The 55871-nt window shown below is 49.1% G+C and carries 60 protein-coding genes and 1 tRNA gene (2 of these 61 cut by a window edge); 41 read left to right on the forward strand and 20 right to left on the reverse strand.

Going from position 1 to position 55871, the window contains the following annotated elements; genetic code table 11:
- The 4 genes from A10D4_RS08075 to hemF all read left to right on the forward strand — a co-directional run.
- Positions 1-470: the 3' portion of a DUF494 family protein gene (locus tag A10D4_RS08075; RefSeq protein ID WP_008488872.1), read on the forward strand. The gene continues 4 nt to the left of window position 1, outside the view; 470 of the gene's 474 nt are visible here — the last part of the coding sequence; the start codon falls outside the window, past its left edge; the stop codon is at positions 468-470.
- 174 nt (positions 471-644) lie between these two features.
- The gene (locus tag A10D4_RS08080) at positions 645-1163 is read left to right on the forward strand and encodes a DNA topoisomerase family protein (RefSeq protein WP_237738536.1); all 519 of its coding nucleotides are present in this window, start codon (positions 645-647) and stop codon (positions 1161-1163) included.
- Positions 1164-1195: 32 nt separating this feature from the next.
- Positions 1196-1747, forward strand: a complete 552-nt coding sequence (gene tsaC, locus A10D4_RS08085; RefSeq protein WP_156812112.1) for an L-threonylcarbamoyladenylate synthase type 1 TsaC — start codon at positions 1196-1198, stop codon at positions 1745-1747.
- 2 nt (positions 1748-1749) lie between these two features.
- Positions 1750-2670 (forward strand): oxygen-dependent coproporphyrinogen oxidase, encoded by a 921-nt coding sequence (gene hemF / locus A10D4_RS08090; protein ID WP_008488875.1) that lies wholly within the window; start codon positions 1750-1752, stop codon positions 2668-2670.
- Here hemF and A10D4_RS08095 read toward each other — a convergent pair.
- The gene (locus A10D4_RS08095) at positions 2667-3092 is read right to left on the reverse strand and encodes a group II truncated hemoglobin (RefSeq protein WP_008488876.1); all 426 of its coding nucleotides are present in this window, start codon (positions 3090-3092) and stop codon (positions 2667-2669) included. The genes hemF and A10D4_RS08095 overlap by 4 nt on opposite strands.
- On the opposite strand from A10D4_RS08095, the gene aroE reads away from it, so the two are divergent.
- Positions 3091-3927: a shikimate dehydrogenase gene (gene aroE / locus A10D4_RS08100; protein WP_008488877.1), complete on the forward strand. Its 837-nt coding sequence runs from the start codon at positions 3091-3093 to the stop codon at positions 3925-3927. The two genes, A10D4_RS08095 and aroE, sit on opposite strands and share 2 nt — an antisense overlap.
- A 32-nt stretch (positions 3928-3959) precedes the next feature.
- Entirely contained in the window at positions 3960-4709 is a 750-nt protein-coding gene (locus tag A10D4_RS13655) for a TetR/AcrR family transcriptional regulator (protein ID WP_008488879.1), read from the forward strand.
- A 4-nt stretch (positions 4710-4713) separates the two neighbouring features.
- Here the strand turns inward: A10D4_RS13655 and A10D4_RS08110 are convergent, their stop codons facing one another.
- Positions 4714-6375 carry a VRR-NUC domain-containing protein gene (locus tag A10D4_RS08110; protein ID WP_008488880.1) on the reverse strand — a complete coding sequence of 554 codons (1662 nt, stop codon included), beginning with the start codon at positions 6373-6375 and terminating at the stop codon, positions 4714-4716.
- A gap of 404 nt (positions 6376-6779) precedes the next feature.
- On the opposite strand from A10D4_RS08110, the gene polA reads away from it, so the two are divergent.
- Positions 6780-9542: a DNA polymerase I gene (gene polA / locus A10D4_RS08115; RefSeq protein ID WP_008488881.1), complete on the forward strand. Its 2763-nt coding sequence runs from the start codon at positions 6780-6782 to the stop codon at positions 9540-9542.
- A 326-nt stretch (positions 9543-9868) separates the two neighbouring features.
- Here polA and A10D4_RS08120 read toward each other — a convergent pair whose 3' ends face one another.
- Complete coding sequence (locus A10D4_RS08120) at positions 9869-10801, reverse strand: DMT family transporter (RefSeq protein ID WP_008488882.1); 933 nt, start codon at positions 10799-10801, stop codon at positions 9869-9871.
- Positions 10791-11435, reverse strand: a complete 645-nt coding sequence (yihA, locus tag A10D4_RS08125; protein ID WP_008488883.1) for a ribosome biogenesis GTP-binding protein YihA/YsxC — start codon at positions 11433-11435, stop codon at positions 10791-10793. Before yihA ends, A10D4_RS08120 begins: the two co-directional genes overlap by 11 nt.
- A 198-nt stretch (positions 11436-11633) precedes the next feature.
- Here yihA and A10D4_RS08130 point away from each other — a divergent pair, with 198 nt between their 5' ends.
- The 3 genes from A10D4_RS08130 to A10D4_RS08145 all read left to right on the forward strand — a co-directional run bounded on the left by A10D4_RS08130 (position 11634) and on the right by A10D4_RS08145 (position 13839).
- A complete protein-coding gene (locus A10D4_RS08130; RefSeq protein ID WP_008488884.1) occupies positions 11634-12260 on the forward strand; it encodes a c-type cytochrome in 627 nt (208 codons plus the stop codon).
- 673 nt (positions 12261-12933) lie between these two features.
- The gene (yihI, locus tag A10D4_RS08140) at positions 12934-13380 is read left to right on the forward strand and encodes a Der GTPase-activating protein YihI (RefSeq protein WP_008488887.1); all 447 of its coding nucleotides are present in this window, start codon (positions 12934-12936) and stop codon (positions 13378-13380) included.
- Positions 13381-13383: 3 nt separating this feature from the next.
- A complete protein-coding gene (locus A10D4_RS08145) occupies positions 13384-13839 on the forward strand; it encodes a DUF2489 domain-containing protein (RefSeq protein WP_008488888.1) in 456 nt (151 codons plus the stop codon).
- Here the strand turns inward: A10D4_RS08145 and A10D4_RS08150 are convergent, their stop codons facing one another.
- Positions 13840-15141, reverse strand: coding sequence for a metal-dependent hydrolase family protein (locus tag A10D4_RS08150; protein ID WP_008488889.1), 1302 nt, complete (start codon positions 15139-15141; stop codon positions 13840-13842).
- 140 nt (positions 15142-15281) lie between these two features.
- On the opposite strand from A10D4_RS08150, the gene cysE reads away from it, so the two are divergent.
- Positions 15282-16091 carry a serine O-acetyltransferase gene (gene cysE / locus A10D4_RS08155; RefSeq protein WP_008488890.1) on the forward strand — a complete coding sequence of 270 codons (810 nt, stop codon included), beginning with the start codon at positions 15282-15284 and terminating at the stop codon, positions 16089-16091.
- Between the two features lie 83 nt (positions 16092-16174).
- Entirely contained in the window at positions 16175-16972 is a 798-nt protein-coding gene (locus tag A10D4_RS08160) for an MBL fold metallo-hydrolase (RefSeq protein ID WP_008488891.1), read from the forward strand.
- Positions 16973-16999: 27 nt separating this feature from the next.
- On the opposite strand, the gene A10D4_RS08165 is transcribed toward A10D4_RS08160, so the two are convergent.
- From A10D4_RS08165 to A10D4_RS08180, 4 genes are all read right to left on the reverse strand, one after another.
- Positions 17000-18580, reverse strand: coding sequence for a methyl-accepting chemotaxis protein (locus tag A10D4_RS08165; protein ID WP_008488892.1), 1581 nt, complete (start codon positions 18578-18580; stop codon positions 17000-17002).
- Positions 18581-18832: 252 nt separating this feature from the next.
- Positions 18833-19039 (reverse strand): cold-shock protein, encoded by a 207-nt coding sequence (locus A10D4_RS08170; protein ID WP_008488894.1) that lies wholly within the window; start codon positions 19037-19039, stop codon positions 18833-18835.
- Between the two features lie 153 nt (positions 19040-19192).
- On the reverse strand, positions 19193-19738 hold the full coding sequence (locus A10D4_RS08175; RefSeq protein ID WP_008488895.1) for a hydrolase: 546 nt from the start codon (positions 19736-19738) through the stop codon (positions 19193-19195).
- Between the two features lie 92 nt (positions 19739-19830).
- Entirely contained in the window at positions 19831-20025 is a 195-nt protein-coding gene (locus A10D4_RS08180; RefSeq protein WP_008488896.1) for a CPXCG motif-containing cysteine-rich protein, read from the reverse strand.
- Positions 20026-20174: 149 nt separating this feature from the next.
- Between A10D4_RS08180 and purE the strand changes: the two genes are divergently transcribed.
- Positions 20175-20666 carry a 5-(carboxyamino)imidazole ribonucleotide mutase gene (gene purE / locus A10D4_RS08185; RefSeq protein ID WP_008488897.1) on the forward strand — a complete coding sequence of 164 codons (492 nt, stop codon included), beginning with the start codon at positions 20175-20177 and terminating at the stop codon, positions 20664-20666.
- Positions 20663-21757, forward strand: coding sequence for an ATP-grasp domain-containing protein (locus A10D4_RS08190; RefSeq protein WP_008488898.1), 1095 nt, complete (start codon positions 20663-20665; stop codon positions 21755-21757). Before purE ends, A10D4_RS08190 begins: the two co-directional genes overlap by 4 nt.
- An 82-nt stretch (positions 21758-21839) precedes the next feature.
- Here the strand turns inward: A10D4_RS08190 and A10D4_RS08195 are convergent, their stop codons facing one another.
- Together A10D4_RS08195 and A10D4_RS08200 are read right to left on the reverse strand one after the other, a co-directional pair.
- A complete protein-coding gene (locus A10D4_RS08195; protein ID WP_008488899.1) occupies positions 21840-23417 on the reverse strand; it encodes a serine hydrolase in 1578 nt (525 codons plus the stop codon).
- A 55-nt stretch (positions 23418-23472) separates the two neighbouring features.
- Positions 23473-24081, reverse strand: a complete 609-nt coding sequence (locus tag A10D4_RS08200; RefSeq protein WP_008488900.1) for a gamma-glutamylcyclotransferase — start codon at positions 24079-24081, stop codon at positions 23473-23475.
- Positions 24082-24269: 188 nt separating this feature from the next.
- Here A10D4_RS08200 and A10D4_RS13660 point away from each other — a divergent pair, with 188 nt between their 5' ends.
- From A10D4_RS13660 to A10D4_RS08295, 19 genes are read left to right on the forward strand one after another with little or no spacing between them, the layout of a single operon-like run.
- Positions 24270-24974 carry a beta-ketoacyl synthase chain length factor gene (locus A10D4_RS13660; RefSeq protein ID WP_008488902.1) on the forward strand — a complete coding sequence of 235 codons (705 nt, stop codon included), beginning with the start codon at positions 24270-24272 and terminating at the stop codon, positions 24972-24974.
- Positions 24958-25743, forward strand: a complete 786-nt coding sequence (locus A10D4_RS08210; RefSeq protein WP_008488903.1) for a lysophospholipid acyltransferase family protein — start codon at positions 24958-24960, stop codon at positions 25741-25743. The genes A10D4_RS13660 and A10D4_RS08210 overlap by 17 nt, the downstream gene beginning before the upstream one ends.
- Positions 25718-25981 carry a phosphopantetheine-binding protein gene (locus A10D4_RS08215; RefSeq protein WP_008488904.1) on the forward strand — a complete coding sequence of 88 codons (264 nt, stop codon included), beginning with the start codon at positions 25718-25720 and terminating at the stop codon, positions 25979-25981. The genes A10D4_RS08210 and A10D4_RS08215 overlap by 26 nt, the downstream gene beginning before the upstream one ends.
- An 8-nt stretch (positions 25982-25989) precedes the next feature.
- The gene (locus A10D4_RS08220; protein ID WP_008488905.1) at positions 25990-26235 is read left to right on the forward strand and encodes an acyl carrier protein; all 246 of its coding nucleotides are present in this window, start codon (positions 25990-25992) and stop codon (positions 26233-26235) included.
- A gap of 42 nt (positions 26236-26277) precedes the next feature.
- Entirely contained in the window at positions 26278-26835 is a 558-nt protein-coding gene (locus A10D4_RS08225) for a COG4648 family protein (RefSeq protein ID WP_008488906.1), read from the forward strand.
- Positions 26807-28162 carry an AMP-binding protein gene (locus tag A10D4_RS08230; protein WP_008488907.1) on the forward strand — a complete coding sequence of 452 codons (1356 nt, stop codon included), beginning with the start codon at positions 26807-26809 and terminating at the stop codon, positions 28160-28162. Before A10D4_RS08225 ends, A10D4_RS08230 begins: the two co-directional genes overlap by 29 nt.
- Entirely contained in the window at positions 28159-28536 is a 378-nt protein-coding gene (locus tag A10D4_RS08235) for an ApeI family dehydratase (RefSeq protein ID WP_008488908.1), read from the forward strand. The genes A10D4_RS08230 and A10D4_RS08235 overlap by 4 nt, the downstream gene beginning before the upstream one ends.
- Complete coding sequence (locus A10D4_RS08240) at positions 28533-29294, forward strand: glycosyltransferase family 2 protein (protein WP_008488909.1); 762 nt, start codon at positions 28533-28535, stop codon at positions 29292-29294. Before A10D4_RS08235 ends, A10D4_RS08240 begins: the two co-directional genes overlap by 4 nt.
- Positions 29291-30298, forward strand: a complete 1008-nt coding sequence (locus A10D4_RS08245) for an LpxL/LpxP family acyltransferase (protein WP_008488911.1) — start codon at positions 29291-29293, stop codon at positions 30296-30298. Before A10D4_RS08240 ends, A10D4_RS08245 begins: the two co-directional genes overlap by 4 nt.
- A complete protein-coding gene (locus tag A10D4_RS08250; RefSeq protein WP_008488912.1) occupies positions 30291-31841 on the forward strand; it encodes an HAL/PAL/TAL family ammonia-lyase in 1551 nt (516 codons plus the stop codon). The genes A10D4_RS08245 and A10D4_RS08250 overlap by 8 nt, the downstream gene beginning before the upstream one ends.
- Positions 31838-32272 (forward strand): acyl-CoA thioesterase, encoded by a 435-nt coding sequence (locus tag A10D4_RS08255; protein ID WP_008488913.1) that lies wholly within the window; start codon positions 31838-31840, stop codon positions 32270-32272. The genes A10D4_RS08250 and A10D4_RS08255 overlap by 4 nt, the downstream gene beginning before the upstream one ends.
- Positions 32269-32814, forward strand: a complete 546-nt coding sequence (locus A10D4_RS08260; RefSeq protein WP_008488914.1) for a LolA family protein — start codon at positions 32269-32271, stop codon at positions 32812-32814. The genes A10D4_RS08255 and A10D4_RS08260 overlap by 4 nt, the downstream gene beginning before the upstream one ends.
- A 6-nt stretch (positions 32815-32820) precedes the next feature.
- Entirely contained in the window at positions 32821-35094 is a 2274-nt protein-coding gene (locus A10D4_RS08265) for an MMPL family transporter (RefSeq protein WP_008488915.1), read from the forward strand.
- On the forward strand, positions 35087-36328 hold the full coding sequence (locus tag A10D4_RS08270; RefSeq protein WP_008488917.1) for an NAD(P)/FAD-dependent oxidoreductase: 1242 nt from the start codon (positions 35087-35089) through the stop codon (positions 36326-36328). Before A10D4_RS08265 ends, A10D4_RS08270 begins: the two co-directional genes overlap by 8 nt.
- A gap of 5 nt (positions 36329-36333) precedes the next feature.
- Positions 36334-36921 carry a DUF3261 domain-containing protein gene (locus A10D4_RS08275; protein WP_040502771.1) on the forward strand — a complete coding sequence of 196 codons (588 nt, stop codon included), beginning with the start codon at positions 36334-36336 and terminating at the stop codon, positions 36919-36921.
- Between the two features lie 2 nt (positions 36922-36923).
- A complete protein-coding gene (locus A10D4_RS08280; RefSeq protein ID WP_008488919.1) occupies positions 36924-38111 on the forward strand; it encodes a beta-ketoacyl-ACP synthase in 1188 nt (395 codons plus the stop codon).
- Between the two features lie 27 nt (positions 38112-38138).
- Positions 38139-38624 (forward strand): hotdog family protein, encoded by a 486-nt coding sequence (locus A10D4_RS08285; RefSeq protein WP_008488920.1) that lies wholly within the window; start codon positions 38139-38141, stop codon positions 38622-38624.
- On the forward strand, positions 38621-39346 hold the full coding sequence (locus tag A10D4_RS08290; RefSeq protein WP_008488921.1) for a 3-ketoacyl-ACP reductase FabG2: 726 nt from the start codon (positions 38621-38623) through the stop codon (positions 39344-39346). The genes A10D4_RS08285 and A10D4_RS08290 overlap by 4 nt, the downstream gene beginning before the upstream one ends.
- Entirely contained in the window at positions 39346-40572 is a 1227-nt protein-coding gene (locus tag A10D4_RS08295; protein WP_008488922.1) for a beta-ketoacyl-ACP synthase, read from the forward strand. The genes A10D4_RS08290 and A10D4_RS08295 overlap by 1 nt, the downstream gene beginning before the upstream one ends.
- 22 nt (positions 40573-40594) lie before the next feature.
- Here the strand turns inward: A10D4_RS08295 and A10D4_RS08300 are convergent, their stop codons facing one another.
- Entirely contained in the window at positions 40595-41548 is a 954-nt protein-coding gene (locus A10D4_RS08300) for a helix-turn-helix transcriptional regulator (RefSeq protein WP_008488923.1), read from the reverse strand.
- 105 nt (positions 41549-41653) lie between these two features.
- Between A10D4_RS08300 and A10D4_RS08305 the strand changes: the two genes are divergently transcribed.
- Both A10D4_RS08305 and A10D4_RS08310 read left to right on the forward strand, forming a co-directional pair.
- Positions 41654-42286, forward strand: a complete 633-nt coding sequence (locus A10D4_RS08305; RefSeq protein WP_008488924.1) for a glutathione S-transferase family protein — start codon at positions 41654-41656, stop codon at positions 42284-42286.
- 115 nt (positions 42287-42401) lie between these two features.
- Positions 42402-42842 (forward strand): excinuclease ABC subunit A, encoded by a 441-nt coding sequence (locus A10D4_RS08310; RefSeq protein WP_008488925.1) that lies wholly within the window; start codon positions 42402-42404, stop codon positions 42840-42842.
- A 49-nt stretch (positions 42843-42891) separates the two neighbouring features.
- On the opposite strand, the gene A10D4_RS08315 is transcribed toward A10D4_RS08310, so the two are convergent.
- The 5 genes from A10D4_RS08315 to A10D4_RS08335 form a co-directional block, all read right to left on the reverse strand.
- Entirely contained in the window at positions 42892-43500 is a 609-nt protein-coding gene (locus A10D4_RS08315; RefSeq protein ID WP_008488927.1) for a hypothetical protein, read from the reverse strand.
- A 21-nt stretch (positions 43501-43521) separates the two neighbouring features.
- Positions 43522-44064: an isopentenyl-diphosphate Delta-isomerase gene (idi, locus tag A10D4_RS08320; RefSeq protein ID WP_008488928.1), complete on the reverse strand. Its 543-nt coding sequence runs from the start codon at positions 44062-44064 to the stop codon at positions 43522-43524.
- An 8-nt stretch (positions 44065-44072) separates the two neighbouring features.
- Positions 44073-45245, reverse strand: a complete 1173-nt coding sequence (locus A10D4_RS13665) for a site-2 protease family protein (RefSeq protein WP_008488929.1) — start codon at positions 45243-45245, stop codon at positions 44073-44075.
- Positions 45246-45268: 23 nt separating this feature from the next.
- Positions 45269-46168, reverse strand: a complete 900-nt coding sequence (locus A10D4_RS08330; protein WP_008488930.1) for a hypothetical protein — start codon at positions 46166-46168, stop codon at positions 45269-45271.
- A gap of 123 nt (positions 46169-46291) precedes the next feature.
- The gene (locus tag A10D4_RS08335) at positions 46292-46459 is read right to left on the reverse strand and encodes a hypothetical protein (protein WP_156812113.1); all 168 of its coding nucleotides are present in this window, start codon (positions 46457-46459) and stop codon (positions 46292-46294) included.
- A 398-nt stretch (positions 46460-46857) separates the two neighbouring features.
- On the opposite strand from A10D4_RS08335, the gene A10D4_RS08340 reads away from it, so the two are divergent.
- Positions 46858-47649 (forward strand): hypothetical protein, encoded by a 792-nt coding sequence (locus A10D4_RS08340; protein WP_008488931.1) that lies wholly within the window; start codon positions 46858-46860, stop codon positions 47647-47649.
- Positions 47650-47696: 47 nt separating this feature from the next.
- On the opposite strand, the gene A10D4_RS08345 is transcribed toward A10D4_RS08340, so the two are convergent.
- Complete coding sequence (locus A10D4_RS08345; RefSeq protein WP_156812114.1) at positions 47697-48293, reverse strand: hypothetical protein; 597 nt, start codon at positions 48291-48293, stop codon at positions 47697-47699.
- Between the two features lie 122 nt (positions 48294-48415).
- Here A10D4_RS08345 and A10D4_RS08350 point away from each other — a divergent pair, with 122 nt between their 5' ends.
- Both A10D4_RS08350 and A10D4_RS08355 read left to right on the forward strand, forming a co-directional pair.
- On the forward strand, positions 48416-50407 hold the full coding sequence (locus A10D4_RS08350) for a hypothetical protein (RefSeq protein ID WP_008488933.1): 1992 nt from the start codon (positions 48416-48418) through the stop codon (positions 50405-50407).
- A 43-nt stretch (positions 50408-50450) separates the two neighbouring features.
- Complete coding sequence (locus A10D4_RS08355) at positions 50451-50852, forward strand: hypothetical protein (protein WP_008488935.1); 402 nt, start codon at positions 50451-50453, stop codon at positions 50850-50852.
- Between the two features lie 293 nt (positions 50853-51145).
- Here the strand turns inward: A10D4_RS08355 and A10D4_RS08360 are convergent.
- Positions 51146-51222: transfer RNA gene (locus A10D4_RS08360), tRNA-Arg, on the reverse strand.
- 158 nt (positions 51223-51380) lie between these two features.
- Between A10D4_RS08360 and A10D4_RS08365 the strand changes: the two genes are divergently transcribed.
- Both A10D4_RS08365 and A10D4_RS08370 read left to right on the forward strand, forming a co-directional pair.
- Positions 51381-53492 carry a TonB-dependent receptor gene (locus tag A10D4_RS08365; protein WP_008488936.1) on the forward strand — a complete coding sequence of 704 codons (2112 nt, stop codon included), beginning with the start codon at positions 51381-51383 and terminating at the stop codon, positions 53490-53492.
- A gap of 13 nt (positions 53493-53505) precedes the next feature.
- Positions 53506-54549, forward strand: coding sequence for a PepSY-associated TM helix domain-containing protein (locus A10D4_RS08370; RefSeq protein WP_008488937.1), 1044 nt, complete (start codon positions 53506-53508; stop codon positions 54547-54549).
- A gap of 18 nt (positions 54550-54567) precedes the next feature.
- Here the strand turns inward: A10D4_RS08370 and A10D4_RS08375 are convergent, their stop codons facing one another.
- On the reverse strand, positions 54568-55035 hold the full coding sequence (locus tag A10D4_RS08375) for a magnetosome magnetite crystal formation protein family (RefSeq protein ID WP_008488938.1): 468 nt from the start codon (positions 55033-55035) through the stop codon (positions 54568-54570).
- Between the two features lie 140 nt (positions 55036-55175).
- Here A10D4_RS08375 and A10D4_RS08380 point away from each other — a divergent pair, with 140 nt between their 5' ends.
- A protein-coding gene (locus A10D4_RS08380; protein ID WP_008488939.1) for a GGDEF domain-containing protein crosses the window boundary here: on the forward strand, positions 55176-55871 show its 5' portion. It continues 342 nt past the right edge of the window; only the first 696 of its 1038 coding nucleotides appear in the window; its start codon is at positions 55176-55178; its stop codon lies off the right edge, out of view.

Below are 55871 nucleotides of genomic sequence, written 5' to 3' on the forward strand. Positions count from 1 at the left end.
TTGATATCCTCATGTATCTGTTTGAAAACTATATTCATTCAGAAACGGAAGTGGTAGTAGACCATGATGAACTGACCGAAGAACTGACCCGTGCAGGTTTTCATCGTCAGGAAATCTATAAAGCCCTTGCTTGGTTAGAGCGGTTAGCTGACTTGCAAGACAGTCAAAGTAAGCCTTATCTGACGCAGTCACCGGCGACCTCAACTCGGGTTTACACTGCCGATGAAATGGCTCGTATGGATTGCCAGAGTCGCGGCTTTCTGATGTATCTGGAAAGCTTAGGTGTGCTTGATTTTAGTACGCGCGAAATGGTCATCGATCGGGTCATGGAGCTAGATACGCCGCAATTTACCATCGACGACTTAAAGTGGGTGGTATTGATGGTGTTGTTTAATGTTCCCGGTCACGAAGCGGCTTACGACCAGATGGAAGGCCTGCTCTTTGAAGAGGCTGACGGCGTCTTGCACTAGTCGATAACCGGCGCTGTAGCCAAACAGCGGGGTTTATCTCAATACCGTCACTGCGGTGGCGGTAATCACTTTTTCTCGCTGATTTTTACGACTTTCAATGTGTTATCCTTATATCTTTGCTATCCGTACCGTTATTATTCGGCTTGCTAATTGATTAATGCGCGGGAGTTTGTCGTGAGTCTTGAAGCTAATGAGAAGCCCTGTCCTGAATGTGGTGCCGCGATGCGAATCAAGCATGTTGGTCAGGACAGTTTTTGGGCTTGTAGTGCATACCCCAAATGTCAGCACACCCAGCCGTTGCATGATAGCCAGTTAGAGCCTCAAAGCTTAGGCGTTGAATGTCCGCAATGTGGTGGCGAGTTACTGCTAAAGCAGGGCCGCTACGGATTTTTTGTTGGCTGTGCGAATTTTCCTGATTGTCATTTTGTTGCCGAAGCTGACAGTCCTGAGCAAACCGAGGTTGACTGCCCTGAGTGCGAATCCGGGCGACTGGTAGAGCGCACCAGTAAGTATGGCAAGCGCTTTTATGCCTGCAACCAATATCCCAGCTGCCAATTCGCGGTTAATTATCCGCCTTTAGCGAAAGTTTGCCCCGCCTGCGATTACCCAGTAATGATGAAAAAGCAGCAGCAAGGGCGAGCGCAACTCGTCTGTGCGCGAAAATCGTGCGGTCATAAATTGGAAGACGTATAATTAAGCTTTTTAATGGCTGCGGAGTAAAACACATCATGCATGATTGGCAGGCGGCACGAGAGGCCTTTGCAACAGGGCTGATTGCTTATCCGACCGAAGCCGTATTTGGACTCGGTTGTGACCCTCGAGAAGACGTATTTTTACAGCAATTGCTTGATCTAAAGCAACGCCCTCAAGAAAAGGGCTTTATTCTACTTGCCGCTGACTATAGTCAATTGCTACCTTTCGTTGACGACAATGCCATTCCCCAAGACAAACGCTTTAGTGTGTTTTCTCACTGGCCGGGTCCGGTGACGTTGCTGTTACCTGCACGACAATCGGTTTCGCCCTTATTACGTGGGCAATTCGATACTATCGCCTGTCGCGTAACCGCTTATGAACCTGCCCGGGAGCTGTGTCGTCAGCTTAATAGTGCGATCGTATCGACCAGTGCTAACCGGCATCAGCAGCCGTCTTTAACCAGCTTCGAAGCGGTTAAGACGGAGTTTAACGACGAACTGGCTTGGGTAATGGATGACGCAGTGGCAGGCGCAAGTTCGCCGTCTACCATTATTAATCCTTTAACCGGTCAGGTGGTTCGTTAAACATGAGTGAACAGCAGTTAGCGCCTGTCAAAGCCTACTTAATGGCCTTGCAGGATAAGATTTGTCAGGCTCTGAGTGAAGCCGATGGTGGCGCCGCGTTCAGCGAGGACAGTTGGCAACGTGATGGCGGCGGCGGCGGGCGTTCACGCATCATTCGAGATGGTCAGCTATTCGAACAAGGTGGGGTTGGTTTTTCGCACGTTTTTGGCGAGAAAATGCCAGCCTCAGCAACCGCGCACCGTCCCGAGTTAGCCGGTCGTAACTTCAATGCCTGTGGTGTGTCGTTGGTTATGCACCCACACAACCCGTATGTACCGACGTCACATGCTAATGTGCGCTTTTTTATCGCCGAAAAGCCGGGTGAAGAACCCGTTTGGTGGTTTGGTGGTGGGTTCGATTTAACGCCTTTCTACCCGTTTGATGAAGATATTCTGCACTGGCATCAAGTCTGTAAAGACGCGTTGGATGCGTTTGATGAAGCACTTTATCCGAAGTTTAAAAGTTGGTGCGACGAGTATTTCTTTTTAAAACACCGCGATGAAACTCGCGGCGTTGGCGGTATTTTCTTTGATGACTTGAACGATAGACCGTTTGACGAGGCTTTCGCGATCATGCGTGCCGTTGGTGACGCTTATTTAACGGCTTATTTACCGATTGTCGAACGTCGCAAAAACCTGCCGTATGGCGAGCGCGAGCGACAATTCCAGTTGTATCGTCGTGGTCGTTACGTCGAATTTAATCTGGTATGGGACCGCGGTACGCTATTTGGTTTGCAAACCGGTGGTCGCACCGAATCGATTTTGATGTCGATGCCGCCGTTGGCGCGTTGGCAATATCAGTGGCAAGCCGAACCGGGTACGCCGGAGTCGATGTTAACCGACTATTATCTGCATGCGCGCGATTGGTTAAAGGTGCTCGCTTAGCAATTGATCATATGATGGGCGAGTGCAGTAAAACGACTACGTAATTGCATTTTCAACAGGTCGTCTTGCACTTGCTCATCTAATACCCGATACATACAGTAAAGCCATTGATCACGCATCTTTTCGTCGATACGGAAGGGTAAATGGCGAGCGCGCAAGCGTGGATGACCGTACTTTTCCTCAAATAAGTTGGGCCCGCCCAACCAACCGCTTAAAAACTCAAAAAACTTTTCGCGAATGGCAGTTAATGGCTGCGGATGTATGGCTAACAACTCTGCTGCTTGCGGATCTTGCTCCATAATGTCATAAAAGCGATTAGCCATAGCTTTTACACCCACTTCACCAGCCAATTGTTGGTAGGGTGTGGTCACCGCATCGGGTGTGTCCGGTGCTGCTTTTTTTCGTCTTAGTAGATTAAACATGAATCGATTTACGCTATTTGGAAATCCGGTCAGTCATAGCCGTTCGCCGCTAATTCATCAAGCGTTTGCTAATCAGCGTCGAGAACAACTGAATTATTGCTGTAGTTTAACATCGACCGGGCAGTTTCGTCGCGCGGTCGCCAGATTCTTTCGCGAGGGGGGCGCTGGCGCTAATGTGACTACGCCGTTTAAAGGCCTAGCTTATCAACTCTGTAGCCATGTCACGGTGCGCGCGCAACAAGCCAAAGCGGTCAATACTTTGGTGCCATTAGGGCACGGACAATTATTGGGAGACAATACCGATGGTTTAGGGTTAGTTGCTGATCTGCAACGTGATGGCGAGCGTTTGACCGGTTTGAGCGTCTGTATTTTAGGCGCTGGCGGCGCCGCGCAAGGGGTCATTGGAAGTTTACTGGCGGCTGGGGTAGCGCAGATCACCTTGGTTAATCGAACTCACCATAAAGCGCAGCGGATTGCGGCGCTGTGGCAGGCTCGCGGCGCGCCGGTGCAAGCAGCAGCAGAGGTCAGTGCTTGTAGTGCTGTCGACTTGCTGATAAATGCAACCAGCATGAGTTTGCAAGGCGAGCGCGTTTGTCTACCTAAGCAGTTGGTCAAGTCAGAGGGACGCGTGTACGACATGATGTATGGTCAAGCCGCGCAGCAGTTTCTGCAATGGGCGGCTGATTGTGGCATCAAACGTCGGCAAGATGGTTTAGGTATGTTGGTCGAGCAGGCAGCTTATAGCTATGTATTGTGGCATGATGGCAATAAACCCGATACCAACCGAGTACTAACGCAGTTGCAACAGCAACTGGGCGAGTCACCGAATCGCTAACGTCCGAGTGATTCATGGCAATGGAGGCGGCAATGAACAAAGAGTCTGGGGGCCAGGTAGCGGGTGCTCATCAACGAGCGCGACAACCAAAACAGAAAGAACAACGACGCGAGAGCATTTTGGCGGCCGCCACTGAACTATTTTTAAGCCAGCCGCAGCAGCTACCTACCGCCGCACAAATCGCACAGCGTTGTGGCCTGGCAAAGGGCACGCTTTACCTCTATTTCGATAGCAAAGAGGCGATCTACTTAAGCTTATTGGAGCAGGCCATCGCGGGCTGGTTTGAGCGTGTTCAGCGCGAATTAAGACGTCCTCAGGTCGAGGGTCTTGAGGCATTAGTCGAGCTGCTATTGAGTTGCCAGCTACAACCGTTGTTGCTGCCGTTAGCGAGCTTGACGCTAACGTTAGAGAATGGTCTCGGCAACCATGATTTATTAGCCTATCGCACGCGCCAAAAGCAGCGTTTTAAACAAACCGCCGAAGCGATTCAGCAATACTGTCGTACTACCACATCGAACCTTTCATCTCCGTCAGCGGCTGTCCATTCGGCCTTGCCGCCGTTATGGCAAAGCTACGCACAATTGATCGGGCTGTGGCAGGTGACGCAAACACCTACCCAGTTGGCTCGTGTTAGGCAATCACCGATTAACTTATCCTCCGCCGTAAGCTTTGATGAATCAAGTAAGTATGTACTCACTCTTATCTGGCAGTCATGGCTACAAGCTGGGCCCGATAAGTCACAAAAGCAAGGTTTGGTGCAGCAATTATTTGGCCGCCGTTAACGGTTTAATCGCACCAACTCACGTAACAGACCTGAATGGTTAGCTGAGCCGCTTGCAGCCTTGCTAGCCAACGTCGTTGATGACTTTGCAGGCGATCGCCTGGGCCTTTGACCTCGATGAGCTTGATGCCGTGCTGCGGATGAAGCAACCACAAGTCAGGAAAACCGCTACGATGGTGACGATAGTCAAACGCCAGATATTGCCAAATATATTGCCATTGAGTCGGCGTTAAGGCGTTAAACCACGTGCTAATTAATGTTGCCGTTAGGCGCGGCCAGACAACGAAGTCGTTAGCGATACCGTGCTTGTCATTGAAATGACTGAGCATGTTGGCTAGCACTTGCGAAGGCTGCTGCTGTAATTGCTGCCAGCGTTGCTCGAACAGTTGCCGTCGGCGATGATAAAAGCGCTGACTGAGTAAATCACGGGGTGCGCGTTGGAAGGGATGACAAAATGCCTGTGTTTGGTCACTAAAAATAATGTCCCAACACGCCAAACCGTAAAGACTGAGTGGTAGCCAATTTTCACCGTGAATGCCTTGCCAACCCTGCTGTTGATAGTGTGCCAGCACCGCTTGCTCGACGTCACTGTTGGTGGGCAGATTCAACTGCTGTTCCGCTACTGCGATGGGGCGCGACGGAGACCACGGTTGTCGTAAGGCTTTGGCTAACTGCTTAGCGACGCTTTTTAGGTTTTCGACTTCCTCGATATTCCAAGGATCTTCGCAAATTTTTTGATACAACCGCCATGCTGCTTGCAATTGCCCTTGCTTTGCCAGAATACGAACTTGTCGTTCGCGTGCCGGGTGGCGTTGACTCAATTGATACCATTGCAGAGCACTATCGAGTTGCTGTAATCGTTCCAGATGGCGAGCTATACGATTACTGATACGCGAGCTTTGGCTGACCACGAGTAAGCTATCACCAATTGCGGGTCGCGCTAATAGCAACTGTTGGGCGAGTGCGATTTGCCGTTGTGGATCGGCGTCGGCCTGTCGCCAGCGCTGCTTTAATTGTTGCCAATCGGCATACTGCTGTAACGCTTGCCGATCGGGGAAAACCGCGTCGTCGCGAATGGTATATTGCTCATAGCGGACATGCCCCAGTGCGGTTTTGGTAAACTCCGTCAGATCTTGATAGGCGTTGCCAAAGAACAATAATTGAAAGCGCGCAAATTGTCCGGCGATGGTCAGCGCAAACCAGTGAACCGGACTTTTTGGAGCAACGCTCAAACTGTCGAAGTGATTAGCTAAGTCTGAGATCAGTTGTGCTTTGCTGGTGCTTTTTATCGTTGTCAGTTGATAGCGATGGCTGACATCAAATAATTCTGATTTGAGTAACAATGGCAGCCATTGCTGGTAGGGAAAGTCATCACCGCTCACCAACCAACCGAGTTGCTGTAGTTCGCTGATAGCGTTATTGACATCGATTTCTGGGTAATCAAGCTGAGGGCGCCGGAATAATGTCGGCTTGCGCGATAGCATACGTACTAATAAGCACTGGCTATCGCGGCTTAACGCTTGAAAGCGATGATAGTCTCGGCGCATATCTTCGTCGAGTAACGGGCGATGATGTTGGTACACCCATTCGAGCAAAAAGCGATAATTGTCGCGATAATAATCGACGCTCAACGGTTGTGCTGGATCACCGATAGCAGGCTGTTTCACTGGCTCATACTCTGTTGCTCTTAAATCCTTCTTTAGTTACAGCTAAACGTTCTAAAAATGATCAAATACAGTGCTGGATCATTTGCGGCAGTGTGGTAGTCTAGCTCTCTTGTTTTGTTACGCTGTTAACGAACAAGTCGCCGTACAATTGCAGTTTCCACAGCTGCAAATAATAACATAAGAAAAGTAGTACGGGATCTAGCAGTTGTTTAAATCCCTTTTAATACAATACTTTATGTTTTAATCATGCTGTTGAGCTTTATTGTCTCAACCGGTAGAATTTTCCCTTGTCAACAGACTTATCCACAGCATGTTCAAGTTTAAGCCGAGCGCCTTGCTAGCGTCTGCGGCGCGCCTGTGGCATGCTTAGCGCATTCTTTTTTGACCGTCATTGAGATCCCCGCATGAGCCTTCAGGTCCCCGAAAATCCGTTTATTTTAGTCGATGGTTCTTCTTATCTATTTCGTGCGTTTCACGCGCCACCGCACCTGACAAACTCCAAAGGCGAAGCGACTGGGGCAATTTATGGTGTGGTTAATATGCTGCGTAGCCTGTTAAAGCGTTATCAGCCATCACATATGGCGGTGGTATTTGATGCGAAGGGGCCAACTTTTCGCAACGATATTTACAGCGAATACAAAGCCCACCGACCACCTATGCCCGACGAATTGCGACGCCAAATTGAACCCTTGCACCAGATTGTTGAGGCGATGGGATTACCGTTACTGTGTATCGAAGGTGTCGAAGCTGACGATGTGATCGGTACGCTATCGCGGCAAGCTAGCGAAGCAGGACGTTTCACGCTGATTAGTACCGGTGATAAAGACATGGCGCAGCTGGTGAATGAGCATGTCATGCTTATTAATACGATGACTGATACCTTGTTAGACGGTGATGGTGTATTTAATAAATATGGGGTTAAACCTGAGCAATTTATCGATTACTTAGCGTTAATGGGGGATAGCTCTGACAACATTCCAGGGCTACCGAAAGTGGGTGAAAAGACCGCGCAAGCGATGTTGGCGGGATTCGCTTCGGTGGAGCACCTGTATGAAGATCCTGACGCGGTCGCCAGTCTGAGTTTTCGTGGGGCTAAGTCGATGCCTGAAAAATTGCGAGAGCATCGTGAGCAGTTACTTATGTCCCGCGAGTTAGCCACCATCAAGCTGGATGTCGAAATACCCCTAACGCCCGATAAACTGACGATTCAAACCGCCGACCGTGACCGCCTAGTCGAGCTATATGGACAGTGTGAGTTCCGTCGTTGGTTAGGCGAAGTGTTAGAAAGCGGGGCGGCGACCGACCAAGCCTTGGGCGAACAACCATCAGAAAGTGTCGAAACCGGTATTAGCCGTGATGGCTATCAAACGGTGCTCACCGAAGCGGCGTTTAAAGAATGGTTGCAACGTTTAAAAGATAGCGATTACTTTGCGTTTGATACCGAAACAACCTCATTAAATTATATGGAAGCCGAGCTGGTTGGGGTGTCGTTAGCGGTGAAAGCGGGTGAAGCTGCTTATATACCGGTTGCTCATGATTATCCTGATGCGCCGCAGCAACTCCCACGAGATTGGGTATTGGAGCAGCTTAAGCCGTTGTTAGAGGCTCAAAAACCGAAAAAAGTCGGACAAAATCTAAAGTACGATAGCCATATTTTACGTCGCTATGACATTCGCCTGCAGGGGATTTTAAATGACACCATGTTGGCCTCATATGTCTTTAATAGTGTCGGTTCACGGCATGACATGGACACACTCAGTTTACACTATTTGAATCATAAGCCGATTAGCTTTGAGGCTATTGCCGGTAAGGGCGCAAAACAACTGACTTTTGACCAGATCCGTTTAGATGAAGCCTCGCCGTACGCGGCCGAAGATGCTGACGTGACATTACGTTTACACGAGAAGCTTTGGCACGAGGTTCAACAACAAGCGTCACTAGTACCGGTATTAACCGATATCGAGGTGCCATTACTGAGCGTTTTGTGTGATATGGAGCAGCGCGGTGTGCGCATTGATGCTCAGCGTTTGCATCAACAAAGCCATGAATTGGCGACGAAATTAGATAAACTGGAAAAACAAGCCTTCGAGATGGCGGGTGAATCATTCAACTTGGGCTCGCCTAAGCAGTTGCAGGCGATTTTATTTGAGAAGCTTGAGCTACCGATTATCAAAAAGACACCGAAAGGTGCCGCATCAACCGCCGAAGATGTGCTGCAAGAGCTGGCTCACGATTATCCGTTGCCTGAGGTGATTTTGCAGCATCGCAGCATGTCGAAGCTAAAATCGACCTATACCGACAAGTTGCCGAAGATGGTCAATCCGCGTACACAACGCATCCACACCTCATATCAGCAAGCGGTCGCGGCCACCGGTCGGTTATCTTCAACTGAGCCGAATTTACAAAACATTCCGATTCGAACCGAGGAAGGGCGACGCGTGCGGCAGGCGTTTGTGGCCGCTGATGGTTATAAAATTGTCGCTATCGATTACAGTCAAATCGAATTACGGATCATGGCGCATTTGTCGCAAGACAAGGGCTTACTAGAGGCTTTCGCAAACGGTCAAGATATTCACCGAGCCACCGCTGCCGAAGTGTTTGGTTGCGAGGCTGAAGCCGTTAGTGCCGAGCAACGTCGGCGCGCGAAAGCCGTTAACTTTGGTTTGATTTACGGTATGTCAGCTTTTGGTTTATCACGCCAGTTAGATATTCCGCGTTATGAAGCACAACAATATATGGATAAGTATTTCGAGCGTTTTCCGGGCGTATTGACCTATATGGAAAAAACTCGCGAGCAAGCAGCGGCGAAAGGGTATGTCGAGACTATTTATGGTCGACGTCTGCATTTACCTGATATTAATGCGCGTAACGGTGCCCGTAGAAAGGCTGCCGAGCGTGCAGCCATTAACGCGCCGATGCAAGGCACCGCCGCCGATATCATTAAGAAGGCGATGTTAAAGGTGTCTGCGTGGTTAAAACAGCAGGCCGACTCGGTCGATGCATGGATGATCATGCAGGTGCACGATGAGTTGGTATTTGAAATTAAAGCTGATCAAGCCGAAAAAGTGACTCAACAATTAGTCGAAGTGATGGAGTCGGCGGCTAACATTGACGTACCTTTAATTGCCGAAGCGGGTATTGGCGAAAACTGGGATGAGGCGCATTAACGGAATTTTTGCAAAGAAGTTGCGCATTAATTGAACTTCTTTACAGAGGCCGAGTCAGAATTACTGAGGCGGACGGAAAGCCTCACGAGATGTTCTCTCCCTGGATTAGTAAGGACTTTAGCCCGGCCAATTTGGCCGGGTTTTTTTATGTCTGGCTTTAATTAGCAAGATTAATAAGTGCTCAGTTGCGCCCGTCAGCTTTGACTTTTATTGAAAGTTAATTAGAATGGCGGGCGTGTTCAGTGATGGACACACCCTGTTGTAAACAAGTAGTGATCTTTCGCTTCATGAGATATTTGCGAGGCAGCCGATGCATATTATGTGATTTAGTTGGACGTTTCGGACTCGCGCTCAGGGTGTCCTGCTAAGCCGCTTCGGGCACGCTTATTGGCTATCCATACGCCGGCCAGAATTGTCACCATACCCAATCCGTGTTGCAACCAGAAAGGCTCGCCATCTAATACCCCAAGTAGCATGGCGACTATTGGGATCAAGTAAGTGACCGAGCTGGTAAATACGGTGTTGGTCAGTTGCACCAAATGATTAAAAATTACCAATGCAGCGGCGGTACCGACGATGCCTAAAAACAAGATAGCGACTAACGATAAAGTACCTTGTGAGGTTTCTGTGTGCGCTAAAAAATCGGTGCCTGCGAACAAATAAACGACCGCAGGTAAGCTCACTATCAACAGTGACACGCCGGTGATGGTGATCGGGTGTAAATCGCTAATGTGGTGCTTAATCAAGTTCAGATTTAAGCCATAACAAATGGTCGCGACAATGACTAATAGGGCGTAGCTATTGACCGTTAAAGCGCCGCTGGCACTGGCAGTGATCAATAATGTGGAACCACATAAACCAATGATCAAGCCAATGACTTGGCGCCGATTTAACGATTGTTTAAAGAACAATACGCCTAAACTTAAGGCGGCCAACGGCGTGAATGCGTTCAATACACCGGTGACACCGCTATTGATTTGGGTTTGAGCCAGCGCAAACATAAATGCCGGAATGAGGCTACCGACCAAACCGACACAGACCAGCTTTGGCCAATGTGAGGCGCGTAAGTGGCGTAATCGATGCAAAACGAACGGCGCCAGCACTAAGCCTGCTGCGGCAATTCGCAGAGCCGCTACTTCCGTCGCGGTATAAGCCAGTAAACCCTTTTTAATCAATAAGAAAGAACCACCCCATATTATCGCTAAGAGGAACAGTAACGCCCAAGCCTTCGCTGGGATAGTTTGCTCACTATTCATCATCAATGGGGGCAACTTGTGAGCCGTCAGCGAGTGCATCAAACCAGTCATGGAGCTTCGCTTCTAATGCTGGTAAACCGGTTTTCTTCAATGATGAAAACGCTTCAACGGTGACATCACCGTTGAAGGCGAGCGCCGCTTCGCGCGCTTTTAACAGCGTCGAACTCCGCGCACCTTGCTTCAATTTATCGGCTTTGGTGAGTAGCGCTAGCACCGGAATTTGACTGGCAACCGCCCAGTAAATCAATTCTTGGTCGGCTTCGCGATAAGGATGGCGGATATCCATTAACACCACCAAACCCTTTAGCGAACGCCTTTCTTGTAAGTATTCGCTCAGTGATTGTTGCCATTTTTCTTTCACCGCCATCGGTACTTTGGCAAAACCATAGCCCGGTAAGTCGATTAAACGTTTGCCAGGCGTTAACTCAAAGACATTGATCAATTGTGTGCGACCGGGCGTTTTACTAGTACGAGCTAGACTTCGTTGTCGGGTCAGCGTATTCAGTGCACTTGATTTGCCAGCGTTTGAGCGCCCAGCAAAGGCAATCTCGATACCCTCGTCGGCGGGTAACTGGCGGATGTTTGGCGCGCTAGTAATAAACTTAGCGTTTTGAAAAACAAGACTGTCGGAAGCCACGGTTACCTCTTAATTGGCGGGAAAGCGACGTGTAGATGCTGCTATTATGACCGATGTTAAGCTTGGCGCCAACGTTAGCCACACAAACAAAGTGGATTAGTCATTTAATCCTCACGCGATTTGTGTAAAATAGCGTCTGATATTCTCATTAATCGTGAATAGACGCAGCAGCGCTAATCTGTGGAAGAGATAGAAAACATGAAAAAACTCGCGATGCTTATTGGTATCTTCTGTGGCTTGACCGCAGCAGCTCAAGCAGCAGAAGGTGATGTCGAGGCAGGCAAAGAGAAGTCGCAGGTCTGTGCTGCCTGTCACGGACCGGATGGTAACGCGCCATCTGATCAGTATCCTAAAATTGCCGGCCAACATGAAGGGTATTTGGCTAAGCAGTTGCATGATTTTAAACAAGCTGCCGAAACGGGTGGCGAGCAGGGGCGTAACAACCCGATCATGATGGGACAGGTAGCCAATCTGTCGGAACAAGATATCGCTGACTTAGCCGCATACTTTGCTTCACAACAAGCGAAGCCTGGCAGCACACCTGAAGATATTATTGCTAAGGCCGAAGATCTTTGGCGGCGCGGTAATCCAGATTCAAAAATTCCATCATGCACCGGTTGCCATGGTCCACGCGGTGACGGCATGGGGTTGGCCAAATTCCCGGATATTTCAGGTCAACACGCGGCTTATACCGCCACTCAGCTAAAAGCTTTTCGCGCTGGCGAACGTGCTAATGATATGAACGGTATGATGCGCGGCGTTGCGCAAAAGCTGACCGATGAAGAAATTGATTTATTATCTAAGTATCTGAGCGGTTTATACTAAGAAGATTATCGTTATCTTGATGTTGGAAACGCCAACGCTCCTCACGAGCGTTGGCGTTTTTTTATGCTAGCGCTAGCAAAACAACTGATCAGACTTGTTACTTTTGTTATGAATTTATGAGGTTTTTTCAGCGAAAAAGACTAAAAGTTATAAAAAAATTGATTTTTAGACGATAAAAGTTGTTGAATTAAATATTCGTTCCAGTAGGCTGGGAACCACTCGAGACAAGGTTAGTCGCCTTATGCAAGAAAGATCACGACATTATGACGACAGGTATCGAGAGACAATAATAATAAGACTGTGTTGACACAGCAGTGATAATTAACACAAAACAATAACAATTAGGTTGATTATCCGTTGCGTTCTGAAGTTTAAAGCGGTATCTTTAAACGCAATCCAGGGAGCTGAGAGTAATAATAATAATCAAGGCTATCAGAACCCAATCATAACAATAATAATGATTACGGATGAGCCAAAGAAAAACACGGAAGATGTGACAACCGTTCTCAGCAAAGCAAAAGCGCTATGTAATGAGAATAAATCAGGCGATGGCAACATCGCCTTTTTTATTGCCTGATTTTCACGGTTTACCCCTGCACTCCTCACGTATCGTATTCACTGTTGACCGGATCGGTTACAATACCTACCAAGTTCATCATATAGGAATCGCGTCATGACGCGTCGTAAAAAGACCCGTACGGGCGGCCCACTGGCGCCGCGGAAGCAGCCAAAAATGCCGGGTAGTCAAAGTAGTGCGCTGGAATTAGGCAAAAAAAAGGGCAAGGGTAAGGCCTCAGGCAGCCGTCATTCTGCTGGCAAGAGCCAACAGTCGGTAAGTGCCGAGAAGACGATACAGGATCAACGCAAGGGCAGTAAAAAGCCCATCTCGTTAATGCCAACGAATAATGCCATTAAATCAGATGAGTTAACCCCAGAGCGGGAATTACAAGCGTTAGAGAATGATCAACGTTTGCAAATGCTGTTGCAACGTATTGAAGACGAGCAAACGTTAACGTCAGCGGAACAAGCTTATGTCGATGAAAAAGCAGAGCGTTATGAACAATTAGCGGCGCAATTGGGTATTGAACTAGACGACGATGATTGGGATGACGAGGAGTAATTAGTGCAAATCGCGACTTGGGGTTGGCTGTTAATGGTGCTGGGGGCGGTCGTTATTATCGCCCTAGCAGTGTATGCGGGTATGTTATTAGCGCGCTTGCAGCAGCAGAATAAACGCCGTCGGCAGGCTATCGATAAGCGTAATGCAAACCTATTGGAAAGCATTGTGACCATTGCTAAGGCGATGCAACAAGAGCAATGTCCGCTATCTGAAGGCTGCTTACGTATCGTGGTGCTGTTAGACCATATGGTGGAACAGAATAAGCCACTGTATTCCGAACGCTATCCCGCCATGCATGCCATGTATGAGCGAATTAAGCACATGCCCACGCATGAAGCACGTAAACAATACCCTAAAGCCGAGATTCGGCGTATGGACAATGAGCGCGAGGGTTATGAGAAAGAACTTGCTGACGACATTCAACAAGACGTCAGCAAGTTATTAGAGCAGTTCCGATAGTTACAGCTCTTGCTTATAAATATTGCCGTCTTTCATGACAAAGTTAACCGACTTCATCACTTGGATGTCGTCTAAAGGGTTACCATCGACGGCAATGATATCGGCGTAAAAACCGGGTTTAATTTGGCCTAGCTTGTCTTGACCAAGCAGATCGGCGGCACTACGAGTCGCTGCAACAATCGCCTCTGCCGCAGGCATACCGGCCTCAACCATGTAGAAGAACTCACGGTAGTTTTCGCCGTGGTCATAAACGCCAGAATCGGTACCGAAAGCGATTTTCACACCGGCTTTATAGGCTTCGGCGAAAGTTGATTGAATCTTAGGGCCGATGGCGGCGGCTTTAGGACGCACGATAGCTGGAAAGTAGCCGTCGATTTTAGCGCGTTCCGCTACTGACTTGCCCGCAGTGATGGTAGGTACAAAGTAAGTGCCGTGCTTTTTCATCGCATCCATCACTTCTTTATTCATATAGGTGCCGTGCTCGACCGAGGCGACGCCAGCTTCGACAGCGCGTAACATGCCGGTTTTGCCGTGAGCGTGAACGGCGACTTTCATACCATAGTCGTTCGCGGTGTCGACGATAGCCTTCAGCTCATCCATCATGAATTGTGGGTTTTGCCCACTCTTAGCGACGCTTAACACACCGCCGGTGGCTGTGATTTTGATCAAATCGGCACCATCTTGATAACGTTTACGCACCGCCTGACGTGCCTCATAAGGACCGTTGACCACACCTTGGTCGGGACCTACTGCGGGTGATAGGTCGTCGCGGTAACCGTTACTAGGATCGGCGTGACCACCGGTGGTGGCAATCGATTTTGTCGCCGTAAAAATACGTGGGCCTATCACTTTGCCAGCGGCAATGGCGTCGCGTAGCGAGGCGGTCACATTAAAACTGTCACCTAAATTACGCACCGTGGTAAAGCCAGCCATCAGCGTCTTTTTGGCATAGACGGTGCTGGTAAATGCTAAATCGGCTTCGTTTTGGGTATATTTATCCATGTAAGAGCCGGGCGCCAACTGTGAGGTTAAATGTGTATGCATATCCATTAAACCAGGCATCACCGTCGCCTTTGAGCGGTCAATCAAGGTATGTTCCGTGCCTTCAGGTTTAATAAAGCCATCCTCAATAGCACTGATTTGATTGTCTTTAACGATAATGGTCACTTGCTCACGAGGGCTATCGCCGCTGCCATCTAGCAATCGGCCCGCATGAATATAAGTATCCGCTAAAGCACTTGGGGTTGTTGTTATCATCGCACAAGCAATCGCCAAGGCTGAGAACACGCGTGGTTTTGACATGTGTTTTCTCTCCCTATTGTCTTGGTTTGTTTTGTTTTTATTATCAAGATCAACAATACTCGGTTACAGGATTAACGCAAGCACCATGAACTTCGTTATAATTCCCACAGCAAAACGACAGAGACAGGTTTTGGCGAGGCATGTTTAAACGTATTAAAGAAGACATCAATAGTGTTTACCAACGCGATCCGGCGGCACGTAATTTTTTTGAAGTGCTGACCACATATCCTGGCTTACACGCCATTTGGTTTCACCGTATCAGTCATAAATTGTGGCGTTGGCGTTGTTATTGGTTGGCTCGCTTTTTATCGACCTTAGCGCGTTGGTTTACCGGTGTCGAAATTCACCCGGGGGCGCGTATTGGCCGCCGCTTTTTTATCGACCATGGTATGGGCGTGGTTATCGGTGAAACCGCCGAAATCGGTGACGATGTCACGCTGTATCACGGGGTGACTTTGGGTGGTACCAGCTGGAATGCGGGCAAGCGTCATCCAACCTTGGCCGATGGCGTGGTGATTGGGGCTGGCGCAAAAGTTTTGGGCCCGCTGCACGTTGGCCAACACGCTCGCATTGGCTCCAATGCGGTAGTCATTAAAGACGTGCCAGCCAACGCCACGGTAGTCGGCATTCCGGCGCGGGTAGCGGCGTCAGCTACCGATGATGAGACACGTAAACGTCGCGAGGAAATGGCTAAAGCTTATGGCTTCGACGCCTACGCGATTTCTGCAGACAACCCGGATCCGGTCGCCACGGCGATTGGTCGCATGCTGGATCATGTCGATGTATTGGATGGGCGTATGCAGGAGTTGTGTCGTGCCGTCAATAAACTGGGCGGTGATGTTTGCTCAGACATTCCTAAAGTTGACCTGGATGACATGGATTTTATTAGCCAAGACGATGTGGCCGCCTGTCAACGCCGTCAGCAAACCGAAAAAGCGGATGACGAGTAGCACAATATTTTACTGTTAGGTCAGCTCCTGTAAACTGACTTCATCGTATTAATAGGTCGTTAATGTACGTTTAAGGATGGCAGATGACGCTGACATTGCAGTTTTTGGGGAGTGGTCATAATCAGGCCGACGAGTTAGGGCATTCTGCCGCGGTGCTGTTACATAACGATGTCCCGGACTTGGTCATTGATTATGGTTACACCGTACATCACGCTTTTCAGCGTTATTTCCCGGCTCATGTAGTGCCCGCCATTTTTATTACCCACTGTCATTTAGACCATATTGGTGGTTTAGAAGCATTGTTCAGCTCGCGTATTGCACATGAGTTACAGGGCAACGACCGTCAGCGGCCAAAGCTATTTGTGCCAGCACCATTAATACCCACATTGCACCGGATCGTAGCCAGTTTTCCTAACGCACTGGCCGAAGGCGGGGTAAATTTTTGGGATTTCTTTCAGTTAATCCCGGTGGAACAAAGCTTTTGGCATAACCAACGCCGCTTTCAGGTATTCGCGGTACGCCACCATGCGCCAGATAGCGCATTTGGCTTATGTTTACCCGGCCGCTTTCTGTATACCGGCGATACCCGCCCGATCCCCGAGGTTGTCAGCCATTACGCCAGTCAGGACGAATGGATATTTCATGACGTAAGTTTGTATGGCAACCCGTCTCACAGTGGTCTTGCAGACGTATTACGAGAATATCCGGAACCGCTGTTGGCGAGAATGGTGGCTTATCACCTTGATAGCGAAAGCAGTATGCAAAAAGTCGAAAGTGAGGGGCTGCGCGTGGCGCGCAGCGGTCAGCGATTTGTCTTACGCGACCGCCGTCAGGCACCGGCTGAAAGTGCGGGCGAGCAAGTCAGCAAAGAGCAAGCTTAATAATCACCCGCGCCATCAGCATACGGTCTAACGTTTTTTTCGTACCAAGGTAAAGCGCTTAACCAGCGAGTCGAGCATGTTAATAGTGCGCTCTAACTCATCACTGGAATTATTGGTTTTGGCGGCATTATCCAAAGTATCGCTGGCGAGATCGGATATTTGTGTGACCTGCTTGTTGATATGCTCGGCGACATGGCTTTGCTGTTCTACCGCTGCCGCCATCTGATTAGACATATCCGAAATTTGCTCAATGGCATCGGCAATTTGTTGTAAAGCCTGATCGGCCAAATTAACTTTTTCGACACCCTCAGCCGCCGCTTGTTCGCCGTCTTCCGACACTTTTACTGCATCGGTGGCGCGTTCGCGCAGGGTCTCAATCACATCATGAATACTGGTGGTTGATTGCCGTGTGCGTCCAGCAAGCGAACGTACCTCATCGGCAACTACCGCAAAACCGCGACCATGCTCACCGGCACGAGCCGCTTCGATAGCCGCATTTAAGGCCAACAAGTTGGTTTGCTCGGCGATTGAGGAAATTAGGTCAGCGGCTTCGCCGATGGCTTCAGTCGACTGATCTAAGGCTTTTACCGTACCCGCAATATCTTTGACCGCTTGATGTAATTCTTTAATAACCGCACTGGCTTGACGGGCTAGTTGGACGCTGTTGCGAACGTTTTCTGCCGCGGATTCGGCGTACTCTGCGTTACGCTCCACGGTCGCTGATACCTCCTGAATAGAGGTGCTCATTTCGTTCATAGCGGTGGCGGCTTGTTCGGTATTACTATGTTGATGTTCGACTTTTTGCGAACTGTAATAGGCTTGCTGGCGGGTATCGCTGGCGATTTTAAGCAGATTACCGATCGCGTCGCCGATGCGCGCTAACGCGGTACGATTTCGTGCTCCCTCGCTGTAAAGTAGCATCGCTAAACGTGCTTCTCGGCCTTGCTTGCCAGTATAGGTAATGCCGGCTAACTCACTGCTAAAGGCTTCCGGACGAGAATCGATAAGTTGCTGCAACAGCCCGCCAACATACTTGAGATAAATTAACGTGGTTATCAGCGTACCGGCTAAGCCGATACCCGCTGCGCCGGAGCCTGCGACGAACCACAGCAATAAACTGGTCAGCAAGCCGGGAACCACTATTGGCGCTAAATTGATGAGGGTGTTGAGCCAGCGTTGGGCGGCGGTTAAGGGTGGTTTATTTTCGCGAATACGTTGATAAATGGCTTCGGCTCGGGTGCGCTCAATCTGGCTGGCCGGTACTCGAACCGATTCGTAGCCAACAATTTGGTTGTTTTCTGAAACCGGTGTGACGTAAGCGCTCACCCAATAGTGATCGCCATTCTTACAACGATTTTTCACCAGCCCCATCCACGGCTGTCCCGATTTTAGCGTCTCCCACATTTGCTTAAATACCGAAGCGGGCATATCGGGGTGGCGGATCAAGTTATGCGGAGCACCGATCAGTTCGTCGCGTTCAAAGCCGCTAATTTCAACGAATTCGTCATTGCAATGGGTGATCATACCGCGGGCGTCGGTGGATGAGATTAACCGATAGTGATCAGGGAATGGGCACGCGCGTTGGGTGACCGGCTGATTATTCCGCATAAACAAACCTTTTAATTTTACTGAGTTTGCTGGTCATGGTGATGAGCAGCCCGGTTAAATTAAATTATCGGATGAAATTCAAAAAACTGCAGAGAAATTAATTTAAATCAATTTTGATGTAATAATAGTGCAGGAAAACCTGAATTTAATCAAATTGTTAGCGGACTTTGTGACGATTCTATAGATGGCGGGATTAAATACAAAAAACGCCGCATGAAAGCGGCGTTTTGAAATCTATAACGTGTTAACAGATTAAACTGCAGTCACGTTCTCAGCTTGAGGACCTTTAGGGCCTTGAGTCACAGTGAACTGAACTTGCTGACCTTCAGATAAGGTTTTGAAGCCGTCCATCTGGATAGCGCTGAAATGAACGAATACGTCCGCGCCGTTTTCTTGCTCGATGAAACCGAAGCCTTTTGATTCGTTGAAAAACTTAACTTTACCAGTAGTAACTGACATGCTGAATATCCTCGCAGTGCATGTAAAAACGTATTGCTTGAAACTTTGGTATTAATTGGACTGACAAAACGAGGTACAGCAAAAGGGACTTCGTGAAGTGTCGCAAAACAATAGCCATATGTTCATAGCGATAATCAGTATACGCCCAATAGCTTACTTGATCCAGTTTTTGCTAACGTGCCTAAAAATATCGCTGCCAGCCTTTTCTAACCACTCGAATGCGACCATCTCTGTGGTGACAATTTGTACCCCAGCTTGAGCCAATCGTTGTAGGGCAAACGCTTTGTTTTCCGGCGTTCGCGAGGATACCGCGTCGGCAACCACGAATACTTGATAACCATCGCCGAGCAAGTCAATCGCGGTCTGTAATACGCAAACATGGGCTTCAACGCCGCTAATGACGATTTGCTGGCGCTGGTAGCCGTTAACCAGCTCACGAAAGTCGGCTTCGGCAAAGGCACTGAAGTGCATTTTTTCAACCACCCTGGCGGCACTTAATACATCGCTAAGCGATTCACTGCTATAACCTATTCCTTGTGGGTTTTGTTCGGTAACCACGGTCGGGACTTGCAGCTCCCGAGCAACCTCGGCTAACCACCGAATACGGCTAACGGTTGTTTCGCCATCAGCAATGACCGGCAACAATTTGTCTTGAACATCAATAATGAGCAATAACGACTGCTCGCAACTTAACAACATGGCGGACCTTTAACGTGAACTAAAAGTGAAGGGGCGATAACCATTAACATGACATAGCATGTGCCGCTGAGGCTATTCGCCGATAGTCGCAATCAATCGGGATTTTCGCGGCTGACGTCAATATTGACTTGGCCATCTTGAGCTACCAGCACATTCAATAAAATGGGTTGGCAACAGACAAAGCAGTCTTCGACATAAGTCTGTTCGCTCACGCTCATATCGACAACCACCTCTACCGGCTCCCAACAATAGGGACATTGAATCAGGTGTTCGGTCAAATGCAACATACCCTTACTCCTTATAATCAAAGTCACCAGCCTTATTTCACTATAGGCGAATTGTAGCCTATCGTTTAAAATTTGATTAAATTTGCAGTGCTGGCAGCCACTGTTTACAATTCACCCCTTTTTCCACAGCGCAACTGAGGACAACTGTCATGGCTCCGGTATTAATACTGATGGGATCGCAATCTGACTGGCCAGTAATGCAAGCCGCCGCAGAAATGCTGGAAGAGCTGCAAGTCCCTTGGCGAGCTCGGGTAGTATCTGCTCATCGTACGCCTGACTTATTAGCCACTACCATGCAACAAGCGGAACAAGATGGTGTGCCGGTAGTGATTGCTGGCGCCGGTGGTGCCGCCCATTTACCCGGTATGCTAGCCGCCTTCACCACCATTCCGGTACTGGGTGTGCCGGTTTCTAGCAAGCAGTTAAAGGGTTTGGATAGCTTGCTTTCTATTGTGCAAATGCCAAAAGGTGTCGCCGTTGGCACCTTAGCGATTGGTGCGCCGGGGGCTGCCAATGCTGGCTTACTCGCTGCCCAAATTATTGGTAGCAGCCAACCCGATGTACGTCAGCGGGTACAAGCTTTTCGTCAACAGCAACGCGACAAAGTCATGGCTAACGCAGAGTTGGAGCTGGGCGAATGAACGTTTTAGTGCTGGGCGATGGTCAACTGGGTCAAATGCTTGGACATGCGGCGATTCAGCAGGGCGTGAATTATCTGCTGTATAGCACACGAGAAAATTGCATCAAGGGCTTAGCCCACAGCCAACCGTTGGCGTTATCGTTAGAGCAAGCGCTAGCATGGGCCGATGTGGTGACTTGGGAGTTTGAGCATTTAGCGGAGGCGTTGGTTGACACCTGTGCCGAAAAATTGGTGATTGATGCTGAACACCTAAAGCGCTTGATCGACCGTCGCTCGCAGAAGCAACTTTGCGATGAATTAAACATCCCCACCTCGGCTTGGCAAGCTTACGCGAATGCGGATGAGTTGGCACAATGTATAGAACAGCGTCAACAAGCTTGTGTGATCAAGTCAGCGAAGGGTGGTTATGATGGCAAAGGGCAATGGCGCTGGCGCCCTGACGCTAGTCAGGACAAGCAACAACTGGCGAGCGAAGCGGGTGTGCGAGCCGGCATTGTCGAAGATATGATCGATTTTAATTGCGAAGTGTCGATTGTCGGTGCACGTAGTGAGCATGGTCAACATCGTTGCTACCCGTTGACGTTGAACCACCACGATAACGGCATTCTTAGTTACAGCGTGGCTGGCACTCAATCGGTTGCAGCGCATCTGCAAGCGCTTGCTGAACAACACTTTGCTGCGTTAACCGATGCCTTAGATTACGTTGGCGTGTTAGCCATTGAGTTTTTTGTGGTTGGCGACGGTGATCAACAATATTTAATGGTCAACGAAGTCGCTCCTCGAGTACACAACTCTGGGCACTGGACCATGCAAGGCAGCAACTGTGACCAGTTTGCGCTACATATGCATGCCATTACCGGTCGTCATTTGCCTGAGTTACTGGCGGCACCGACGCTAATGGTTAACGTCATTGGTGTGGCAGAAATTCCTGAGGTGTTATGGGAGGCCGCGGCGGTTGATTGTCATTGGTACGGTAAGCAAGCGCGGCCTGGGCGTAAGGTCGGCCATGTCAATTTTATGATTGATGACCAAGCTCGCGCCGAAAAAATCGCGTCACAATGGGCACCGGAGTTACAAAAACTCGCCGATTAAGCTGACGACTCAACGTAAAAAAGCCCCTGATGATGTAAAAATCAGGGGCTTTTTTGTGTTTTGCTTTCACGTTAATGAGTGGCTATTTGTCAGCCTGTTGACGCTTCAGGTGTAAGTTATGAAAGTCAAAACTAAAGTCGGTAAAAGGTGATACCGCGCGCATGGTCGCTGTTTGTACGTGGCTTTGCTCATCGACGCTAAAATTGATGAAGGCATCGGCTTCAAGTAAGGGATTCTGCCAGTGTACGACAAAGGTGTCGCCGTTATAATGCTCTAAGCGGCCGGTGAGTAGTGGGGTATGACTAAAGCGAATGTGTAACGCGCCATCGAAATGTTTAATATTGACCTCGCCATACCAAGGATCTTGGTAGCTACCGGCATATTTTGAAGCCATTAAAGACGGCCGTGGGTTGTCAACCGCAGGCGCCTGTGCCGCGGCATTTTTACGCTCAACAAATTGTTGATAACTTTTTAGGTTATCGGCCAGCCAGTCTTGGTCCGGTAAGCCTAGCGCTTGTTCCAAGACTTCGTTGGTCACCGCGGTCAGTGCCGGAAAGGCTTGTTGGTTGGTCATAATGATCATGCCAAACTGCTGCTCTGGCACCATCGTCAGCAACGATACCATGCCCAAAATGCCGCCGCTGTGACCGACTTTACGGTAACCATGAAAATCACTCACGGCAAAACCCATGGCATAGCCGCTAAAGTGAGTATCGGGGTTATCCAGCTTTACTGGATTCATAATGTTGGGATGCCAAAGCTGTTGTTGTTGCTCGGCTTTAAATAACCGCTGCTGAGCTGACTGGCCGGGAATAACGCCACCTTGTAGCTGTGTTAACAGCCATTGGCTCATGTCGTTAGCGGTGGACGCAATGGCGCCAGCACCACGAAAATCCTCTAAATAGTCGAGCGGCAAGCGTTGTAATTGGCCGTCATAATCGACGTGACCGACCGCGAGTTTGGTGCTTTTTGCTAACCGTGATACGCCAGCAGCCGAATGCTGCATTTGTAATGGCTTGAAAATGTGTTGTTCAATATATTCGTTCCAGCTTTGCCCGCTAACGCGGCTGACAATTTCGCCGGCGACTACGAACATCAGGTTGTTGTAATGATAATCGGCGCGAAAGCCTGATACTAAGGGGAGTTCGTCCAAGCCGTCGATGATTTCTGCGACTGACTTGTCCGACGACGGCCAGATGCTCAAATCGCCAGCGCCCAAACCGAGACCAATGCGATGGCTGACAATGTCGCGAATGGTGGCGTTAGCGGTAACATAGGGGTCGGCCAGTCGAAATTCGGGAATGTAGTCGATGACTTTGTCATTCCAATTAAGTTTGCCTTGTTCGACCAGCATGGCTAATGCGGTGGTAGTGAATGCTTTGGTATTAGAAGCAATACCAAACGCAGTATCAGCATCAACTTTGGTTTGGCTATCGATATCGGTAATACCAAAGCCCTCGGCCATCACCACTTGACCGTCAGCAACAATGGCAACTGCCGCGCCGGGAATATGAAAGTCGCGTAACGCTTGCTGCACATCGCTACGAACTTGGTCTACGTTAATGGCTTGCGCGGCTAGGCTGGCGGTCGAATAAAAAGAAAACAAGGCCACGCTAATCGCGGTGACCGCTGCAAAACGTTTACGCATAGGCGTCAACATGGGCGAATTCCTTTGCTTGTCTGTGTATCAGATCGAATAGTTAGCGTGCGTCATATTAGCAGGCCGAGGATGATTGACCAGCTTTTCCGTTGGTGGGCTTGTTGATCAGTCGCAACAAGTGTTGTTCAATTAAAAATACATGCTCGTCAAAAACCTGCATAGCGCGCAGGGCTTCGGCTAATTGCAGTAAGTAATCGCGATTAGAGCCGCTGGGACCGCTACTGGCGGCAATGTGAGCAGCTATATCACGCTCACTGGCTGGGCCTAAGTAAGCGTCGTTATCGGCGTTGGCAAAATACACGAGACCTGGCTGTTGCTGGCCATCGTCAAAGTGTAGGGTAATATCTTCTCGTAGGTAGCCGTTTTTCTCGCGTTCATCAAGTTGAGCAAATACCTCTGGGCTGACACGATAAGCCATGCCGCTGCAGCGAGCGCCGGCTTGCGCCACTAGGGTTAATACTCGTCCCGGTGCTGTTGGCGTGCCGCGATGGTCATGCGAACCCTGCCAAAAGCGGCGTAGCCAGCCATAAATAGCGGCCGGGCGCTTTTCTAAATAAGGGAAGTCAACTTTGTAAATCAACGAGCCGTAGCCAAATAACCAAACCGACTCGACGTTAGCAAAGTTATGTCTATGGCGATTAGCTGCAACGGTGTTGTGAGACATGGCGAAATAAGTACGTTAAAGGCTGAACATTTGTTGACGCTACTAAATTAACGCCAGTCGCTCAAGTCTACGACTAAACCGCTTGGCCTATTCCTTAGTGACAGCAATTAATGTAAGTTTTTGGTTAATACAATCATTTGTAGTAGACTACGCGCCTTTTTTGTAGCGCCGATGGGTAAACATTGAGCATGGAATTTTTCGTCGAAAAAACTGCGTTAATCGTTGCTGGAGGCGGCCCGAACTCGGCGATCAATACGCAGGTTCCGGCCGGCCAGCGGCGGCGCTTAAGTGGCTTTGCTAAAATGACCATCGAAGCCTTGTTGCAGGTCAGTGACGAGTTACACGATTCGCCTGACGTGGTGCTGGCGACCCAGCACGGTGACTTTCAGCGCACCATTCGCTTGTTAAGAGATGTCGCTGCAAGTCACGAGTTATCGCCTACGCAGTTTTGCTTGTCGGTCAACAATGCGGTGCTAGGTCAGTTTAGCTTGTTTACCGATAATCGGGCGTCCATGAGCACCGTGTCGGCAGGCCCGCTGAGCTTGGCGTACGGTTTTTTAGAAGCATATCTGGTATTGCAACAGCAACCGCATAAAACCGTGTTATTGGTGTACAGCGATGAACCACTGATCGATGAATATCAGCATTTTTGTCAGCAACCGCAACAGGCAGTGTCGATGGCCTGGTGTTTACGCAGCGCCGCAACCGCGTCGGCAACAGCCGTTAAGTTAAAACTGCAGCATCAGCCTGAAGCGCATGCCGAAGGCGATATCGATCGCTTAGCGCTAACCGAACAGTTGCAGGCATTAGTCAGTGGTTGCTCGGCGCCGGTCACGACGATGGCTAATCGACAGCGTTGGACCTGGTCGCGAGTCGATGCTCAAGCGGCTTAATCGCACATGGCGGCGCGCCGCGACAGGATTGTGTTTTGCCGTATTTGGTATCGGTGGGTTACTGTTGTCGGTCAGCGTATTGCCGTTACAGCGGTTGTTGATCAGGCAGCCGCAGCAGCGACAGTTAGCCGCTAGGCTTATGGTGCAACGCTCGTTTCGCGCTTTTATCGGTATGATGCGTTGGGTCGGGGTGTTTAACTTTGACTTTCCTGCGCAGCAGCAACTAAAGGCCATGCGTGGCTGTGTGGTGATTGCCAACCACCCTTGTTTAATTGACGTGGTGGCGTTGATCGCGATTTTGCCAAAGCCAACCTGTGTGGTGAAATCCCACTTATGGCGTAATCCGTTTATGCGCGGCGTGATACAATCGACCGGTTATATCAGCAATGCCGAACCCGATGGTCTGATTGCCGACTGTCAGCGCGCTATTGCCGCTGGCGACAACTTGATTATTTTTCCCGAGGGTACGCGTACCGGCGTTGATGGACAATTGCATTTTCAACGTGGCGCGGCGCACTTGGCATTACGTACCGAAGCGCCGATTGCCGCGCTTTGGATTGATTGTCAGCCGGTTACCTTAACTAAGGGGGAGGCTTGGTATCAGTCGCCCAAGCAAAAACCGACATTGTCGATTCGTTATTTACGGCAAATCGACACCGAACCGTTTCGTGCGTTAACGCCCAGCATTGCTGCACGACGTCTGACAGAACAGCTTAACCAGTTTTATAATAAGGTCGCAATTTATGGATTCACTGAACCAGCAAATTAAAGTATTGATTATCGAATCGCTAGATCTTGAAGATACTCAGCCCGAGGATATCGTTGACGATGAAGCGCTGTTTGGCGACGGTTTAGGGTTAGATTCTATTGATGCTTTAGAGCTGGGCTTAGCGATAAAAAAGCAATTCGACGTCAAGTTGGATGCCAACTCAGAAGACACAAAAAAGCACTTTTATAGTGTTAATACGCTGGCGGCTTTCATTGCTAGCCAGCGCGCTCGTAGCTAGAGGTTAATATGAAAACAAAAGAAGATGTGTTTGCGCGAATGAAGCGCATCTTGGTGGATGACTTTGAAATTGACGAGGCAGCCATTTCGTTAGATGCCAATCTGTATCAGGAACTGGGCCTGGATAGCATTGACGCCGTCGATTTGGTGGTTAAATTACGAGAAATCACCGGTAAAAAAATCAGCCCCGAAGCGTTTAAGTCGGTCCGTACCGTCGGTCATGTGATTGATGAAGTGTATGCGCTGGTTGCCTAGCCAGCGGCGTGCACCGAATTTGTTATCGCGACGACTAGCTTGATGCCAACCCGCTTGCTGCAATTACTGCTAACCCTGACCATGCTGCTTTATCCGTTGCTGGTCTGGTCGTTGGCGGAACGTCAGGGCTATCAGTTATTAGCGGTTTTATTGCTGCTATTGCTGGGGCTACAAATTTTCTTATTACGTCATCATTGGCAGCGATTATTGTTACCCGCTAGCGCGGCGCTATTCGTTATTGCCTTTATGTGGGTCGGACACAGCGATAGCGGTGTTAGGTTTTACCCGGTGTGGGTCAACGCCGGCTTATTGCTGGTTTTTTTTGCGTCCTGGTGCTTTCCGCCAGCCATCATCACGCGTTTAGCGGTAGCGATGGAGGGCGAATTACCCGCCGCCGCCATTGCCTATACTCGCAACGTGACCTTGGTTTGGTGTGGTTTCTTTTTGCTTAACGGCAGTATTGCGGCCTACACAGCCGCGTTTGCCAGTGTTGAAACCTGGGCGCTGTATAACGGTTTGTTGTCTTATGTATTGATGGGCTTATTGTTCGCCATTGAGTTTGGAGTCAGGCATGTGGTCAAGCGCAGACACCACCATTGAGCTACATTGGACGTCGGCGGAGCAGCCGGTATTTGTCGACCGCTCAGCGGGGAACATTGCCGCGCAGCGCTTTGTGGCTGATATTGAGCGCGCTCAGCGCTGGCTAGCGCCTGCTCAGCAGCGCCAAGTGGTATTGTTTGACCAGTCACGCTATCGCTTTGCGGTATGGTTTATCGCCGCACTGAAGCAAGGCATGTCATTATGTTTGCCGGGCAGTGCACAGCCAGATTGGTTGGCGCAGGTCAGTGACGTCGATGCGCTACAGCTAGTTGATCAAGCGTTACCGCCGGTCAGCAATAAGCCGTCTGTTGCGGCCGCAAACCACGAACTAACCTTAACATTGAGCAGTAACGCTTGCTTCAGTCTATTTACCTCGGGTTCAAGTGGAGCGCCCAAGCGTATCGATAAAAGCCTGGCGCAATTACAGTGTGAAGCCGAGCATCTTAGCGATACGTTTGCCCAGCAGCTACAGCAACGACGAGTGCTGAGTACCGTCACCCATCAGCATATTTACGGCTTACTATGGAGTTTATGGTTGCCGCTGTGGCGTCAGCAACTGATAGTCAGTCAAACCTTGATTGATATGGAAGACTGGTTGAGCGCGTTAAGTGCACCATCGGTGTTAGTCAGCAGCCCAACGCATTTAAGCCGTTTTGAAGAGTTAACGCGAGTGCTGCAGAACGGTAACCAAGGTGCTATCTTCTCGTCTGGCGGCTTATTAGCGGCAGACACGGCGATTAGCTATCAGCAACAGTTGCACGCCGCACCTTGGGAAATTTATGGTTCAACCGAAACCGGCGGTATCGGTTATCGGCAAAATCACGACGGCGAGCAAAGCTGGCTGGCGTTACCTAGGGTGAGCTTGAGTCAAGATGCACGCGGCTGCTTGGCCATTCGTTCAATGCATTTGGCCAACCAGCAGGTGTTTCAGACCGATGACCGGGTCGAGTTAATTAACGACCGCTGTTTTCGCTTGCTTGGCCGTGTCGATCGGATTGTTAAGGTGGCTGAAAAACGGGTATCGTTGACGGCGCTAGAGCAATTTTTACAACAACATCCTTGGGTGTCGCGCTGTGCCGCTTGTTTATTAGCACAGCATGGTGGACGTTTAGCACTGGTGGTGGAGTTGACGACAAACGGTCAGCAAGCCGCCGCGCAGATGAATAAACATCAGCTGAATCAAACGTTTCGACAGTATTTGTTGCAGCGTTTCGAGCGCGTGGTGTTGCCCCGTTATTTTCGCTACCCGGCACGCTTGCCAGAGAATGCGACCGGCAAAGTCACGCAAGCGCAATTACAGTCACTTTTTCAAGAGCACTCGGCATGAACCTAACGCAACCCACCATCGTCCAGCAACAGCTAAGCGAAAGTCAGCAATTACCGCGGTGGCTGCAATTACAGTTACAAGTTCCGGCTCAATTGCATTACTTTCAAGGACATTTCCCGCAACAAGCCATTTTACCCGGCGTTGTGCAGTTGCACTGGGTCGCGCAACTGGTCGCTGAGTTTTGGCAGTTAGCATGCTCGTTAGGACGCGTTGAAGTGCTTAAATTTCAACATATCATCTTGCCCGATAGCGAGGTGACGTTACGTATCGAGCAGCAAGCAACTGACAGCATTAGCTTTCGTTATTTTACCGAGCAGGCTGATACGCAACAGGTCTATGCCTCGGGGCGCTTACGCTTGGCAGGTGACCAATGAGTGACTGGCGCGCGTGCATTATCATCCCCATTTACAATCATGATCTGACCATTGCCGCGGTGGTTGACGCGTTGCGCCAATACCAACTACCCATCATCATCGTTGATGATGGCTCTGACCAAGCCACTAAAGCGGCGCTAGCAGCATTGGCCCCGACTGCCAGTGAAGCGCTAGAAGTGTTGCTACATGAGCATAACCAAGGCAAAGGTGGGGCGGTGATGACCGGCTTACAGCGAGCCGAGGCCCGTGGTTTCACTCATGCTTTGCAAGTCGATGCCGATGGCCAGCATTGTTTGAGCGATATACCTGCCTTTATCGAGAGGTCACAGCAGCAGCCTCAGGCGCTAGTGAGTGGTTGGCCGCAATACGATGAATCATTGCCGAAAAGCCGCCGTATCGGGCGCAATATTACCCACTTTTGGGTGGCGGTAGAGACATGGTCGACGCAGGTCAAAGATACCATGTGTGGTTTTCGTGTTTATCCGCTAGCGCGCACCAACCGTTTACTTAAACAGCAACGCTTGGGTAAGCGCATGGATTTTGACATCGAAGTGATGATCAAGCTTTATTGGCAGGGTACACCCATGCAGTTCATTCCGACTGCGGTGACCTATCCCGCCGACGGCCGGTCACATTTTCATGTCGTGCGCGATAATATCAAAATTACCTGGATGCACACCGGTTTAGTGGTTGGCATGCTGCTGCGTAGTCCTTATTGGTTGTTGCGCTTACTGTTGCGCAAACGGGTGCCGGCATGAGCGAGCGGCATTGGGCGTCACGCCAAGAACGCGGCAGTTATTTGGGCATTGTGACCTTATTAACGCTATATCGTTACGGTGGGCGCTGGCTACTCAAGTTACTCTTGGCGCCGATTATTAGTTATTTTTTGTTGACCGGCGGCGACGCCCGTCGTGCCTCATTACAGTATTTGCGCCGCCTACATCGCTATTGCCAGCAGTCGGGGCAGCCGTCCCCGTTTCGACGTGTGCCAGGCTGGCGGCATAGCTGGCGCCACTTCTGGCAGTTTGGCTTAGCGGCGGTGGATAAAATCGATGCCTGGATCGGACGTATCAAGCTTGCCGATATTACCTATCGGGGTGACATCACTTTTAAAGCGTTAAACGAACAACCACAGGGCGGCTTGTTGCTATGTAGTCATTTAGGCAATATTGAAGTGGCTCGGGCAATGTCTAAAGAACGCTATCAGAAGCGCATGAATGTGTTGGTGTTTACGCAACACGCGCGCGCCTTTAATCGTGCCTTACAACAGGTTAATGCCGAAGCCGGTATTGACCTGATTCAGGTGACCGATATTGATGTTGCATTCGCCATTGAAATGAAACAACGCATCGAAAACGGTGAGTATGTGGTGATTGTCGGTGACCGTATCTCCGTGACCGCGCCTGAGCACGTCATCATGCAAGACTTTTTGGGACAACCTGCACCGTTTGCGATGGGGCCTTGGGTATTGGCTAGCGTACTTGAATGCCCGGTCTATTTAATGTTTTGTATGCAAGCCCAAAGCGGCTATGACGTTTATTTTAAGCGTTTTCGTGAACAGGTGGTGTTGCCGCGTAAACAGCGTCATGCGGCGTTGCAATCGGTGGTGGCCGATTACGCCGCTAATCTGGCGATGATCGCGCAACGCTACCCTTACCAATGGTACAATTTTTACGATTTCTGGACGCTACCGGCTGCGCCTGAACGCGCAAAGCCAACAACCACGCACAATGATATTGAGGGATCTCGCGGTTATGACTAATCAGCCTAGCATTACCATTAGCCAGCAACCGCTGACCATCGAGCAGGTTGTCGCCATCGCCAAAGCGAAGGCCAGCAGCAAACTGTCGGACGATGTGGCATTTAAGCAGCAAATCCAGCGCGGCGCCGATTTTCTGGCAAAACTGCTCGCCGACGAGGGCGTGATTTATGGTGTCACCACCGGCTATGGTGACAGCGTAACCGTACCGGTAGCGCTGGATAAAGTGCACGAGTTACCGGTTCATTTAACGCGTTTTCACGGTTGTGGCATGGGCGAGTACTTTGATGCCGAACAAACTCGGGCAATTTTGGTGGCGCGTTTACGCTCGCTAGCGCATGGTGCGTCGGGCGTTAGCTGGACGTTATTAGAACGCTTACAGGCGCTATTGGATGCCGATATTTTACCCTTGATCCCCAGCGAAGGAAGCGTCGGTGCGAGTGGTGATTTAACCCCGCTGTCATATTTGGCGGGTGCGTTGATTGGCGAGCGCGATGTTATTTATCAAGGCCAACAACAACGCAGCGCCGAGGTCTTTAAAGCGCTTGGCTGGACCGCGCTGCAACTGAAGCCCAAAGAAGGCTTGGCGATCATGAACGGCACCGCAGTGATGACCGCGTTGGCCTGTTTAGCTTGGCACCGTGCCGAGTACTTAAGCCGCTTATCTAGTCGTATTACCGCGTTGGTCAGTATGGCCCTGGATGGCAATCCGCAGCATTTTAGCGAGGCGCTGTTTAAGGTCAAGCCGCACCTCGGACAGCAGCAAGTTGCTACTTGGATCCGTGACGATATTGCTGCAACACAACATCAGCGTTCGCAGCAGCGACTACAAGACCGTTACTCGGTGCGTTGCGCGCCCCATGTCATCGGTGTGCTACGCGACGCACTGCCGTGGTTACGCGAGACTATCGAAAACGAGCTGAACAGCGCCAACGATAATCCCATCATCGATGTTGAAGCCGAACAGGTGATGCACGGCGGGCATTTTTATGGCGGCCATATTGCCTTAGCCATGGATACCTTAAAAACCGCTGTCGCCAATATTGCCGATTTACATGACCGACAAATGGCGTTGTTAATGGATACCAAGTTCAATCATGGTTTACCGGCTAACTTGTCGGCGGCTGAGAATGACCGCAAAGCCTTGAATCACGGCTTTAAAGCGGTGCAAATCGGATGTTCGGCGTGGACTGCCGAGGCGTTAAAGCTGACCATGCCAGCCAGTGTTTTTTCGCGCTCTACCGAATGTCATAATCAAGATAAAGTCAGTATGGGTACCATTGCGGCACGCGATTGTTTACGTATTTTGACGTTAACCGAACAAGTCGTTAGCGCCAGTTTATTGGCTGCGGTACAAGCTTTGAGTTTGCGTCAACAGCGTCACCAGCGCGAGTTAACCGACGACGTCAAACATTTTGTCGATGATGTCCGCGAGCAGTTTGATTTGGTCGCCGAAGACCGGCCGCTCGAGGCTGAATTACGTTATTGGTTAAGTCAGATTCAACAGCAGCGTTGGTCGTTGTATGCAAAGGAAGACATGTCATGAGTACCTCGCCAGCCAATTCTTCGCGCACGGTCAGTTTAACCATCAATGTTCCTTTTTTTGATGTCGATGCCATGGAAGTCGTGTGGCATGGACATTATGTGAAGTATCTGGAGATGGCGCGGTCTAAGCTATTGCGTAGTTTTGATTATGACTACCCCGAGATGCGTGCTCATGGGCATATGTGGCCGATTGTTGATATGCGTTTAAAGTACGTGGCATCGGCACGCTATGGTGATGATATCGAAGTCACGGCGAGTCTGATGGAATGGCAGAATCGCTTAAAAATTGATTATCGGATTGTACATAAGGCGTCAGGCAAGGTATTGACCAAGGCCCACACGATTCAAGTGGCAGTTGCCATTGAGAGTGGCGAGATGTGCTTTGAGTCACCTGTCATATTGTTCAAAAAGCTAGGAGAGCCGCAACCATGAAGCCAATATTGAGCCTTGTCGTGGCGTTATTGATAAGCACCTCGTGGTTAGTCGCTGCAGCCGCTAATGATGAGCAGCAAACGGCTTTATCACGGTTACAGCAGCAGCGATTAAGCTTGCCTGTCAGTCTACAGTTTTCTCAAGCGCGTTACTTACATGCGTTACCTAGGCCGCTTAACAGCCACGGTGAACTGCACATCGACGAACAGCAAATTGTTTGGCAAACCTTGCAACCGCAGCCTGCGCGCTTGGTTATCGACGCTCAGGGTGTGCGCCAACAAGATAGTGAGCCGCAACCGGGCAGCGAGCAAGTGGCGAAAATTTTGTTGGCGATACTGCAACAACAGCAACAGCAGTTGCAGGCGAACTTTTTGTTGACGTTATCGTCAGCGCAGTGCGTGCGGTTGACGCCAAAAGACAATGCGTTGCAGCAGTTTGTGCGATATATCGACAGTTGTGGCGAGGATTTTCCGGCACAAATCACGCTTTTTGAGCAGAACGGCAACCGCACCGAACTGCAACTTAGCCGCCCGGATGCATAACTGAGCATGCTCTCGTCTTATTTGCGCTTTGCCTTATTGCTGTTAGTGCTGGCGGCACTGTGCGTGTGGCGACTGGCGCCGACGCAGTGGTCTACCAGCCTATTGGATGCCTTGCCACAAAGCAGCGACGCGTTGCAGCAGCAAGCCACTGCCAGCGATCAACAGCAATTAGCCTTATTATTACGAATACCCAGCAGCGGCGGTGTTTCCCATCATCAGTGGCAGGCTCAGGTTCATCAGTGGGTGCAGCAATTGATCGCAGGAAGTCGCTTGCAACTGAGTGGACAGGCCACCCTAAGCGCTTTTAATGACTATTATGCGAAGCACGCTGGCGCTTTCATCAGCGCCAGCGACGGCGAACGAGTGGCCGCGCAAAACTGGCAAGCGTTGGCGGATAGAGCGCAGCAGCGGCTACTCAGTCCGGCGCCGCTGTTTGCCGATATAGTTCGTCAAGATCCGTTATTGTTAAGCCAGTTTTTTCTTGAGCAACTACCGCAGCCATTTGCCCCTTTCCAGCGCCAACAAGGGGTGTGGTTCCATGATGATGACCAGCAACGGCAGGCGTTAGTGCTGCTAAACAGTCAAGTTGACGCGTTTTCGCAACAACAAGCGAGCGCGCAACTGGCGTTGCTTGAGGCCAACATTGCTGAATGGCAGCAAAGATTACCGCAACTCACCGTCAGTCGTAGCGGTTTACTATTCCATGCGGTTGCCGCTGCCGACCGTGCCAAGTGGGAGATCAGCGTGTATGGCAGTGCCTCACTGGCGCTTGCGTTACTGCTGATGTGGGTGGTGTTCCGTTCCTTGCGACAGTTGTTAGTGACGCTCGCTATCTTGAGCTGTGCTGCGATGGTTGGCCTGTTGGTTTTAGTGAGCTGTTTCCAACGGCCGCATGTGCTGGCGTTTGTGTTCAGTACCACCTTAATCGGTCTATGTATTGATTATGTATTTCACGGTGCCATTGCCTGGGGTCACGGAGCGGAAAGGTTTCGACAGTTACGGCGGCCCTTAACACTGAGTGCGATGAGTACCATTATCGGTTTTATCGCGCTGTGGTGGCTACCATTGCCGTTGCTACAGCAAATGGGCGTGTTTATGGCAGCGGGTTTGCTCAGTGTGTTACTGATCGTACTATTCTGGTTACCGCATGCTATTCCCGCGCGCCAGCCATCGCGGCGTTGGCAACGTTGTTGCGAGCGTTGGCAGCGCTGCTATCCGACCCAGCCCGGTGTAGCGCGTTGGCTGGCATGGTGCTGGCCAGCATTAGCTGTGATATCCGTTACCGCGTTGCTGCTGATGAGCAATAGCGAAGACAACGTACGCAGTCTTAATCAGTCGCCTCCGGCGTTGCTAAAACAGGAACAACAGGTGCGACAAGCGGTGGCTGGCTTGAATATCAGTCCCAGTGTATTGCTGGTCAGCGCAGCCAACCTTGAACAAGTGCTAAACAAGGAGCGTATTGTGCGCCAGTTGTTGGTATCGCAGGGGCTAGTGCAGCAATTACAGGGGCTGAGCGGCTGGTTACCTGTCACAGCGGCTCAGCAATGGGCGCAGCAAATACGCCAGCAAGCACAACAACACGGCGCTATCGCCGATTATTTGGCATGGTTAGGACTCAGCGATTATCCTTCGCCGCCGCCGTTAGCCGCTGCTGAACACCCGTTAGCGGCACAATACGTACTTGCAGCACCGACTTCAGCAAGCCGAGTGACGGCGCGTAGCTTTTTGCTGGGGGTTAGTGATAGTCAGGCCGTTACTGCGGCGCTGCATGAGTTAGACTTGCCCGGTGTCCAGCTATATAGTCCGTTGCAACAAGCTAGCAAGGCTTTGAGTCATTATCGACAACAGTTGAAGTGGTGGCTTGCGGGCTTGTTAACCATTGCGGCATTGGTGGTTGCTCGCAGCATGGGCTGGCGCCAAAGCATAAATATTGTCAGTGTAGTAGCGTTAGCAGTGACGCTGGCGCTGTGGGTAAGCCAAGGGCTGCAGCCGTTAAATTTATTTCATGCCATCGGCGCTATATTGGTTGCCGTACTCGGTTTAGATTACGGTATTTTTTGCAGTCATGGCGCGCGCCATGGGCGTCTGGGATTACAGCAAGCGATGCAGGCTACCGGCTTATCGGCGTTAACCACCTGTGTCGCTTTTGGTCTGTTAGCCTTCAGCCAAACTCCGGCCATCGCGGCTTTTGGCACCACCGTTTTGGTGGGGGTATTGGTTAGCGTGATTTGTACGCCGTCACTCGCATTGCTGATGCAAGGATATCAACAACATGATTAAGCAACGTCAGTATGACGTCATTATCATCGGCGCCGGACCCGCTGGCGCTTGTGCAGCAGCACAGTTAGCACGTGCCGGGAAACAGGTGTTAGTGGTTGAGCGGCAGCAGTTTCCGCGCTTTTCTATCGGTGAGAGCCTGCTACCGCATGCCATGCAGTTTTTAGCGCAAGCCGGCATGTTGGATGCGATTAATGCCGCCGCTGAGCGCTGTGCCTTCCAATTTAAAGATGGTGCGGCGTTTCATAACGGTGAGCAATATACCACCTTTGATTTTAGCGAAAAAACCAGCGCCGGTCCCAGCCATACGTATCAGGTCAAACGCGAGCAGTTTGATTTGATCTTGGCCGAACAAGCGCAACAAGCCGGAGCCGAGTTGCATTACCAGCACAGCGTCGAAGCGATAGAGCCACTATCGCAGGGGCATCGATTAGGTATTCGCGATAGCGCGCAGCAGTTAATTCAGGTCGATGCTCGTTTTGTCTTGGACGCGAGTGGTTTTGGTCGGGTATTGCCCAAGTTACTTGACTTGGAAGCGCCTTCAGAATTTCCGGTGCGTAAAGCGATTTTCTGCCATGTGCGTTGCGAGCAAATGGCGGCACCTTTTAATCGCAATAAAATTGTCATTGCCGTACATCCGCAGCAGCGTGACATGTGGTTTTGGTTGATCCCGTTTGCCGATGGCACCGCGAGTTTGGGCGTGGTGGGCGAACCGCGATTTAGCGACGATTATGCTGATGCCGCCGATGCACTTTGGCAATTGGTTTCGGAACAACCGTATTTGCGCGATTTTGTTGCGCGCGAGCAGGTGATTCGCGCCGAACAAAGCCTGACCGGTTACTCGGCAAACGTAAAACAACTGGCTGGCGATGGCTACGCATTGCTGGGCAACGCCGGTGAGTTTTTGGACCCGGTGTTTTCGTCTGGGGTCACCATTGCCTTGCGCTCAGCTTGTCAGGCCGTGCCACTGGTGTTACGTGAGTTGGCTGGCGAAAGTGTCGATTGGCAGCAACAATACAGCGTGCCGCTGCGGCGTGGTATCGAGACCTTTAGGCACTTTGTTGAGGGCTGGTATGACGGGCGCTTTCAAGACGTGGTGTTTTATGAGCCGCAGCAAGCGCGAATCAAAGCCATGATTTGTTCAATCTTGGCGGGTTATGCATGGGATGAGAACAATCCTTATACGCAGGATAGCGGACGCCGATTAACCGTGTTGAGTGAACTATGTCAATCATGATCCTTATGCAGCGTCGGTGTTTGCTGCTGTTGTTAGCGCTGCTGTTAGTTGGTTGTCAAAGTTTGCCGGGTGGTGATAGCGCACAAGCTTATGGTAGCTCTGGTTATTTGCAGTTACAGCCGGGTTGGCCACAGCCGCCATTGCAACTATGGCAGCAAGCGCAGATTCGCTGGCAAGATCAGCAACAAACGAAACAGCAACAATTTATGATCAGTGCCTTGCTAACCGCCGAGCGAGTGACACTCGTCGGCTTGTCGCCGCTGGGGCAAGAATTATGGCGTATACGTTATGATGCTCAGGGGCTATCGGTGAGCAGTGATATCCAGGCGATGTCGCCCCAATTAGCACGACAAATCGTTGCCGATATGCAGTTGGCGTTATGGCCAGAGACGACTTTGCAAGAGCGCCTACAGGGCGATTTACGTTTAACCGTGGAGCCTGATGGCAGGCAGCTATGGCAGCAACAGCAATTGTTATTGGATATTGCTATGCCATCGGCGCAGCAAATCACCATTGAAAACTATCAACATGGCTATCGTTTAGCGTTAACGCTGCTTGATAGGCAGCAATTGGAGCCGGGAGTATTGGACTGAGCATGGCAAATATTTTATCGGCACTGGGTATTGTTTGTGCGCTAGGCAATGATCAACAAAGTGTTTGGCAAGCGGCAATAAAAGGTCAGCAAGGCGGCTTGAAGCACGCCTCTGGGCGTTTGGTGTCGGGTCGTGAGACCTATATTGGCGAACTCGATATTAACCAACTTGCTAGCGTCGAGCATCTTGCCGTGCATTATCAGACGCGCAATAACCGGCTCGCGCTAAGCGCTTACCAACAACTCGCCGCCGAGGTCGAAAAGTTACGTGACCAGTATCGTCCAGAGCGTATTGCGGTGGTTATTGGCACCAGTACTTCGGGTATTGCCGCGGGCGAAGCGGCACAACGTGTTTATCAACAGCAACAACGGTTTCCAGACGATTACCATTACCAAATGCAGGAAATGTCGTCGGCTGCCTACTGTATTGCCGAACATGCTGGCTTGCGGGGGCCGATTTATGCCATTTCGACCGCCTGTTCATCAAGCGCTAAAGCCATGATCAGCGCGGCGGCGTTACTTGACGCCGACTTAGCCGATGCGGTGGTGGTCGGCGGTGTCGATTCGATTTGCGAGATGACATTAAACGGTTTTGATGCGTTAGAATCGCTGTCGAGCAGTCGCTGTAATCCGTTTAGTCGGCATCGTGACGGCATTAACATTGGCGAAGCGGCGGCGTTATTTATCATGCAACGTGGCCAGCAGGGTATCGCCTTGGCCGGTTATGGTGCATCGTCGGACGCTCATCATATGTCGGCACCGGATCCGCAAGGGCAAGGCGCCATCAGTGCTATTCAGGCTGCTTGTCGGCAGGCCGGTTTAGCTGCCAAACAATTGGATTACATTAATTTGCATGGCACCGCGACCCTGCTGAACGATCAGATGGAGTCGCATGTACTGCAACAATTGGATGCCGCGCAGGTGCCAGCGAGCGCCAGCAAAGCGTTGACCGGTCACACCTTAGGCGCCGCAGGTGCATTAGAAGCAGCGCTGTGTTGGCTAACCTTATCGCCGCTAAATGCGTCGCAGGAACTGATCCCGCATATCTACGATGGTGACTATGATCCTGAATTGGCGCCTATTGCGCTAGTTAAGCGCGGACAACGAGCACAGCAATTGCGTTACTGTCTGTCAAATTCGTTTGCTTTTGGTGGTAGTAACACGGCTTTACTGCTGCAGCGATTGCAATAATGTTGCAGTCATTGGGATAATAGCGCCATGCAGACTATCAACAATAATCATCTCGAGCTTAACTTAATCGACATTAAGCAGTTGGTTCCACATCGTGAGCCGATGCTATTAGTCGATCGTTTGTGCCAGTTTGATGAGCTCAGCGCGCAATGTGAGCATATCATTCGTGCCGATGAGATTTTCTTCGATGCTCAGCAGCAGGCTGTGCCCAGTTATATTGGTATTGAGTATATGGCGCAAACCATTGCCGCCTACGCCGGTATGTTGGCGCGGCAGCGTGACGAAGCAGTAAAAGCCGGATTTTTGTTAGGCAGTCGCCGTATCACTTGTCATGTTAGCGAGTTTGCCTTAGGCCAACGGCTGCTGATCAACGTCACCGAGTTGCACCGTGAAGCGTCCGGTTTGAGTGTATTTCAATGCCAGATTGAGACTGATCAGCAATGTTTAGTCGAGGCCAACGTCAACGTGTTTCAGCCGCCCAATTTTGAGCAGTATTTACGAGGTAGTTTATGAGTAAGCGGGTGTTAGTCACCGGTTCCAGCAAGGGTATTGGTAAAGCCATAGCATTGGCGTTGGCTGACGCTGGCTACGCCATTACTGTGCACTGTCGTAACGATGTCAACGCTGCAGAAGCGGTGGTGGCAGCGATTCAGAACAAAGGTGTAGCGGCGAATTTATTGCGCTTTGACGTCAGTGGTCGCAATGCCAGTCGAGCGGCGCTAGAAGCTGATATTGCAGCTAATGGTGCCTACTATGGCGTGGTGTGTAATGCCGGTATTACTCGCGATGGCGCTTTTCCGGCATTGACCGATGACGACTGGGACGGTGTTATTCACACCAACCTAGATGGCTTTTATAACGTCTTACATCCGACCGTGATGCCGATGATTCAACAACGCTGTGGTGGCCGCATTGTGACGTTGGCGTCAGTTTCAGGAATTACCGGTAATCGTGGTCAAGTGAATTATAGCGCCTCAAAAGCCGGTATTATCGGCGCCACTAAAGCGCTAGCGGTAGAATTAGCGAAGCGCAAAATCACGGTTAACTGCGTCGCTCCGGGCTTAATTGATACCGATATGACCGATGAATTGGTACTACCCGAACTACTGAAGATGATCCCCATGCAGCGTGCTGGCACACCACAAGAAGTGGCGAGTATGGTGGCGTATTTATTTAATGACGCAGCCGCGTATATCACTCGGCAAGTGTTTTCTGTCAACGGTGGGCTAGCCTGATGCGTCGTGTGGTGGTAACCGGTATGGGCGTGGTATCGGCGTTTGGCGATAATTGGCAGCAGTTTAAGCAGCGCTTGCAAGCGCGCGAAAACGCGGTGCAAGTGATGCCCGATTGGCAACGTTTTGACGGCTTAAATACGCAACTGGCGGCGCCCATCAACGATTTTGTCCGGCCCTCGCATTACAGCCGCAAAGCGGTACGCTCAATGGGACGTGAGAGCATTATGTCGACTTGGGCCACCGAAATGGCGTTACGTGATGCTGGTTTATTCGACGACCCGGCTATTAGTGATGGTCGTTGTGGCATTGCCTATGGCTCGTCAACCGGCAGCACCGCGCAAATGGTGAGCTTTGGTCGGATGCTGGAAAGCGGCGATATGTCGGGTATTACCGCGACCAGTTATATTCAAAGTATGGGCCACACGATCCCGGTTAACGTGGGCGTGTTCTTTGGTGTTAAAGGGCGTGTATACACCACCAGTTCCGCTTGTACTTCGGCGTCGCAAGGCATCGGTTATGCCTACGAAGCGATTAAGTTTGGTAAGCAAACGCTGATGATTGCCGGCGGTGCCGAGTCGTTATGCCCATCCGAGGCGGTGGTTTTCGATACCCTATACGCGACCAGTACCCGCAACGATTCGCCGCAGGCGACGCCGCGACCGTTTGATCGCGATCGCGACGGCTTGGTCATTGGCGAGGGTGCTGGCACCCTGATTTTGGAAGAATTATCTCACGCACAGGCTCGTGGGGCGACGATTTACGCTGAAGTGGTGGGGTTTGCCTCTAATTCTGACGGTGCGCATGTGACTCAACCAACCGCGGAAACCATGCAGCAGGCGATGCAATTGGCGTTGCAAGATGCTGAATTAACGCCGCAACAGGTTGGTTATGTTAATGCCCACGGTACCGCCACCGACCGAGGTGACATTGCCGAATCGCAGGCGACAGCGGCGGTGTTTGGTGGGCAGCAAACAATTAGCTCGTTAAAAAGCTATCTCGGTCATACACTGGGTGCCTGCGGTGCTATTGAGGCGTGGGCAAGTATTCATATGATGACGGATGATTGGTTTTGTCCCACCCTCAACTTAGATAATCCCGATCCAGAATGTGCGCAGTTGGACTATATCCAGGGGCAGGGCAGACAGTTATCGACAGAGTACGTGATGAGCAATAACTTTGCCTTTGGCGGCATAAATACGTCATTGATTTTTAAGCGCTGGCGTTAAGCGCTTATTTGCAATTTTTTCGCTAATCGCCGCAGGCGCGCAACAACTCGTTAGCGCGCTGGCGCAGCGTTTGTTTAAGTGCGTTTGGCGTGAGCACGGTAAAAGCGAACGGCAAGCGCGCCAACCACCAAGCAAACCACTGCAAGCAATCGACCTTAGTGTTGAGTAATAGCGCATCATGCTGCTGCTCGATAGTACATTGACTATGCTGACTCAGGACCTTGCTGGCCGTTGCCAAATCGGTGTGTAGTAGCAGGCTCACCGCAGTATTACCGGGCATTGCGGTTAAGCTTTGCCGAAAATGCTCCGCGGCATGGTAGTCGGGCGGGCGCGCGAACTCGGTGTTAAGTGTCTGTAGCTGTGTTAGGCGATCAAGCCGGAAAGTTCGTAAAGCACCTCGCAAGCGGCAAAAGCCACCGACGTACCAATAACCACGTTGAAAAAACATACCGTACGGGTCGAACTCACGAGAGACTGCGGCTTGTTGCTCGGCTTGATAGGTCATGCGCACTCGCCGCTGTTGTTGAATGGCTTCCATCATGGGTAACAACACGTCTGCTGCGGGCGCAGTCATGGCCTCGCTGGCCATCACTTCAATGCGACTAGAAACCGTTTGTAGCCGTTGCTTAACGGGCGCTGGCATGACCCGTTCTAACTTAGCTTGCACGCTATGAATTGCGGCCGACTCACCGGTCAGGCGTAAACTCTTAGTGGCTATCAAGCCGAGCGCCAACGCCAATGTTTCTTCGGCGGTAAACATCATCGGTGGTAGCTTAAAGCCAGCGACCAGTTTATAACCGCCGTAGCGACCTTGTTCGGTCATGATCGGTATGCCTAATTCTTCAAGCTGGCTGACGTAGCGTCTAACCGTGCGCCTATCCACAGCCAACTGCTGGGCGATAGCATTACCGCTAAGCTGATCATGAGATTGCAGCAGTTCGAGTAGGGTGAGTAGCCGGGTGGTCGGTTTGCTCATGTCGCCGTGTCATAAAAAAATAAAATGTATTTAGGACGCATTATGCCCTATATAGGTTTTATCGTCAGCAGGGTCATCGACAGCAACAATAACAAGGAGATTATCATGCAAACTTTCCCATTAACGTTTTATACCAACCCCGAGTCGCGTGGCTGTATTGTACGACGCATGCTAGAAGAATTAGCCGTGCCTTACGAGACGGTGGCACTGGATTACGCAGGACAGATGAAGACGGCCGAGTACTTAGCCATCAATCCACTGGGCAAAGTTCCAGCCATCACTCACGGTAAGTTGGTGGTCACCGAAACGGCGGCAATTTGTGCGTATCTTGCCGACGCTTTCATCGACAAGCGCTTAGCGCCGGCGCTAAGTAGTGCGCAGCGCGGTATTTACTATCGTTGGTTATTTTTTGCGGCGGGGCCACTAGAAATGGTCACCACAGCTAAAGCTTGTGGCTGGAATCTGAATGAAAACCCGCAAATGGTCGGTTCGGGTAGTTATGAAGATACGGTTGATGCACTCGAGCAAGCGTTGGCAGATGGGCCTTATATCTGCGGTGAGCAGTTTACTGCTGCCGATGTTTATGTGGGCAGCCATGTCAGCTGGGGTATACAATTTAAAACGCTACCAGAACGGTCGATTTTTAAAGATTATGCTGACCGCCTAGCAAAACGCCCTGCATTTCAACGAGCGGATCAGCTTGATGCAGAGCTTAAAGCGAAAATGGCCGCTAAGTAGTCGCTGTTAGCAATTAACCACTTGAATCTACGACTGATGTATTTAAAAACGGTTGAGCCGAAAGCTCAGCCGTTTTACTTTATAAGCGTTTGCCATACCTTCAAGGACAATCAAGATGAAAACGTTACTAAGTTTATTGGTCATCATTGCTGCGTTAATCGCGGCTAGTCCAGTGCAAGCCAGAAACGATGTGCTGACCTTTCCGCTGGCCGATGTGATGACATCAGATAAGGCTAAAGAAGCGTTATTTGATGTACCGCTGTATTTCGCCGGAGAAGAGCATCCAGCGGTGACCTCAAGTATGGGAGAAATCACCACCAGCCGGAAAACCAATGCCTTCGGTAAGTCGGATCGTGAAGCCTGCGAGTGGGTACTTTTATCAGCGCTGAAAGTATTACAGGATAACGCCCAGAAAAAAGGTTATGACGCGGTTATCAACATCAAATCAAATTACCAACATAACGAATTTGCCAGTGCCACCGAGTTTCAGTGTGGGGCAGGGTTTTTAATGGCAGGCGTTGCGTTAAAAGGCGAACCGGTGAAGTTTGCTCAGTGAGCGCGTTTAACCGAGAGGGTCTGTAGCGGACCCTCCCGGTTAAATCTTCTTATTCGCAGTTTGGAACGGTATTAACACGGCGTTGAATGTCGTTATCTAACTCATTGATGTCCATGTTTTCCAAAAACAGGAAAAAATCGTCATCAGAGTCTGTTTTTAAATAAACATCTAGTTCGGTATTTTGCCAAGAAAAATCGTCATTACGGCAAGCTGAAAGTAGCCGGACATTCATACTTCCTGCTCCCTTATTTTCATACTTCTTGCGATAGGCTTTTACCGCTTGTTGGCCTTGAGACATAGTTACCGCATCCTGCGCTGACAACTTCATAATGGTGATTTTCTCATCGTCGGATAGGTCTTCCTTCAAATCATCAGGAATCGCATAGTTATTGTCGACGATGACTGGAAAGGAATGGGCGAAACTCACATTGGGGTCATCTGTTCTAAAACTGAAGTCTACTACGATATCCCCCTCTTGAACCGCTATACCTTGGGGTGTTTTAACGGCAACAATAAATTCACTGGGGTTGGTCTCTAACGGATTTAAATTAATCATTCTTATCATCGTAGTCAGCGGGATATTGCTGCATGATACAAGCATAGCCAGCGCACTGATTAATATGAATAATTTACTTTTTTTCAATATTAGCTTTAACATTAAGTAGTCACTCCTGATTTTTTAGGCGTTATTCCATGCCGCTATAACATCTTCCAATAAAACGGGAAACCAAGATGTGTACTCGTCCCTACTCGTTTTCATGTCTTTTAATAATTGATTAACACTTATCCATCTCCAGTCTTCTACTTCTTCATCATTTATTTCTGGGGTGCCGTCAAAGCGACCGATAAATACTTTATTATATTCGTTTTCTATAAGGCCATTACTGCAGGGAACGTTATATATTTTTGTATGAATTTCTGCGATCTCGCATTGAAATCCCATTTCTTCTTGAAGACGGCGTTTGCCGGCTGCCGTGGTATTTTCATTGGGAAATGGATGGCTACAACAGGTATTCGACCATAAGCCGCCTGAGTGATATTTGTTCGAGGCGCGGCGTTGTAACAATAGTTCCGATTTCTTATTAAACACAAAAACCGAAAAAGCCGAATGTAAATCGCCGTCTATATGTGCCTGAAGTTTGTCTTTAATGCCGATAAAATTTCCGCTATTGTCGACGAGAACCACGTTATTTCTATTTGTATCTTCATTCGATTTAAGCATCAAGAATCCTATTCATTCGTGAGTTTCTTGGGTGTTTGAAGGTATCTACTGACGAAATTTCTAAAAATAAAGAATAATCTAATAATAAAGGCATAAAACCCAAGCGCCAGTAGGTTATCCCAAGTGAAAAAGTACCGATTAAACTGACCTGAGAAAGCATCGATAATAAAGGATATTAAATTTTCCGGGAAATCTATAATTTCAGATGACTTGTTGTTGTATAGATATATTAATAAACAAATGATGATTAATATGTTTATAACTGGGTAAAAACTAAGCGCCAACGATTTTTTAGTCATTCGATACTGCGTTGGTTTATTTACCAAAGCATTGACAGTCTTTTTTAATTCAACCATCGATGCATTCATCAGGTTTGGTGTGTTGGTTAAGTCACTTAATATCCAATAGCCGTCGTTTCGAACAAAAGGGTTAAGCGAACGAATGGAAAATAGAAATAGGAAACAAGAGAAGCTTAATAAGATACTATCATTATTCATGATTGCAATTGCGCCGACAACTAATGAGTATAACATTTCCATATAAACGCCGGCGAAATTAACAATCTGTCTTCGAGATTTATTAAGCATCCATATACCCGAAATATCGGAATAAGCGACGGGTATAAAAAAATAAAACCCAAATCCGATTCCCTTGCTTTTCACACCAAATTTTGTACAAGCTGCCACATGACCAAATTCGTGTAGTAAGGCAGATGAAAGTAAAATGAGCAACGAAGCGGTAATATTGAATCCCGTGATACCGTACTCGATCAAAGCAGGCATACCGATTAATAGCTGAAAAGTAAAAGCAGATGTTAATAAAACAGAAAACGCTATTTTATTAAAAAAAGGCGAGAATAGCCTCCCGATGTAGAGTGCTAACTTTGGCGATACCGCTTTAAATCTTACTGTTAAGTAGCTATTTTTATTTATTTTTTCTTCTTTTAAGAATCCCAGTTTATTGATTTGATTCTCACTTAATAGGCAAAAGTCTTGATAGCTTAGCTTTAGTTCGGAATCTTGACAGTAACGCTCATATGCGCTTTCGTAACTGTCAGAATTATTCAAGCAGTTCAGCAGGTTGATGACATTGTCGGTAACCTGAAAATACCGGCCGCGGACTTCAACAAACCATTTCCCATCAGAATTTTTATGAGTTTCATAAGGCGCTTCTATGATCATCACGAGTTACCTGAAGTTAACGATTATACCGTGCTTGTAGTTGTTGCTTTGGGTAATAATCGTTTTACTTCCTCCCTTAATGAGTTTACTTGGTTAATACCTGAGGTAAAAATATGTGATTTAAATTTATTAACAGGCATGTTTTCTACTTCTTGTAACGACTCAGTAAAATGGCGTTCTGCCAGATCTAAGTGTTCCAAAGCAAGTCCGGACGCGAAAAAATATTTATAAAGCATTTTTCCGTTTAATGAATCACTATCTATTCCTAGATTACTTAAATATTTCTTTGTCGAGCTATTTGCGTAGGTGATTTGTGATTTATCGATGTCCGTAATAAAATCTTCAATATCATCTAGTACTTGTAAACCAACATGAAAATTCAGCAGCGATTTTTGTAATTTTTCTACATTATTTGGGTTTCCAGATGACTGACCCAGCATAAGTGGTATCAATATGACGAAAATAGATTTTCCTTCAGCGATATAAACAAATTCATCCAAGTCTAAAGAGCGCTCCTCTAAGTAGAACCTTTTTTCCAATTCGGTTGCTTTATAGTATTTCTTTTTTATTTCTTTAAGTGCATTCCAAAGCTTGTCATCGTTTGGATAATTGGCTTGTAACTTTGTTAACGCCGTCTCATAATTGAAAACTCCCAGCTTCAGGTTGGAGGTTACGCCATCGTCAATTATTGTATCGAATGCTAACAAGGCCCTTAAAAAGAAATAGCTTATTTCTGAGATATTTAGTAATTCTTGCTGACTAATTTTATCAGAAAATGCAGGGCTAAGACTTTCAGTTAATTGGATATAGAATTTGTGTTTATTGAAAACATCTTGGTCGCAGTAGATGGCGACTTCACTATCTGAGAATATGCCGCTATTCTCTATTTCTGATCGGTAGCTTTCTTTTATTTTGTTATCCATGGTGCTCTCATGCAATTTGGCACGGATTTTTAAAGTCTAACGACGCTTCGGTTAATCTAATTAAGGAATCACGTCCGTGTGATTCTATGGTTGGCTGCTAGAGTCCAATCTGGCTTCTCTATGTTAGAAGTTGTAGCAAACTAACCCAGATGTGCAGCCAGATCCCGCGTTCCAACCAGCTTCAACGAACTCCAAACGCTCTTCTAATTCTTCTACTTCAAAGCTGTTCATCACACTTTCTAGTTCAGTAGCTTTTTGCTCCAACGACATTTCTTTATTTTGAGTTTTCATATGTCTTTCCTTTTTGTATTGATAAATACGATTTAGCTGCAAGATTAACAGCACGATGAAAACTACCAAGGCATACGTCGTTAGTCAATAACTAGTGTAAATAATATGTTATAAGTTTTTGGTATGTGGATTTCATCCGACCAGCACTCCCAACTTGAAGGGTTTATCAGTTAATGTGCATAGTAGTGAGTGACCCTGGCGTTTATCGCATCAATACCATAGGCACCGACTTCCGAGCTGGTTATCGTGTGCAGCCTCAACGCACTCAGAAGTCAATAGCGGGGGAGATATGTAATACTTCCAGTCTGCGAAATCCAGTCATCGACATTGGCGCGCCGAGCTTTCAAAATGGAATACACCAATACTATGGAGCCTGCAGTATTAGGAGGTATTAGCTAGTGAACAATTTTAGGGTTTCGTCTTATGAGTTACAGGCGCAGCGCCACATTTACCCTTTGTATATGGCTGATGGCAGAGGGGGATATGAATTCTCATCTACCATGACTTTTTTAAGACGAAGAAATGAAAGTTTCTGCGTTTTTGCGGCGCACGCGCTTGACCCGCGATCAGACGACATAGATAAAATTGGTGTGTTTTCAACTGACGGTGAGTTTAAAGCTATTTCAGAGTATTCAATAGCTCACAAAATATGTCGAAAACGTGATTTGGTTGCATGTCGTACTAGCGCACCATTTGAATATAAAAATTACTTTGACCTGGATGCGGTCAAGTCTTCCAGCGAATGGGTTGAAGGGGGCTTTGGATGGATCGGGTTCCCTAAGAAAAAGGCTGTAGAAAAAATTCATTGCACCAAGTCTAATAAAGAACAGCTGCAAAAATATCTTGTCGATGGCGAGCAAGGATCAAAAAAGTGGACGAATGCGGAATTCCTATTGCTTGGGGCTGAGATGCAATCTGAAACTGACCAGATAATCACGGGAGTGTTTGAAAATAAAGACGTGAATTACACACATGCTGGATTCAAGTCTAACGGTTATTCATTAAGAGGAATGAGTGGTGGTGCCTTGTTCAGGGGACCCAATAAAATTAATACTGACCCGCCTTGCCTAAACGACTACTTTGATTTTATTGGTATAGGACTCGAATATGACAATCGCGAAGTAGTTAGGGGCGCGTCCAGAGCCGCCGTTAAAGAACTTCTTGATGAAGTGCTTAGCTGGCCTGTCTAACAAAACGCCTGCTAAAAAGATTGACACCTGGAGTCAATGAATCGTCATCATTGAATTTCAATATGCCGGTTTTCAAGACCGTTAGCTTCGCGTTGCTGCTCGATTTGAGCTTTACTGGCGGCTAAATCATCGCGCATCGACTGTAAGCCATCGACGACCTCGTTATACGTGGCTTGGTGCTGTTGCTTACCCATAAAATTGTCGGGATGCTGCTGGTGCCAAGTAATGGCTTGGTCAATGATAGTCACCCAGGCATCGACGTCGGCACCAATATAACCATTCAGTGGGCGGCCGACGACCTCCATTAGCGAACTGAACAGTGCTGGATCAGCGGAAGGCTCAAAATCAGGGTTGGCTTTCAAGTATGCACGGTAGCGTATTTGGCCGATATAAAACCAACGTACAGCGGCTTGTTTTTGCGCCTCTGAACCTTGCGCAAAGAGCCGTGAAGCCAGTTCAAAGTAAGCGCTTGGATGACTATCGGTTAGGCTGTTCTGTAGCTCTTGCATCGTGCTATTGCTAACCTGAGGTGGTGTGTTTTGTGCGATGGCGTTATTGGCAGTCGCTGTGGTCAGTAGCACGACGATGGCTGAACATAATGAGCGTTTTATTGCCATCATAATGCTGGCGCCTTTCATGTTCATGATTGTTCCGTTAACACATTGTAAATTATCCATTTCTTACTGCTCCATCGTGTCAATTTATCAGCCTAGCTGATAACCTCGCCAATTAATAGTGAGGATTCATCGGCTTAAGGACTTCGTTAATGACCATCAGTAAGGTCGCTTCAAAGGCTGTCTTTTTTATCTTCTTATGCGCGACCTTTGCTGCCACTGCCGAGCAAGCGCGTGGCGAGCGCACAGCCGAGAGGACGCCGGAAAAGATGCCGCAACAAGACAAGCTCATGCTAGAACCGATCACGCAAGCTGAGATGCTAAGATGGTTTGATCAGCGAGAAGAGCGTTACAACACGTATTACGACCAACTTAAGTCTTTGGATGATCAAGAATTAGCCAAGTTGTTATGGCAAGAAGAGCGTGCCAACTATTATCGAGGCCTAGAACGTATGGCCTTTCATGCCCCAGTTTACAACATTGAATACCGTTCCAATGAGCTTAATCGGCTACAAGATTACGCCGATGCTGACGCGATGTTAAACGCCTATATCGATAGCTTAACGGCACGACAAAATGATTTTGAACCACGTTGTTCAGCCCATGGTTCCAAGCGGGCATTGCAACTGGACAGCGGTTTTCAATGGCCGTTTCGCTATCAGTTGCACTATGACAAGGCCTCGTTAGCCGATGGCAGCGCCGTGCCTTTTGTTGACGAAAGTAACCCGGCTCGTACTCATAATTCGGTGATCAAAAGTGGCGATATTTACTGTTTAAGCAGTCGTGACCAGCAGCCGCTAGCGCCACAGTCGGTCAGCGTCAATTTTAGAGCGCAAATACCTGACGCCATCGTTGAGTTTGAATTTAGTGCCCAAGATCAGGGTAAAACCCTGACTAAACAAGGTTATACCGTGACTGTACAGAGTTGGCGCGATAACCGTTTTGAGATCTACATTGATAGCCCGACGGGTGATGCTCGGCAACGTTTTCGCAGTCATGATGTGCTAGCCGAAGCACAGAACGAGCTCGGCCTGCATTTAACTTGGCACAGCAGCCAGCGCAGGCCCTTGGCTGAAGTGCCGGTGGTCGATGATGTTGTGCGTGAGTTAATTCAACGCGCGTTAGCGGAAGATATTAGCGCCGCCGAGGCACGTGCCGAACTGCAAGCACTGCAACGGCAATTTAATCAACAGCAGGGCAACCGCTTGTATCTAGCGCGCGCGTTTAATGGCGATGTTGATACGGCACGCGTGACCCTAATGGTTTATAACGACAGCAATCCGGTGATCGAGAGAAAGGTGCAATTACCGGTGCAGCGTCTGGTTAACGAAGTGGCAGAAGATGCCGATATTGAGCAAGCATTGACGGCAGTCGAGGTGACTGCACCGGTTTATGACAAACGCTTGAGTGTGAATGCCGAACAGGCTGATTTAAGTGAAACCGCGCTGCAAAAACAGGTTAAGCTAAACTTGTTTACGGTGTTTGACCAAAGTGCTTTGCGTGCCGACGATTATCCCAATCAGGTGTCGTGGTTTTATCCGCCACTGCGCAGCGATTTGCTACTACACCGACACCAGCGCGTGATAAAAACCAGCGCCTCGATGCTGTTGTTTTTGGACGAACAAGAACAACCGATGGTCGACCCTGCATTTAAAGATTTTTATGCCGACCCTAAAGCCGATATTCACTATGCCTCAGCATTAAAGGTGGGTGGTATTGAAGCGCCGTTTATGGCGGCTCGTTTAGAATTCGACCCAAAACTCTGGCCGCGACCGCCAGCTCGTGTGACCGGCAAAATATCGTTGGTCAGTGCGCCCAATATGCAACAAGTGCAATATCCGATCGATGATTTACCCGCCGGACTGAGTTTTACCGATAATCGCTTAACGGTCGATTTGACGGTGTTTGATGTACCCCAGCCGGAATCGATAAAAAAGGATCCGGCATTGGCGGCAGATTATCAATTGATGGCGAAAGACGAACACGGTTATCTGGCGGTGTGGCACAAACAACCGGTGTTTTTGCCTAATAAACGTCGGCCGCGTTATCACACCTATTATTTTTACGGGCAACCTGAACACATCGAAATATGGTATCCGGGTAAGCTCGGCATCGTCGATTTGCCGGTAGAGCTTGAGTTGTAGTCGCGGGCCAAAGTAGTAATGGATTATTAAGGTAGCAGAAGTTATGCAAACAGCCGATATAGAAGCGCACTGGCCTAACGCCCTGCGTTGGTTCTTAAGCCAAGACTTACATCATTTTGCGCCTTGGCGGTTACTCGAAAAACATCAGCAGTTTGAGTTTCATACCGAATCGGTAGAAGACGATGGCCCGCCCCGCAAAGGTACCCTATTCGTCTTCGCGCGACGCGATGATAACGGCGACTTTGCCGGTTTGCAGATGGTCGATGGCATCATTACCGAGCGCGTTATTTGCTTTCATCCGTTAATACCGACCCATGATCCTAATCAGGGCTTAAACGTGGTTAGCGCTATTTACGAAAACGTCTTCGACTTTGTGGCGTACAAAATCATCGACGATATGAAACAGCAAGCGCAGCAGGTTGATGCGAGTGAGCTACGGCGTTAGGGGGCAAGCTTGGCTAGATTAAAAAAACTGTGGCAGTTTGGATTAGTTGTTGCTTCCTCTCGGCATTGTATTCGGCTCGCTCAATGATTTTCTAGTTTGTTTGGGCAACTCTCAACCATAGCAGGTGTCGAGCAAAGTATGGGAAGTCCAGATTTGTCGCGTATATGTCACAAGCCATTCTTGGACAGCTTTGAGCGATTTCGTACTAAAGACCATCAATGATTTGAAAGTGACTTCAACTCATGAACAGAAAACAATGGCATTTGAAGGGGGAATGCTCTGAAAGCCTTTAATGGCCCGCCCGATAGGATTCGAACCTATGACCTCAGCCTCCGGAGGGCTGCGCTCTATCCAGCTGAGCTACGGGCGGTTGCTTGCGGTGAAGCAGGCGAGGATTCTAGGAAAATCAGCCGCGCTTGTCCAGCGAAATGCGGTTTTTGTTGGTTTGGCGCTGGTGAGCGTGTTTAACGATTGACAGTGTATTGAGAATGATTATCATAATCTCTTTTTGTTGGGGTTATGTCGATCATGCGCTTGTCACCACTTGCTTCTGCGTTGTTGGGTTTATCGTTCACGGTGGTTACTACCTCGTCGGTCTTAGCACAAACCGATGATGCAGCACCGTCCGAAGTGATTCAGGTGACGGCGACTCGCACTAATATGCCGCAAAGCGCGATTCCGGCAACGGTGTCGGTGATCGATGGTGAGGCCTTGCGACAACAGCTAAGTACGGCAAATTCGTTATCTGATGTGCTGGGTAATCTGGTGCCATCTTATTCGCCATCGCGACAAAAATTAACCAGCGCCGGCGAAACTCTACGCGGCCGCGACCCGCTGTTCTTGATTGATGGTATTCCACAATCTAACCCACTACGCAACGGCTCACGCGCGGCTTACACCATCGACCCCTTTATGATCGAACGGGTTGAGGTGATTCATGGCGCCAGCGCGATCCAAGGTATGGGCGCCAGTGGTGGTATTATTAATATTGTCACCAAAAAGGCCGAACAGGGCGTTAATCAATCATTTAATGCCGGCATCAGCGGTCCCGACGATCAGTTCAGCGAGGGTTTTTCTTATCAGACTGGCTACTTGTATCGTTATGGCGGTAAAAAATGGGATGTGGTGTTGGGCACCCAAGTGCGTGATAACGGTGTTTATGTCGATGGGCAAGGTCAGCTAGTCGGCATTGATGCTGCGCAGGGTGACACCATGGATGCTTGGAGCTACGATTTGTTTGGTAAGCTCAATTATCGTATCGACGATCAGCAACAGCTAGCGTTTATGCTGAATCACTTCAATATGAGCGGACACGGCGATTACCACGCCGAGGGCGGTGATAAGCTCAACCATCAACCAACCTTATCTTACCAAGGCGAATATCCGGGCGAACCCGCCGAAAACGAAGTTACCACCTCAAGCCTAACCTATAGTCATAAGGAATGGTTCGGCGCGCATTTAGACTGGCAGGTGTTCATTCAGGATTTTTCAGCGCTGTATGGCGGTGGTACCTTTGCCACTTATCAAGACCCAGCCTACGGTGAAGAAGTATTCGACCAATCACGTAATGATTCGCGTAAATACGGATCGCGTATTACCGTCGATTGGCAAAATTTGGGCGACTCACCGCTGTCGTTGACGACCGGGTTGGATTATCTCAGCGATAGCACCTATCAAGAACTGGCGTTAACCGGACGTAAGTGGGTACCCGAAAGTGAGTTTGAAAACTGGGCGCCGTATGCGCAGTTGCGATATCAGGCCAACGGATTAACGTTAAGCGGTGGTTTGCGGTATGAATACGGCAAGCTAAAAGTTGATGATTTTACTACGTTGGCATCGTATGGAAGTGTGTTTGTCGAGGGCGGCTCACCGAGCTTTAACGAACTATTGAGTAATGTCGGCGTGGTTTACGCGTTAAACGACCAATGGCGTGTATATGCCAGTTATTCGGAAGGTTTTAGTATGGCTGATGTGGGCCGAGTACTCCGCGGTATCTCGACTCCGGGTTTGAGTATCAATAGTTTTTTAGATTTACAGCCTGTGTTAGCCGACAACAAAGAGGTGGGTGTCGAATATCGTGGTAATGCGCTGCGCTTTTCACTCAGTTACTTTGAGTCTGACTCTGATTTAGGTGCACGATTAGAGGCTGACGCCGATGGTATTTACAGCGTGATGCGCGAAAAAACAGCCATTGATGGCATCGAATTTAGTGCTGATTATGCGTTGAACGCGGACATTGCAATTGGTATTAATTATGCCGACACCGATGGTAAGTACGATAGCGACGACGATGGCCGCGTAGATAGTCGTCTTGGCGGCAGCAACATTGCGCCAAAACGTGCAAACTTATACTGGAGTCAGCAATGGATGCCCATGTTGAGTTCGCGGGTGCAATGGAACAAGCTTTTTGACCGTGATATTTATGACGGCGCGGCAGCCATCAATAACTTTTCTGGTTACGACACGGTGGACTTATCGTTGTTACTCGAAACCCGTGATTGGGGGCAGTGGCGTTTGGGCGTAGAAAACTTATTGGACGAATATTACTTTACTTATTATTCGCAAACCGTGGGTGGCGACGACAGACAGTTTACCGGCCGTGGCCGCAGTGTCAGTTTGACCTGGCAACAGGATTGGTAAGTTAAATCGCGGCATGATGGCCATACGCACTCAAAAACGGGCTTGGTTAAGCAGTGGTCGCTGGCATCGCTGGTTGGGCCTAACGCTAAGCCTGTGGTTGTCATTGATGGCCGTTAGCGGTAGTGTGCTGTTGTTTAAAAATGACTACCTAGCGTGGCAATATCCACAGTTACGTTTGTCACAAGCGGTAACCAGAGCCCAGTCTGCCGCTATTCTAGACCAGCATCAGCATGGTTATGCCTATATGCCCACGGCCGATCGGCCGTGGTTAGAAATTGTCGATGCTGAGAATACACATTATTACTACGACGGCAATGGCCAACTATTATTAACGCGTCCGTTTTTAAGTGACTTAACCAGTATTATGGTGGACTTCCATCACCATTTATTATTGGCTGAGTTGGGGCAGGAATTGCTTGGCATACTCGGCTTAGCAGCCATCATTTTGGTTGGTTTGGGTGTTTTTCGTTGGTGGCCAAAACATGCCTGGCATTGGCGCTACCTAGCGGTGCGTTTTTACGCGCCGTGGTCACGGCGCGGCATACAGACTTTGTGGCAAAGTCACCGCAGCATCGGCACGCTGTGCTTGCTGCCGATGTTAGTGGTTTTGCTTAGTGGGGCGGCGATGGTGTATTCGACTCCGGTGCGTGCCGCGTTAATCGCATTATTACCACAAACTCAAGAATCCGCCGTCATCATACCCAGTGCTCGCGCCACCAATTGGCAACAACGTTTGCAGCTCGCGCAGCAGGCATTACCGCAGGCCGATGCCCGTTTAGTTTATTTAGATAAACCCCGTATTCGCTTACGCCAGCAGCATGAGTGGCACCCCAACGGACGTAATTATGTGACCTTTGACGAGCAGGGGCGAGTGACGCAAGTTATCGATGTGCGTGACACGGCGCTGGGAGCGCAGATATCACATACCATCTATCCGTTACACATTGCGAGTATTGGCGGTGGTGCTTATTTGCTGTTCATCCTGTTGTCGGGCTTGGCGCTAATATTGTTACCGCTCAGCGGTTGCTGGGTTTGGCTGAAGCGGCAACAACGATAAACACTTAATTTATTAGCCCTAGTTCGATTCACGCACCGCCAAGAACTTGATAGTGAGTGGATAATTTTTGATTTCGCCGTCTTTTGCACGTAATGCACCTAAAATGGTGAAAATCACCGAGCAAATAAAGAGTGCGACCAATAATGGTATGCCGATCGCAATCAAAATCAGGGTGGTGAAAATACACGCGTAAATCAAGGCGCTAATGATCCAGTTAAAAATGACTCGACCATTCTGATCGATGTAATCATTTTCGCTGCGCGACAGCCACATCACCAACGGCGCCAACCAGCCCAATACGGGAATGATGAAGCCCAGAAACTGCGCAAAATGCATCAGCATGGCGTATTGTTTGACGTCTTGCAGGTCAACTCCGGCTAACGCCGGTTCGTTGAGTAGCTTGGCCTTTTCTCGTTCAAATTCTTCTGCAGTAATGGCACCTTTTTCTTTTAATTCGTATAGGCGCTCGAGCTTATCAACGTTCATTATATTTTCCCTAATGTCAGTCGTGATTGACTATAACTCAGTTAATATTTAGCACATACTACGACGGTCGTCTGAATTAAGTGCTATTTTTGTCAGTAGCTCGACTCCAAAACAATAAAAAACGGGCGGAACAACCGGCTATGGTGGCAGACAAATTAATCCGAATACAAACTGACTCTGCTGATCATGTGATTGCGCAGTTTAAGCAGCGCGTTGCTTACAATATTTATATCGGTGCGGTACTTCTAGTACTACCGCTATTAGCCGCGCAGTGGCTTTCTTCACACTGGCTGATGGTGGTATTGCTGGGGCTGATTGGTGCTTTTTTGCTGGCTATTGTTGTGCGCGGCAGGGAACGGCAGTTACAGCTAAGCACACAAATCATTTTTGTCATTCTGTTAGCCGGTTCCATCACCTACTCAATTGCCATTAACGGTATGGACGGGTTGTTTTGGGCCTATCCGGTGCTGGCTTCCATCGTGTTTTTATTGCCTGCGCGACCTGCGGTGATCTTTGGTGTCGGCTTTGCCGTGTTAGCCTCGCTGGCCTGCTACTTTAGTCTGCCTTGGCCGTTCGCGTGGCGCGGTATTTTATCGTTGCTAGCGTTGTTGGCCATTGTGATAACGCTGACAGTCATGTTAGAGCGTATGCAACAGCGCATGGCGCAATTGATAGAAACCGACCCGCTTACCGGTTGTTTTAATCGGCATCGGGTCATTACGGTGTTAGACCATGCCATCGATGCGCAACAGCGGCAGCAGCAACAAGCGGCAATGATCATGCTTGATTTGGATTGGTTCAAACCGGTTAACGATAAACACGGACACTTAAATGGC

The sequence above is a fragment of the Idiomarina xiamenensis 10-D-4 genome (genome assembly GCF_000299895.1).
In the GTDB taxonomy this organism is placed as follows: Bacteria; Pseudomonadota; Gammaproteobacteria; order Enterobacterales; family Alteromonadaceae; genus Idiomarina; species Idiomarina xiamenensis.

What these genes read in the sequence shown, in the direction of transcription:
- A10D4_RS08300 (WP_008488923.1), bottom strand. Translation starts at nt 41,548, where the DNA reads ATGAGCAAACCGACCACCCGGCTACTCACCCTACTCGAACTGCTGCAA.
- cysE (WP_008488890.1), top strand. Translation starts at nt 15,282, where the DNA reads ATGTTTAAACGTATTAAAGAAGACATCAATAGTGTTTACCAACGCGAT.
- A10D4_RS13660 (WP_008488902.1), top strand. Translation starts at nt 24,270, where the DNA reads ATGGAATTTTTCGTCGAAAAAACTGCGTTAATCGTTGCTGGAGGCGGC.
- A10D4_RS08245 (WP_008488911.1), top strand. Translation starts at nt 29,291, where the DNA reads ATGAGCGAGCGGCATTGGGCGTCACGCCAAGAACGCGGCAGTTATTTG.
- A10D4_RS08180 (WP_008488896.1), bottom strand. Translation starts at nt 20,025, where the DNA reads ATGTTGCATTTGACCGAACACCTGATTCAATGTCCCTATTGTTGGGAG.
- A10D4_RS08265 (WP_008488915.1), top strand. Translation starts at nt 32,821, where the DNA reads ATGCTCTCGTCTTATTTGCGCTTTGCCTTATTGCTGTTAGTGCTGGCG.
- A10D4_RS08305 (WP_008488924.1), top strand. Translation starts at nt 41,654, where the DNA reads ATGCAAACTTTCCCATTAACGTTTTATACCAACCCCGAGTCGCGTGGC.
- A10D4_RS08150 (WP_008488889.1), bottom strand. Translation starts at nt 15,141, where the DNA reads ATGTCAAAACCACGCGTGTTCTCAGCCTTGGCGATTGCTTGTGCGATG.
- A10D4_RS08295 (WP_008488922.1), top strand. Translation starts at nt 39,346, where the DNA reads ATGCGTCGTGTGGTGGTAACCGGTATGGGCGTGGTATCGGCGTTTGGC.
- A10D4_RS08230 (WP_008488907.1), top strand. Translation starts at nt 26,807, where the DNA reads ATGTGGTCAAGCGCAGACACCACCATTGAGCTACATTGGACGTCGGCG.
- A10D4_RS08255 (WP_008488913.1), top strand. Translation starts at nt 31,838, where the DNA reads ATGAGTACCTCGCCAGCCAATTCTTCGCGCACGGTCAGTTTAACCATC.
- polA (WP_008488881.1), top strand. Translation starts at nt 6,780, where the DNA reads ATGAGCCTTCAGGTCCCCGAAAATCCGTTTATTTTAGTCGATGGTTCT.
- A10D4_RS08165 (WP_008488892.1), bottom strand. Translation starts at nt 18,580, where the DNA reads ATGCGGAATAATCAGCCGGTCACCCAACGCGCGTGCCCATTCCCTGAT.
- A10D4_RS08170 (WP_008488894.1), bottom strand. Translation starts at nt 19,039, where the DNA reads ATGTCAGTTACTACTGGTAAAGTTAAGTTTTTCAACGAATCAAAAGGC.
- A10D4_RS08220 (WP_008488905.1), top strand. Translation starts at nt 25,990, where the DNA reads ATGAAAACAAAAGAAGATGTGTTTGCGCGAATGAAGCGCATCTTGGTG.
- A10D4_RS08370 (WP_008488937.1), top strand. Translation starts at nt 53,506, where the DNA reads ATGATGGCCATACGCACTCAAAAACGGGCTTGGTTAAGCAGTGGTCGC.
- A10D4_RS08330 (WP_008488930.1), bottom strand. Translation starts at nt 46,168, where the DNA reads ATGGATAACAAAATAAAAGAAAGCTACCGATCAGAAATAGAGAATAGC.
- A10D4_RS08200 (WP_008488900.1), bottom strand. Translation starts at nt 24,081, where the DNA reads ATGTCTCACAACACCGTTGCAGCTAATCGCCATAGACATAACTTTGCT.
- A10D4_RS08250 (WP_008488912.1), top strand. Translation starts at nt 30,291, where the DNA reads ATGACTAATCAGCCTAGCATTACCATTAGCCAGCAACCGCTGACCATC.
- A10D4_RS08345 (WP_156812114.1), bottom strand. Translation starts at nt 48,293, where the DNA reads ATGAACATGAAAGGCGCCAGCATTATGATGGCAATAAAACGCTCATTA.
- idi (WP_008488928.1), bottom strand. Translation starts at nt 44,064, where the DNA reads ATGCTTAAATCGAATGAAGATACAAATAGAAATAACGTGGTTCTCGTC.
- hemF (WP_008488875.1), top strand. Translation starts at nt 1,750, where the DNA reads ATGAGTGAACAGCAGTTAGCGCCTGTCAAAGCCTACTTAATGGCCTTG.
- A10D4_RS08315 (WP_008488927.1), bottom strand. Translation starts at nt 43,500, where the DNA reads ATGTTAAAGCTAATATTGAAAAAAAGTAAATTATTCATATTAATCAGT.
- A10D4_RS08235 (WP_008488908.1), top strand. Translation starts at nt 28,159, where the DNA reads ATGAACCTAACGCAACCCACCATCGTCCAGCAACAGCTAAGCGAAAGT.
- A10D4_RS08335 (WP_156812113.1), bottom strand. Translation starts at nt 46,459, where the DNA reads ATGAAAACTCAAAATAAAGAAATGTCGTTGGAGCAAAAAGCTACTGAA.
- A10D4_RS08190 (WP_008488898.1), top strand. Translation starts at nt 20,663, where the DNA reads ATGAACGTTTTAGTGCTGGGCGATGGTCAACTGGGTCAAATGCTTGGA.
- A10D4_RS08365 (WP_008488936.1), top strand. Translation starts at nt 51,381, where the DNA reads ATGCGCTTGTCACCACTTGCTTCTGCGTTGTTGGGTTTATCGTTCACG.
- A10D4_RS08175 (WP_008488895.1), bottom strand. Translation starts at nt 19,738, where the DNA reads ATGTTGTTAAGTTGCGAGCAGTCGTTATTGCTCATTATTGATGTTCAA.
- A10D4_RS08375 (WP_008488938.1), bottom strand. Translation starts at nt 55,035, where the DNA reads ATGAACGTTGATAAGCTCGAGCGCCTATACGAATTAAAAGAAAAAGGT.
- A10D4_RS13655 (WP_008488879.1), top strand. Translation starts at nt 3,960, where the DNA reads ATGAACAAAGAGTCTGGGGGCCAGGTAGCGGGTGCTCATCAACGAGCG.
- A10D4_RS13665 (WP_008488929.1), bottom strand. Translation starts at nt 45,245, where the DNA reads ATGATCATAGAAGCGCCTTATGAAACTCATAAAAATTCTGATGGGAAA.
- A10D4_RS08275 (WP_040502771.1), top strand. Translation starts at nt 36,334, where the DNA reads ATGCAGCGTCGGTGTTTGCTGCTGTTGTTAGCGCTGCTGTTAGTTGGT.
- yihI (WP_008488887.1), top strand. Translation starts at nt 12,934, where the DNA reads ATGACGCGTCGTAAAAAGACCCGTACGGGCGGCCCACTGGCGCCGCGG.
- A10D4_RS08095 (WP_008488876.1), bottom strand. Translation starts at nt 3,092, where the DNA reads ATGTTTAATCTACTAAGACGAAAAAAAGCAGCACCGGACACACCCGAT.
- A10D4_RS08310 (WP_008488925.1), top strand. Translation starts at nt 42,402, where the DNA reads ATGAAAACGTTACTAAGTTTATTGGTCATCATTGCTGCGTTAATCGCG.
- A10D4_RS08280 (WP_008488919.1), top strand. Translation starts at nt 36,924, where the DNA reads ATGGCAAATATTTTATCGGCACTGGGTATTGTTTGTGCGCTAGGCAAT.
- aroE (WP_008488877.1), top strand. Translation starts at nt 3,091, where the DNA reads ATGAATCGATTTACGCTATTTGGAAATCCGGTCAGTCATAGCCGTTCG.
- A10D4_RS08350 (WP_008488933.1), top strand. Translation starts at nt 48,416, where the DNA reads ATGACCATCAGTAAGGTCGCTTCAAAGGCTGTCTTTTTTATCTTCTTA.
- A10D4_RS08355 (WP_008488935.1), top strand. Translation starts at nt 50,451, where the DNA reads ATGCAAACAGCCGATATAGAAGCGCACTGGCCTAACGCCCTGCGTTGG.
- A10D4_RS08195 (WP_008488899.1), bottom strand. Translation starts at nt 23,417, where the DNA reads ATGTTGACGCCTATGCGTAAACGTTTTGCAGCGGTCACCGCGATTAGC.
- A10D4_RS08210 (WP_008488903.1), top strand. Translation starts at nt 24,958, where the DNA reads ATGCTCAAGCGGCTTAATCGCACATGGCGGCGCGCCGCGACAGGATTG.
- purE (WP_008488897.1), top strand. Translation starts at nt 20,175, where the DNA reads ATGGCTCCGGTATTAATACTGATGGGATCGCAATCTGACTGGCCAGTA.
- A10D4_RS08120 (WP_008488882.1), bottom strand. Translation starts at nt 10,801, where the DNA reads ATGATGAATAGTGAGCAAACTATCCCAGCGAAGGCTTGGGCGTTACTG.
- A10D4_RS08240 (WP_008488909.1), top strand. Translation starts at nt 28,533, where the DNA reads ATGAGTGACTGGCGCGCGTGCATTATCATCCCCATTTACAATCATGAT.
- A10D4_RS08215 (WP_008488904.1), top strand. Translation starts at nt 25,718, where the DNA reads ATGGATTCACTGAACCAGCAAATTAAAGTATTGATTATCGAATCGCTA.
- A10D4_RS08270 (WP_008488917.1), top strand. Translation starts at nt 35,087, where the DNA reads ATGATTAAGCAACGTCAGTATGACGTCATTATCATCGGCGCCGGACCC.
- A10D4_RS08260 (WP_008488914.1), top strand. Translation starts at nt 32,269, where the DNA reads ATGAAGCCAATATTGAGCCTTGTCGTGGCGTTATTGATAAGCACCTCG.
- A10D4_RS08160 (WP_008488891.1), top strand. Translation starts at nt 16,175, where the DNA reads ATGACGCTGACATTGCAGTTTTTGGGGAGTGGTCATAATCAGGCCGAC.
- A10D4_RS08130 (WP_008488884.1), top strand. Translation starts at nt 11,634, where the DNA reads ATGAAAAAACTCGCGATGCTTATTGGTATCTTCTGTGGCTTGACCGCA.
- A10D4_RS08225 (WP_008488906.1), top strand. Translation starts at nt 26,278, where the DNA reads ATGCCAACCCGCTTGCTGCAATTACTGCTAACCCTGACCATGCTGCTT.
- A10D4_RS08285 (WP_008488920.1), top strand. Translation starts at nt 38,139, where the DNA reads ATGCAGACTATCAACAATAATCATCTCGAGCTTAACTTAATCGACATT.
- A10D4_RS08290 (WP_008488921.1), top strand. Translation starts at nt 38,621, where the DNA reads ATGAGTAAGCGGGTGTTAGTCACCGGTTCCAGCAAGGGTATTGGTAAA.